The following is a 56,082-nucleotide window of genomic DNA, read 5'->3' as shown; positions in this document are numbered from 1 at the left end:
GAGGGTGCCCTCGACCGCCTTGCCGGCCGCGTCCTTGAGCTCGACGGCGGTCTCCACGGCGTCCTTGGTGGTGAAGGTGATGCCGGTGGATGCCGGCACGTCCTTGGCGTCGGCCGCCGGTTCGCTGATGGTCGCCGCCGCCTTCGGCGCCGGGCTCTCGCCGCCGCCCTGCCATGAGGACGGCTTGCCGCCGCCGTCGGTGCAGGCGGAGGTGAAGGCCAGCGCCACGGCGAGAAGCCCCGCCGCGAGCACGCGGCGTCGCCCACCGGGCCGGATCAGCTGGTCCTGGCTAGCTCGCATGATGTCCTCACAGTCGTGGTCCCTGACCCATCGTCTCTTAATGACGCGCCAGAACCGCCCCCGGTTGCCGAGGGTGAACCGGAACACGCCAACAATGGTGCCGGAAATTTGCTAATATCCGGCGTTTCGTGAGCCTGGCTCGTCTCCGTGCCGGGACTGAAGGTCGCCGCTGGCACCGCCGCGTCGCGGGCAGAGCAAAGAGTACGCGCCGGCCCGTGCGGTCGCACGGGCCGGCGCGGGGCGTCGGAGGGCTCAGACTGCCGGGCCGGACCCGCCCGCGGGCACCGGCAACGCACTGCCCTTGACGAACTCCGACCAGCTCAGGCTCCACGCCGTCCAGCCGTTACCGGCGGCGAGCTTGCGCTCGGTGCCCTTCACCGTGATCGGGTCACCGATCCGGGTCTTCTCGAACAGCCACCGGGCGTTCGCCATCGACACGTTGACACAGCCGTGCGAGACGTTCTGCCGCCCCTGCAAGTGCTCAGACCAGGGCGCGGCGTGGATGTACTCGCCACCCCAGGTGAGCCGCTGAGCGAAGTCGATCTCGGTGACGTAGCGGTTGGCCGGGTCCGGGTCGTCGCGGGTGTCGAAGACCGTGGACTCCTTCTTCTCCATCACCACCATCGTGCCGCTGGAGGACGGGGTGGTCTTCTTGCCCAGGCTCACCGGCACGGTGCGGACCAGAGCGCCGTTCTCGTACACCGACATCTTCTTGCTGGCGTTGTCGACCTTCATCACGAACGAACGGCCGATCTTGGCGGTGGCCTTGCGGTCGACGTCGCCGTAGCGGCCGTTGCTCAGCGGCACCCCGGCCAGGGCGATCCGCACGGTGATGGTGGTGCCCGGCTGCCAGTACTCGGGCGCCCGGTAGTAGGCCTGCGTGCCGTTGTCGATCCAGTGCCAGGCCCCCGGCTGCGGCGGGTCCGTGCGGACGAACATCCGCTTCTGCACCGCCGCCCGGTCCTTCTTCGGGATGCCCGGGTGGAACTCGGTGACGACCGGCATGGCCACCCCGTAGCTCTTGTCGTCGAAGAGGTAGAGGCCCGACCCGATGGTCGACTTCGGCTTGGCCATCGTGGTGAAGCTGCTGGTGCCCTGACTGCTCGTCCCGTCGGGCGCGGTCGCCGTCACCGTGGCGGTGTAGCGGGTGCCGTACTTCAGCGGGGCGGACGGCACCCAGGAGGAGCCGTCGGTGCGCAGCTTGCCGGTGACCGCACTGCCGCCCGCGGCGGTCAGGGTCACCCCGGACACCTTCGCGCCGTCCGGGAGCTTCGCGCTGATCTCCGTGCTCACCGGCTTGTTCTTCGTGCCGTCGCCCGGGCTCAGCGTCAACGGGGGCCCGCTCGGCGCGGCCGGCGCCGTCGGCTCCGCCGTGCCGGGTTCGGCGCTCGCGCTCGACTCGGTCCCGCCGACGAATTCCGGCTTCTTCTGCTCGTCGCCGCACCCGGTCAGTGCCAGCGACGCCACCAGGGTCAGAGCGCCCACCACCGCCCCGGCTCGCGTGAACCGTGCCATCCCCACCTCTGTTCTCGCGTACCTGGCGGACATCGTGCCGTATCACCGCCTCGACACACGTCCCCGTCCCGGGCGCGCTGGTCGGTTTGCCCCGTTCTGCCGACTAAGCTCGTCCGAAGGGGGGACCCGGGTAACCGGATTGGAGCCCGGCTCGGCGGGGTGCTAATGTTCTCTCCGTTGCCGACGAGCGCCGCTAGCTCAACTGGCAGAGCAGCGGACTCTTAATCCGCGGGTTCGGGGTTCGAGTCCCTGGCGGCGCACCAGCAATAATCTGGGCATTCACCCTAACGGGTGGGTGCCCAGATGTCGTTTCGGGGTGATTGACAGCAACGGTGTCACCCGTCAGCACCATCACCCGTCAGAACAGGCTCGGGACGTGGGTGATACTTTCCGGCTAGCCAGGTGGTGAGGGCGGCTCGGGTGGGCGTCCTCGGGCACGGGCTGCGTCGGATACGGCGATCCCGGCCAGGACGAGAGCAGCGGCGGCGGCGACCAGCACGGGCGGCAGGAAGATCGTTGCCGGCGAGATGGCGGCGAGCAGGAGGACCCCGGCCACGCGGTTTCGGGACACCCGGCCGAACACCGTGTACTCGAAGGCGGCCCGTCCGGCGAGGAACAGTGCGGGTCCGCCGAGGATGACGGCGACCCACGCCGGTTGTGTGTGCCCGAACGGGTGCTCGATGACGAGCTCGTCGCCGACGGAGATCGCGACGATGCCGGCGACCATGACCAGGTGGGCGTAGATCGCCGACACGGTAACGCGGAGCGGATCAGGGGCGGCGGCGACGGCCCCGCCGAACACCTCCCCGGCACGGTGGATGTAGATCCGCCACAGCAGCACCGTGGTCGCGAACGCCACCACGACCGCCGCGCTGCGGTCAGCCTCGAAGGCGTTGCTGCTGAGCCCCAGCCCCGTCACCAGAATCAGCTCGCCGAGCGCAATGATGAAGAACTGCCGATGCCGCTCGGCCAGGAACTCGCCCGAGATCGCAAACTCCGCCGCACCCGCGCGGCCCAGCCTCGGCATGGGCCAGCCCAGTCTGGGCACCGTGTAGTCCACGGCCACCGCTAGCGCCCACAGCACCCCACGCGGCCAACCCTGCATGACAGCGCCCGCGATCCACGGCACCGCCGACACGCCGAACCAGAACAGCACCCGCATCTCGGGACGCTGCCGCTCGTCGCCACGCGCAATGAACACGAGAAACAGGCTGCGACCGACCTGGACGGCGACGTACGCGCCGGCGAAGACCAGGCCATGTTCGCCGAACGCCTCGGGTGCCGACGCCGCCAGCACCAAGCTGCCGAACATGGACCCGATGACCAGCACCTGTATCGCCGGCCGTTGCGGGTCGAACCTGTCGGCTACCGCCGACGTCTGGTCCCACACCCACCACACGGCGAGCAGCAGCACCAGCGTCTGGAAGGCGTCGCTCCAGTTCAGATGGTCCAGCAGCCCTTGCGAGAGCTGGAAGAGCGCGAAGACAAACACCAGGTCGAGGAACAGGTCCAGGAACGTCGCCCCCTGCTCCTCCGTTCCCCGCACCAGCCGGGCTGCGCCACCCGTCATCGGTTCGCCCCGTTTCTGCCGGTTCTGTCAGCCTCTGAGACAGTCGTACCACCCGGCAGCGCTGGTGGATGTGGATGTGCTGCTGCGGCCCGGGCCGACAACCTCGCCCGTGTCGGGCGACGGTAGAGGCCGATCAGTTCCGACAACTGACGTGCGACACAACTCCGCCAGGTGATGTGCGGCAGATCCGGCGACCTAGGGGCGGCAGGTTGGCCGCCGATCCGACGAAACGCCCTCTCCTGTAGCCGATAAGCGTGCACTGATCAAGGGCACGCGGGAGGGCCATGTTGACTCAGCGTCGCGGTGTCGAGGTCGACGTCCGACCGCCTCAGCGCGGCGGCCTCGCCGCGGTGACGGTCGGTCAGGGCGACCAGCCACCACAGGGTGAACAGCGGAATGCCGGGAGCTGCCGGTGGCCTAATTGTGGTCAGGCTCGCCAGCTCGCGGCGATGGCGCTTCGGCTGGGCCTGCCCGGGATCGGGCGACGTCGGCGACGGCAACGCCGGCCAGCACCACTGCGGCGGCGGTAGCGGCAAGGATCGGCGGCAAGTGGAGCGCCACTGGGACGAGGGCGGCCAGCACCAGCAACCCGATCGTTAGGGTCCAGGACACCCGTGGGTAGACCAGGTATTCCCAGAACCCGCGGCCAGCCAGGTACAGTGCGGGTCCGCCGAGTATGGCAAAGGCCAGGGCAAGTCCTGTGCGGCCAGTCGGTTGGGCGATGACGAGTTCGTCGCCGACTGCGGTGACGACGATACCGGCCACCAAAAACAGGAATGTAAATCCCGCCCAGCGGCTGATGCGGTTCGCCCCCGGGATCGCGCGCGTGGCCGCGTGGAGCAACGCCTCGGCGCGGGCGATGTAGATGCGGGCCAGCAGCGCGGCGGTGGCGATCGACACCAGGAACGCTGCGGTCCGGTCGGGTGCGAAGCCGCCGTCGCCGAGCGTCAACGCGCTGACCAGGATCAACTCGCCGAGCGCGATGATGAAGACCTGCTGGTAACGCTCGGCCACGTGCTCGGCCGCGACCGGCGGGTCCCAGTCAGCCTTGCGGCCGGCCCCTGGAAGGGGGTAGTCGAGCGCGTGGATCAGGTAGTCGAGGGCTATCGCCAATGTCCACAGCGCCACCCGCAGCGCTCCGTGTGTCAGAGCGCCTGCGATCCACGGCACGGCAGACACCCCAGCCCACACCAGCGCCGCCCAGGCGACGCGCTGCAGCCGGCCACGCAGGAACAGCCCGAGGAAGACGTGGCGGCCGATGTGCATCCCGACGTAGACACCCGCGAAGATCCAGCCATATTCGCCGAACGCCTCGGGCATGGCGGCACTCAGGAGCAGGGTGCCGGTCAGGGTCACGACGACACATAGCTGGACCCCCAGCCGCTGCGGGTCCAGCCGGTCCGTGATCCAGGTCGTGATGATCCAGATCCGCCAGACGGTCAGCAGCAGGACCGCGCTCTGGGCAGCGCCGCTCCAGTGCAGATGCTGGACCAGGTAGTGCGAGAGCTGGAACAGGGCGGCGACAAGCGCCAGGTCGAAGGCCAGTTCCAGGAACGTCGCCCGACGTGGAGCCTCGGGTGGGCGTATCGGTGCCGTCGCGCTGATCGTCGCCATCGACTCGCCAGTTCTGTCGACTTCATGCCGGATTGAAGGAGTCGTACCACGCCGCCGAGCCCCGGAGCTGCCAAACAGAGGGCCCGGAGGAGCCCGATCCACGAAGCCAACCGATGAGCCGGCGTTCGTGCCGGCCGCCATCCGGGCGCCCCTGGAGCCGGTACGGGTGCCGAACTGGTTCTGCGCCGGGGCCAGCCGTGGGACGGCCCGGCCGCGGGCCCATCAATCCTCGAGCGCGGTTCGAGCGCCGTTGCTGAGGCTGACTACGTCGCCGGGCGGCAACACCGGCGGCCGTCGTCCGTGCACGTCCGGCGAAGGGAACGCACCGGTGATGCATCGCTCAGTCTGCCCGCCGACTCCAGGTCCGGCCGCCCCGCCCCGGGCGCGCCGGATCGCCTCCGGAGCCCGCTCATGAGCCGCCGCGTGGTCATCACGGGTATCGGCGTCCGCGCTCCGGGTGGGCGCGGCACCAAGGAGTTCTGGGGCCTGCTCTCCTCGGGTCGCACGGCGACCCGCACCATCTCGTTCTTCGACGCCTCCCCGTTCCGGTCCCGGGTCGCCGCCCAGTGCGACTTCGACCCGGTGATGGAGGGGCTCAGCCCGCGCCAGATCCGTCGGATGGACCGGGCCACCCAGTTCGCCGTGGTCTGCGCGCGGGAGGCGGTGGAGGACAGCGGCCTCGACCTGGCGGTGACCGAGCCGCACCGGATCGGGGTGAGCCTGGGCAGCGCCGTGGCCGCCGCGACCAGCCTGGAACGGGAATACCTGGTGCTCTCCGACAGCGGGCGTCGGTGGCTGGTCGATCAGGACTATCTGTCGCCCCACATGTTCGACTACCTCATCCCCAGCGTGATGCCGGCGGAGGTGGCCTGGACGGTCGGTGCCGAGGGCCCGGTCACCATGGTCTCGGACGGCTGCACCTCCGGCCTCGACGCGGTCAGCTACGCCAGTGACCTGATCCGGGAGGGCACCCTCGACGTGGCGCTCACCGGTGCGGCCGACACCCCGATCACCCCGATCGTGGTGGCCTGCTTCGACGCGATCAAGGCCACCACGCCGCGCAACGACGAGCCCGAGCAGGCGTCCCGGCCGTTCGACGGCACCCGCAACGGGTTCGTCCTCGCCGAGGGGGCGGCGATGTTCGTGGTGGAGGAGTACGAGCACGCGCGACGCCGCGGCGCGCACGTCTACGCGGAGATCACCGGCTACGCGACCCGCTGCAACGCGTACCACATGACCGGCCTGAAGCGGGACGGCCGGGAGATGGCCGAGGCGATCCGGGCGGCGCTGGACGACTCCCGGTTGGACCCGACGGCGGTGGACTACGTAAACGCCCACGGCTCGGGCACCCAGCAGAACGACCGGCACGAGACCGCGGCATTCAAGCGCAGCCTCGGTGACCACGCGTACCGGGTGCCGGTCAGCTCCATCAAGTCCATGGTGGGCCACTCGCTGGGGGCGATCGGCTCGATCGAGATCGCCGCCTGTGCGCTGGCGATCGAGAACGGCGTGGTGCCGCCCACCGCCAACCTGCGGACCCCCGACCCGGAGTGCGACCTCGACTACGTGCCGCTCACCGCCCGGGAACAGCGGCTGGACACCGTGCTCAGCGTCGGTAGCGGCTTCGGCGGCTTCCAGAGCGCGATGGTGCTGCGGTCGGCGGGGGCGGCGGCATGAGCGAGCCCGTCTACGTCACCGGCATCGGTGTGGTCGCCCCGAACGGCCTCGGTGTCAAGGAGTTCTGGTCCGGCACGCTGGAGGGTCGCAGCGGGATCGCGCCGCTGACCCGGTTCGACTCCACCGGATATCCGGCGCGCCTCGCCGGGCAGATCCTCGACTTCGACGCGGCCGAGCACCTGCCGAACCGGCTGCTGCCGCAGACCGACGTGTCCACGCGGCTGGCCCTCGCCGCCGCCGACTGGGCGCTGCGCGACGCGGCCGTCGACCAGGCCGCGATGACGGACTACGACATGGGCGTGATCACCTCGAACGCCTCGGGCGGCTTCCAGTTCACCCACGGGGAGTTTCGCAAGCTGTGGTCCCAGGGGCCGCAGTTCGTCAGCGTCTACGAGTCGTTCGCCTGGTTCTACGCGGTCAACACCGGCCAGATCTCGATCCGGCACGGGATGCGCGGGCCGGGGGCGGTGCTGGTCGCCGAGCAGGCGGGTGGCCTGGACGCTCTCGGGCACGCCCGGCGTACCGCCCGGCGTGGCACGGGCCTGGTGGTCACCGGCGGCGTCGACTCCTCCTTCGATCCGTGGGGTTGGCTGTCGCACCTGTCCAGCGGCCGGGTCAGCGGCGCGGTCGACCCGGATCGGGCGTACCTGCCGTTCGACACCGCTGCCAGCGGCTACCTGCCGGGGGAGGGCGGCGCCATCCTGGTCGTCGAGCGCGCCGACGCCGTCGCCCGGCGACGGGCGCCACAGGTGTACGGGGAGATCGCCGGCTACGCCGCCACCTTCGACCCGCCGGAGGGCAGCGACCGGCCGCCCGGGTTGCGGCGAGCCGTGGAGCTCGCGCTCGACGACGCCGGCCTGCGGCCCGGGGACGTGGACGTGGTGTTTGCGGACGCGGCGGGGCTGCCCGAGCTGGACCGGGCCGAGGCCGAGGCGATCCGGGAGGTTTTCGGCCCGGGCCGGGTGCCGGTCACCGCGCCGAAGACGCTGACCGGTCGGCTCTACTCCGGCGGCGGGCCGCTGGACGTCGTCGCCGCCCTGCTCTCGATCCGCGACGGGGTGGTCCCGCCGACCTGGCACACGACCGACGTGCCGGCCGACCACGGCATCGACCTGGTGCTCGGTGCGCCGCGCAACCGTCCGGTCTCCGTCGCCCTGGTCCTGGCCCGGGGTCGCTGGGGCTTCAACGCGGCGATGGTCCTGCGGGCCGTCGCTGGCGACGCGGAGTCCGTCCGCGTCTGACGTACACGACGAGTGACACCGTGACCGATGAGGAGAAACCAATGTCCGTCATGACCCTCGACGACCTGCGCCGGATTCTGGTCGAGTGCGCCGGCGAGGACGACTCGACCGCCGTCGCCGGCGACATCGCCGACGTTCCCTTCGAGGATCTCGGCTACGACTCGCTCGCCCTGATGGAGACGGCCGCGCGGATCGAGCAGCGGTTCGGGGTGCGCCTCCCGGACGACGAGGTCCTGGAGCTGAGTACGCCGAATGCCGTGCTCGACGCGGTGAACAAGGCCGCAGCCGGCGTCTGAGCTGCCGCGTGGTGCGGCCGCCGGCCGACCCACGCACCCACCGATGGAACGGGAGTTGCCCAGCCATGAGCGGTCCGAAGCCGTACACCACCGAGCACACCTCCGTCGTCCCCGGTTCCCCCGACCTCGTCTACGAGCTGGTGGCGGATGTCCGTCGCTGGCCCGCGGTGTTCGGGCCGACCGTGCATGTCGAGCACCTCGGCCACCAGGGGCGGCAGGAGCGGTTCCAGCTCTGGGCGCTGGTCAACGGGGAGGTGAAGACGTGGACGTCGCGCCGGGTGCTGGAGCCCGACGCGGGCCGGATCCGGTTCGAGCAGGAACGCAGTCAGCCACCGGTGGCGTCGATGGGCGGCGAGTGGCTGTTCCAGGCGCTGCCCGGCGAGCGGACGAAGGTGGTGCTGCGCCACCACTTCACCGCGGTCGACGACGATCCCGCGGCGGTCGCCTGGGTCCGCGAGGCCCTGCACCGCAACAGCCCCGCCGAGCTGGGGGCGCTGGCCCGGATCGCCGAACTGGGCGAGCCGCTCGAGGACGTGGTGTTCTCGTTCGAGGACACGGTCGAGATCCCGGGTGCGGTGGCCGACGCCTACGAGTTCGTCGACCGGGCGGATCGCTGGGCCGAGCGGTTGCCCCACGTGCGGCGGGTCGCGCTGACCGAGGAGGTGCCGGGCGTCCAGACCCTGGAGATGGAGACGGTGACCGCGGAGGGGGCCGCGCACACCACCCGCTCCGTCCGGGTGTGCCGGGCACCGGAGCTGGTCGCCTACAAGCAGCTGGTACCCCCGACGTTGCTGCTCGGGCACAGCGGCACCTGGTCGTTCACCGAGCGGGCCGGCGACGCCGTCGTGACCGCCCGGCACACCGTGGCGATGAACCCGGGCGCGGTGGCCGAAACGCTCGGCGCCGGGACCAGCCTGGCCGACGCCAGCGCGTACGTCCGGGCGGCGCTGGGCGGTAACAGCCGCGCCACCCTCGCCCGGGCCGGCGAGTTCGCCGCGGCCCGCAGAGCGGGGCGGACGACCGGGGCTTCCGCCCGGTGAGCGCCTCCTCGCGGACGGCCCGCGCACCGGCGTCAGCGGCCGAACTGGTGGAGGTCGCCGACGGTGTCCACGCCTACACCCAGCCCAATGGCGGGTGGTGTCTCAACAACGCGGGGATCCTGGTGGGCGGCGATGGCGTGTTGGTGGTGGACACGGTGGCCACCGAGGCGCGGGCGGTACGGCTGCGGCAGACCGTCGACCGGCTCGGCGCCGGACCGGGCCGCATCCTGGTCAACACGCACCATCACGGGGACCACACGTTCGGCAACTTTGCCTTCGGTCCCACCGCGACGATCGTCGCCCATGAGCAGGCCCGGACGGAGATGGCGGCGACCGGTATGGCCCTGACCGGCCTCTGGCCGGACGTGGCGTGGGGCGACGTCCGGGTCGTCCTGCCCCACCTCACGTTCCGGGAGGCCGTCACGCTGCACCAGGGCGACCGGCGGGTGGAACTCATCCACGTCGGTCCGGCGCACACCACCAACGACGTCGTCGCCTGGCTGCCCGAGGAGCGGGTGCTGTTCGCCGGTGACGTGGTGCTGGCCGGCTGCACGCCGTTCAACCTGATGGGATCGATCGAGGGTGCGCTCCGGGCGGTGGCCCGGCTGCGCCGGCTCGCGCCGGTGACGGTGGTCTGCGGGCACGGCCCGGTCACCGGGCCGGAGGTGTTCGACCGGACGGAGGCGTACCTGCGCTGGATCCAGGAGGTGGCGGCCGCCGGGTTGGCCGCCGGGCTGACCCCGCTGGAGGCGGCCCGGGACACCGACCTGGGTGAGTTCGCCGACCTGCTCGACGCCGAGCGGATGGTGGGGAACCTGCACCGGGCGTACGACGAGCTGCGCGGCGGCGAACCCGGTCGCCCCCTGGACGTCTCATCCGTTTTCGCGGAAATGGTGGATTTCAACGGAGGGCGGCTGCCGGACTGCTGGGCCTGATCGGCGCATCGCTAGGGTGGCGGGAACGGGCTGTCGTTCCCGTCGCCCTCGCCTGCATTTCCTTCATCGTTCTTTCGCGTGACCCGGAAATGTTTCACGTCGATGAATTTGCGCGCACAACGAATAACGCGGCCGTCCGATCGTGGACGGAAAGGGCTGCGACTTCTGTCGGATAGTGTGATGCGTCGGCCAAGTTGGCCCTTCGGATAATGCATTTCCCCAGCTCAATGCCCGTGCCGGCGGTAGAGTGGCGCACATCACTACGTGCGGGCCAGGTGGGTCGCCGAGTATGCTCGGCCCGGGCTGCAATTGGCGCCTGGCGAACACCGGATTGTCCGCAGTCCGATAGTCCGCCGTAACTGTTTGGAGCAGTTGATACAACTGCTTCCGGGGGGACGTCGACGTCGCCCGCCTGGCGATTCGCTCCAGGCATGACGGATGTCCGGCATGAACCGTCGGTGAATAACGGACCAGTTCGGGGGAAGAGTGCGTTTCAAGCTGCTCGGTCCACTGGAAATCGTCGCGGACAGCGGAAAAGCCTGCACATTGAGCACGCCGAAGGTGTGCCAGGTGCTGGCCCTGCTGCTCATCCGACCCAACGAAATCGTCAGCGTGAGTTCGCTCGTGGAGGAGTTGTGGGCGGACGCCCCGCCCCGGAGCGCGGTCACCACGCTGCAGACGTACGTCTACCACGCGCGCCGCATCTTCGCCCGGCAGGAACTGGCGCCCCCGGGCCGTACGCTGCTCGTCACCCGACCGCCGGGTTACCTCATCGACGTCGCCGAGGACGAGGTCGACGCCGCGGTCTTCGTCCGGCTCACCAAGCAGGGGCGGACCCTGCTCGACGAGGGCCGGCTGGAGGAGGCGTCCCGGGTGCTGCGCGAGGCGCTCGACCTGTGGGGAGGTGCCGCGCTGGCGAACATCACCGCCGGCACGGTCCTGCGGGGACAGATCACCCACCTCGAAGAACTCAAGATCAGGGCCATCGAGCTGCGGATGGAGGCCGAGCAGCGGCTCGGGCGCTACCGCGAGCTGATCCCGGAGCTGCGCGCGTTGGTCAACGCGTACCCGCTCAACGAGTGGTTCCACGCCCAGCTCATCACGGCGCTCAACCGCTCCGGTCGGCGGGCCGAGGCGTTGCAGGCGTACCACGACCTGCGGCGCATCCTCGACGAGGAACTCGGGGTGCTACCCACGCCGGAGATCCAGCAATTGCAGTTCGAGCTGCTCAACGTCGGGCAGTTGCCCACGCCCGGACGGCGCCCCGGCGGGCCCGTCGGCGCCCGGGCCCACGTCCGGGTCGCCTCGTGACCCGGCGCGCACCTCGTCGGGGCTCGGGCCGAGCTGACGTCGAGTTGTCCTCGAGTCCCTCCTGAGAACGTGACCGGCGATGCCAGCCGTCCCGTGGCCCGAGGAGGCACAGAGGTGCGCGAACAGATGTCCAACCAGACCGGTCTGCTGGACGCTGCCGGCCAGGTCGCCGACCTGGCCGGCAAGCGTGCCGGCGAGGCGGAAGCCGACCGGCAACTGCATCCCGAGGTGGTCCGGGCCGTCATCGAGGCCGGCTTCGCCCGTCACTTCGTACCGTCTCGGTGGGGCGGCAACGCGGGCACCTTCGCCGAGGTGACCCGCGGCGTCGCGGTGATCGGCGAGAGCTGTGCCTCCACCGCCTGGTACGCGTCACTGACCGCGAGTCTCGGCCGGATGGCGGCGTACCTGCCAGCCCCCGGTCAGGAGGAGCTGTGGCGGGATGGCCCGGACCCGCTGATCGTCGGCGCGCTGATGCCACTCGGCGAAGCCAGACCGGTGCCGGGGGGCTGGCGGGTGAGCGGTCGGTGGCCGTTCGTCAGCGCGGTGGAGTTTTCCGAGTGGGCCCTGGTCTGCGCCATGGCGAAGACCGACGGGCCGCCCGAGGCCCGGTTCTTCGCCGTCCCCCGCGACGCGTACACCACCGTGGACACCTGGTTCAACGTGGGGATGCGGGCGACCGGGAGCAACACTCTCGTGCTGGACGACGTGGTCGTGCCGGCCGAGCGGTCCTTCACCCGCGAGGCGGTGGCGCAGGGCCGGGCCACCGACGCGGACGCGCCGTGCCACCGGGTGCCGCTCAAGGCCGCCAACGGCCTGGCGTTCGCGGTGCCCGTGCTGGGCGCGGCCGACGGCGCCCTGAAGCTCTGGACGTCGTGGATCGCCGAGAAGCTGCGCACCAGCCCGGCCAACGGCATCAGTGGCGGCCCGACCTACGACGGCACCCTGGCGCGCAGCGCCGGTGAGATCGACGCCGCCCGGCTGCTGCTCGACCGGGTCGCCGCGGTGGCCGACGGCGGCGCGGTGACCGCGCTGGAGACCGCCCGCAACAGCCGCGACTGTGCGCTCGCCGTCGACCTGCTGGTCTCGGCCGTGGACCGGCTGTTCCGCGCCGCTGGCACTCGGGCCCAGGCCGACGGTAACGGTCTGCAGCGGGCCTGGCGGGACGTCAACGCCGCCGCCAGTCATGTCGTGCTCCAGTTCGAACCCGCCGCCGCGGCGTACGCCGCCCAGGCCCTGCACCGGGCCTGATTCCGCATACCCGTCCGAGGAGGGACGTCCATGGTCCACACCGACCGGCCCGAGGCCGGCTTCATCGCCATCGTCACGCTGCGCACCGACGGGCCCGAGACCCAGCGTCAGCTGCTCGACCTGCTGGTCCGCGACGTCGAGGAGTGGGTCCGCCACTGCCCCGGGTTCATCTCGGCCAACTACCACTTCAGCATCGACGGCACCCGGCTCGTCAACTACGCCCAGTGGACCAGTGAGGAGGCGTACCGCGAGTCCTTCAAGAGCAACCCGCGGGCCGGGGCGCTGCGCCAGGCGCTGGCGGGCATGCCGGGGGTCCAGGGGCCGGAGATGGTCGCCTACACCCTCCGGCGCAGCATCCCGGCCGCCGAGGTCGCCAGCCGGAACTGACCAGCACCGTCCGGTGTGGACGCCGCGTCGAGCGAAGTTCGATCCGGGGTTGGCACGGTTCTCCTGCCACCCGACGGACCACACCGGTCCCGTCCGGGTGCCTCACTAGGAAAGGACGATGATGACCACTGGTATGACCTGGAGCCGTCGCCTGCTCGCCGCCGCGACGCTCGCCGTCGTGGGACTCGCGGCGGTGCCCGGCACGGCCGGCGCCGACACCGGCCGGAGTGCGACGGGCACGGCCACGCCCCGTGTCACCACCGCGACGCCGGTCAACTACAGCTGCTACGTCACCTTCCCCGGCGGCTCGACGACCGTGCCGTTCGGTCTGACCTTCACCTCGACCGCCCCGGAGCGGGTCGCCGCGTACCGGCCGTTCAGCGTGACGCTGGACCCGCAGCAGTGGACGCCGGACCCGACGTTCAACCTGGAAGTCCGCAACGTCACGGTCAGGTACCGGCTGCCGGCGAATGCCTGGTACGTCTGGCACCAGCTCTCCGGCGGACTCAACCTCGGGTCGACCCCGCCGCAGGTGAAGGTCGACTACGCGGCCCGGACGCTGACCCTGACCGTTGCCGGGCCGCTGCCCGCCAGCGTGCCGTTCGACCTGCCCACCGTCACGGTCTACCTGCTGTCCGGGCCGAGCGGGGTGGCCCAGACGGCCACCGGTGGCACGAGCCTGACCGACCCGTCCTGGAGTTGGGTGCGCACCGACCTGGAGGGCGTGCAGCGGCCCTTCGACTGCAACCCGGCCACGCCGGTCGTGTTCAGCAGCACCACCATCGGCTGACCTCGCAGCGATGGTCGGCGGTGCGGGTGCCGGTGATGATCCGACACCCGCACCGCCGTGGCCAGTCAGGGAGAGCGAAGGAGAGCACGACATGACAGACAAGCGTGTCGCGGTGGTGACCGGGTCGTCGTCCGGCATCGGTGCGGCGGTCGCCCGCCGACTGGCCGACGAGGGGATTCGGGTGGTGGTCAACTCGGTCCGCTCCCGGGAGGCGGGCGAGGAGCTCGCCGCCGCGCTGCCCGAGGCCCGGTACGTCGCCGCCGACGTCGCCGACCCGGTCCAGGCCGCCAGCCTGATCGACACGGCGGTCGAGACGTACGGCCGGCTGGACATCCTGGTCAACAACGCGGGCCGGACCCGCTTCATCCCGCACCACGACCTCGCCGCGGTGACACCGGAGGTCTGGCGGGAGATCCTCGATCTCAACGTCATCGGCACCTGGCAGACCACGGTGGCGGCGATGCCGCACCTGAGCGCCTCCGGCGCGGGGTGCGTCGTCAACATCTCCTCGGTGGCCGGCAGCCGGCCCGCCGGCAGCTCGATCCCGTACGCGGTGAGCAAGGCCGCCGTGGAGCACCTCACCCGTCTGCTGGCGAACGTGGCGGGACCGCAGGTCCGGGTGAACGCGGTCGCCCCGGGGCTGATCGAGACACCGTGGACGGCATCCTTCACCGAGATCGCGGAGAAGGTGCGGCAGAGCACCCCGCTGCGTCGCGTCGGCGCTCCCGCGGACGTCGCCGAAGCGGTCGCCGGCGTCGTCGCCGCGAGCTACATGACCGGGCAGGTCGTGCTGGTGGACGGCGGAGCCCACCTCATCTGAGACGCCGGAAGGAGACCCCGATGAAGCTGGCCGTGAACCTGGTCTACCAGGACGCCGCGGTGCTCGCCCGGGCCGCCGAGGAACTGGGCTACGCGATCGCCCTCGCCCCCGAGGGGTACCGCTCCGACGCCGCGAGCGTGCTGGGCCTGGTGGCGGGGCGCACCGAACGGATCGGGCTGGCGTCGGGGGTGATGCAGATCCCCGCCCGTACGCCCGGTCTGGCCGCGCTGACCGCGGCGACCCTCGACGCCGTCAGCGGCGGCCGTTTCCGGCTGGGCCTCGGGGTGTCCAACCCGGAGGTGTCCGACGGGTGGTACGGGGTCGCGTTCGACCATCCCCTGCAACGCACCCGCGAGTACGTGGAGATCGTCCGGGCGGCGTTGCGCGGCGGGCCGGTGCGGTACGAGGGACGGCATTTCCGCCTGCCCCGGGACGGCGCCGGGAGCGCCCCGCTGCACGTGCTGACCGAGCCGGTCCGTCCGGACCTGCCGATCTACCTCGCCGCGGTCGGCCCGCGCAACCTGCGGCTGGCCGGCGAGATCGCCGACGGGTGGATCGGCGTCTTCACCTCGCCCGAGCTGACCGCCCACGCCGTCGCGCGGCTGCGCGAGGGTCGGGCGGGTGTCGGCCGCACCCTGGACGGCTTCGAGACGATGCCCTGCCTGCCGACGGCCATCATGGACGACACCGTCGCCGCCGTCGACCTGGTCCGCGGGCAGTACGCGTACCTGCTCGGCATCGGCGACCCGGAGCGGAACTTCTACGTCTCCCTGGCCCGGCAGATGGGATTCGACGGTGCCGTGGAGAAGGTCCACGAGCTGGTCCGCGGCGGTGACCGCGCCAGCGCGGCCGCCGCGGTGCCGTTCGATTTCGTCTGCGCGACCGCGCTGGTCGGACCGGTGGACCGGGTGGCCGCCCGGATGCGGGAGTACGCGGAGGCCGGGGTGACCACACTCGGGGTGATGGTGTCGGCCGCGTCGACCGACACCGACGGCCGGTTGGCGCTGCTCCGGCTCGCCGCCCGGGCGCTGCGGCTCTCCGGCGTGGGCGAGGACTGAGCGGCGGCGACGAGGGGGCCGGGCCCGCGGGCCCGGCCCCCTTCGATGGCTGGTGTTCCGGAGACCGGCGCAGGCCGGCGCCGCCCATCAGCCGGCCGGCATCGGGCCGACGGCGCCGAAGGCGCGGTCGACGTAGAGCGCCGGGCTCCGGGTCTCCGCCATCCGCACCGAGTGCACCAGGCCGACCAGGATGACGTGGTCGCCGGCGTCGTGCTGCTGGTGCAGGTCACACTCGATCACCGCCACCGCCCCGTCGACCACGGTCAACCCGTTGCCGGTCCGGACGAACCGGCCCTGGGCGAACTTGTCCCCGCGCTTGCTGGCGAACCGGCGAGCCAGCTCGGTGTGGTGCGCCTGGAGGATGCTGACCGCGAACTGCTTGCAGCCCTGGAAGACCGGGAACGAGCGGGCCGTCCGGGACAGGCAGACGAGGATCATGGGCGGCTCCAGCGAGACCGAACAGAACGAGTTCGCGGTGAAGCCGTACGGGGTGTCCTCGGGGCCCTGGGTCGTCACGATGGTGACGCCGGTGGGGAAGGACGCCATCGCGGCTCGGAAGGCGTCGGGGTCCAGTGGCTCCCGACGGGTGTCATCCAGCTCGGACGGATCCGCTGAGATCATCTCGTTCCTCTGCTTCCGGTCGGTTGCGTCGAACGTCCCGGACTCACGCTGAACCCCGGTGCTCGAGCCCGGGTCGAGTCGGGCTGGGGCACGCCGGCACCAGCGATCCTCGGTCGTCGCTCGAGCGGTACGGGGCAGATTGCTCCTCGCCAGCAGAGAGCCGGCCGGGGGGAGTGGACGGATGACGCAGACCGTGGACCGGATCGTGGACGAGCCGGGGTGGGTGCTCTGCCCCGGTTGCACCACCCCCGTGTACGGCAAGCGGTGGCTGCGCAACCTGAGCGTCTGCCCCGAGTGCGGCCGGTACACCGCGCTGACCGCGGTCGAGCGGTTGACGCAGCTCGTCGACGACGGCCGCTACGAGCGGCTCGACCTGGTGGCGCGCAGCGAGGACCCGTTGCAGTTCGTCGACACCGTGCCGTACCCGGCGCGCCTGGCGGAGGCCCGGGCCCGGACCGGCCTGGACGAGGCGGTGCTCTGCGCGCGGGCGACCGTCGAAGGCGTCCCGGTGGTCCTGGCGGTGATGGACTTCCGCTTCCTGGGCGGCAGCCTGGGCAGCGCGGTGGGCGAGCTGATCACGTTGGCCGCGGAGGTCGCGCTGGCCGGTCGTACGCCGCTGGTCATCGTCTCCGCCTCCGGCGGCGCCCGGATGCAGGAGGGTGTGCTGTCCCTCATGCAGATGGCCAAGACGGCCGCCGCGCTGGCGCAGCTCGACGAGGCGGGAGTGCTGACGGTCTCCCTCATCACCGACCCGACCTTCGGCGGCGTCGCGGCGTCCTTCGCCACACTCTGCGACGTCATCCTGGCCGAGCCCGGCGCCCGGCTCGGCTTCGCCGGTCGGCGGGTCATCGAGCAGACCATCCGGCAGCAGTTGCCGGCCGAGTTCCAGACCGCGGAGTTCCTGCTCGACCGCGGCGTCGTCGACCGGATCGTGCCCCGGTCCCGGCTCCGCGCCGAACTCGGCCGTTTGCTGCGCGCGGGCACCGGCGCCGATGGGCCCTCCGGCGACGGCCGGTCCTCCGGCGACGGCCGACCCGAGGCGGGGGCTGACGTGCTGGTGCGGGACCCGGGCCGGTTGCCCGAGGTCGACCCGTGGGAGCAGGTCCGCCGGGCGCGTGACCTGGCCCGCCCGACCACGCTCGACTATCTAGCGACGGCCTTCGTCGACTTCCAGGAGCTGCACGGGGACCGCATCTCCGGCGACTGTCCCTCGGTGGTCGGCGGGACGGCGTGGCTCGACGGGCGTCCGGTCCTGGTGATCGGGCAGCAGAAGGGGCACACCGCGGCCGAGCTGTCGCAGCGCAACTTCGGCATGCCGATGCCCTCCGGGTACCGCAAGGCGGCCCGGCTGATGCGGCTGGCCGAGAAGCTCCGGCTGCCGGTGGTGACGCTGGTCGACACGCCCGGCGCCTACCCCGGCGCGGACGCCGAGGAGCAGGGCCAGGCCGTGGCCATCGCCGAGAACCTCCGGCTGATGGCCTCACTGACCGTCCCGGTCATCACCATGATCATCGGGGAGGGGGGCAGCGGGGGCGCGCTGGCGCTGGCGGTCGCCAACCGGGTGCTGGCCTTCACCTCCGCGGTCTACTCGGTGATTTCGCCGGAGGGCTGTGCGGCGATCCTCTGGAAGGACCCGACGGCGGCGCCCCGCGCGGCCGCGGCCCTGCGGGTCGGCTCCCGGGACCTGCTCCGGCTGGGCGTCGTCGACGGCGTGGTGGTCGAACCGGACGGCGGCACCGGGGCCGACCCGCTGACCGCCGCGGACGCCCTGCGTCGCGCCCTGGCCGGCATCCTCGACGAGCTGCGGGACCTGACCGGCCCGCAGTTGCGGGCCGACCGCCGGGCCCGGTTCCGCCAGTACGGCTCGGCGCTGACCGTCGAGTCCGAGCTGCGGACCATGAGCCAGCCCCGCCGGTGAGCACCCCGCCCGTACGCCGCCCGCGCTCCGCCGGCGCCACCTTCGAAGGAGAGTCGTGTTCCGTACGATCCTGATCGCCAACCGGGGCGAGATCGCGCTCCGGGTGGCCCGCGCCTGCCGGGAGATGGGCATCCGCACCGTCGCCGTGCACTCGACGCAGGACCGCGACTCGGCGGCCGTGCGGTACGCGGACGAGGCGGTGCAGATCGGTCCTCCGCCGCCCCGGCAGAGCTACCTCTGTGCCGCCGCGATCCTGGAGGCGGCCCGGCGCACCGGCGCGGACGCCATCCACCCCGGGTACGGCTTCCTCTCCGAGGACCCCGACTTCGCGGAGGCGTGCGCCACGGAGGGGATCGTCCTGATCGGACCGCCGGCGCCGGTGATGGCGAAACTGGGGGACAAGGGCTCCGCCCGGGCGATCATGTCGGCCGCCGGCCTGCCACTGCTGCCGGGCAGCCTCGATCCGCTCGGGCCGGAGGCCGCACACCGGCTCGCCGACGAGATCGGCTACCCGGTGATCATCAAGGCGGTCGCCGGGGGCGGCGGGCGCGGCATGCAGGTGGTGACCCGGTCCGACGAGTTCCCCGACGCCCACCGCCGGACGCGGGCCACCGCTCAGATGCTCTTCGGCGACGGCCGGGTGTACGTGGAGAAGTACCTGCGCAGCGCCCGGCACGTCGAGATCCAGGTGCTCTGCGACGCGTACGGCAACGCCATCCACCTCGGCGAGCGTGACTGCAGCGTGCAGCGCCGGCACCAGAAGCTCATCGAGGAGACACCGTCACCGCGGATGCCGGACGGCCTCGCCGAGCGGATGGGTGCCGCGGCCGTCGCCGGCGCGTCGGCGGTCGGCTACGTCGGGGCGGGCACCTTCGAGTTCCTGGTCGACCCGGACGCCCGGTACCACTTCATGGAGGTCAACTGCCGGATCCAGGTGGAGCACCCGGTCACGGAGGCCGTCACCGGCGTGGACCTGGTGCAGGAACAGCTCCGGGTGGCGGCCGGCGAGCGGCTGACCCTGACCCAGCAGGACATCCGACCCCGTGGGGTGGCGATCGAGTGCCGACTCAACGCCGAGGACCCGGACGCCGGCTTCGCACCGACCCCCGGGCTGATCGAGGAGTTCGTCGTGCCCGCCGGGCCGTTCGTCCGGGTGGACACCCACGCCTACCCCGGCTATGTCGTGCCGCCGAACTACGACTCGCTGCTGGCGAAGCTGATCGTCTGGGCGCCGGACCGGGACCGGGCCATCGCCCGGATGCTGCGTGCGCTCGACGAGTGCCGGGTGTCGGGCCCCCGGATGAGCACCACCCGCGACTTCCTCCGGAAGGTCGTCGACCATCCGACCTTCCGGGCGGCGGAGCACACCACCGCCCTCGTCGACGAACTCTTCGCCGCCGTCCGGGTGCCGGCCGCCCGGTAGACGACGCCGCTGGGCGGGCCGATCCGGCAGGCCGCGAGACGGGAGACGGCGCGGCAGGGCGGACCCTGCCGCGCCGGAGGACCCGATGCGCCGGTCACGGCACCACGTCGTGGTCCACCTTCCGGGACCGGGTGAGCAGCGCGCCGTTCTCCCGGACCAGGACGTCGTGGACCACGCAGCTGGGCGCGATGGTCACGTTGCGGCCGGGGCGGGTGGTGACCACCAGGGCGTAGTAGGTGGCCGCGATGGCCCCGCCGTCGAGCGGGTCCAGTTTCAGCATGTTGAACCAGTGCCGGCGGACCACCGGGTCGTCGGCGAAGCGCTGGTGGAACCGGTTCAGCTCGGCGACGATGCCCGCCCGGGTGCGGGCCGGTGGCTGCTGCGGGGTGTGGGTGAACTCGCCGTCCTCGGTGAACGTCGCCGCGTACTCCTCGAACGCGCCCCCGTCGAGCAGATGCATCTGCCGCGCGTAGAAGTGCTGGACCTCGACGTACAGGTCGGTGAGGGACTGGGTACCGATCATCGCGCTCCTCCGGGAAGAGACTGGGCGGCCGGTCCAGGTCGCCCTCCGGGGCTACCGCCTGCGCACGCCGCCGTGGCCCTGGCGGCCACTGCGCCCACCGTGCCCCGACGGCCTCGAACCGGCCTCGAGAACGCGGCGAGCGTCCGCGGCCGGGCGGGTGTTCCAGACCGGTTCGACGCGGCCTCGAGCCCGCTGCGTCACCGTCACAGCGTCCTGTCGTACGGAGTGGTCAGTGGAGGAACCGTGGAGGGTAACCAGCCGGTCGCGATCGTGACCGGGGCGACCAGTGGCATCGGTCTGTCAATCACCAGGCGGTTGGCCGCAGGCGGCCACCGTGTCTTCATCTGCTCCCGTCACGACGAGGAGCTGTCGGCGACGATCAAGGCGCTCCGTGACGAGGGTTCCGAGGTGGACGGCCAGGCCTGCGACGTCTCGGTGCCCGACGACATCCGTCGGTTCGTGACGGCCGCCGTGGCCCGCTACGGGCCGGTCGACGTGCTGGTCAACAACGCCGGCCGCAGCGGCGGCGGCGCCACCGCGGAGATCACCGACGAGCTTTGGTTCGACGTGATCAACACCAACCTGAACAGCGTCTTCCTGATGACCAGGGAGGTGCTCAAGGCCGGGGGAATGCTCGAGAAGGGGCACGGCCGAATCATCAACATCGCCTCCACCGGCGGTAAGCAGGGCGTGGTGCACGCGGCGCCGTACTCGGCCTCGAAGCACGGCGTGGTCGGTCTCACCAAGGCGCTCGGCCTGGAGTTGGCGCGCTCCGGCATCACGGTGAACGCGGTCTGCCCGGGCTTCGTGGAGACGCCGATGGCCGAGCGGGTCCGGACGCACTACGCGGACATCTGGGGGGTCTCCGAGGAGGAGACCCACGACCGGATCACCGCCCGGGTCCCGCTCGGCCGCTACGTCCAGCCCGACGAGGTCGCCGCGATGGTCGACTACCTGGTCGGCGACAACGCCGCGGCGGTCACCGCCCAGGCGCTCAACGTCTGCGGCGGCCTGGGCAACTACTGACCGCCGTGGTTCTCCGATCTCCCGCCGAGCAGGAAGGCTGGCAATGAGCCCAGACACCGCCGCCGCAGGCGACGGCACCGACCGGACGTCGCCCGATCTTTCGGCAGCCCTGGACGCCGTACGGCGCAGCGCCCTGCAACTTCTCGCCGACCTGCCCCGGCAGCCCTCCGCGCTTCGGATCCGGGCCGGCGAGCTGACGCTGGAGGCGGAGTGGTCGGCGGCCGAACCGGCCGTCGCCACGGCGGTGCCGCCGGCTCCGGCGGGGTCGGCGGCTGCCACCCCGGCGGCCGAGGCCGTAGCGGACTCCGGGCAGCACTTCGTCCGTGCCCCCACGGTCGGCGTGTTCTACCGGGCCCCGGAGCCCGGCGCGAAACCGTTCGTCACCGAGGGCGACATCGTCTCGCCGGGCCAGCAGGTGGGCATCGTCGAGGCGATGAAGCTGATGATCCCGGTCAACGCCGACGTGCACGGCACGGTGGTGGCGATGCTGCGCGAGGACGGCGCCGGCGTCGAGTACGACGAACGCCTGATCGCCCTGGCGCCGCTCGACGCCGGGTGAGCGGGCCCCGCGGAGCGGGGCCGGCCGGATGTTCGTCGTCCGGCCGGCCCCGTCGCCGTCAGGACGGGGTCGCGGGGGCCTGCGCCCGGCGGAGCAGGGCGAGATACTCCTGCACCTCGACCGCTCCGGCGACGTGCTGCCGGCGGTCGACCAGCACGGTCGGCACGGCGGTCACCCCCTCCGCGCGGGCCTCCGCGTGCACCTCGGCGGCGTACCGGTTGCTGTCGAGGACCTGCCGGGCCGTCGCCGGGTCGAGCCCGACCTCCTCGGCGAGCCCGACCAGCACGTCGTGGTCGGCGACGTTGACGTTCTCGGTCAGGTGGGCGCGGAAGAGGCGTTCGGTCATCTCGTCGCGCCGTCCGTGCGTGCCGGCCAGGTGGGTCAGCCGGTGCGCGTCGAACGAGCTGACCGGGCGGACGGTGTCGAGGTTGAGCTCCAGCCCCTCCTGGGCGCCCAGGCTGCGGATCCAGCCAAAGAGTTTGGTCACCTCGGCCTCGCTCCGGCCCCGCCAGCGCACCATTCCTTCGCCGAGCGTGATGTCCGGTGTGCGGGTGTGGCCGGGCCGCAGTTCGTAGCTGCGCCAGGTGATCCCGACCCGCGGGTCGCCCAGCCGGGCCAGCGCCTTCTCCAACCGCCGTTTACCGATGTAGCACCAGGGACACATGATGTCGGACCAGACCTCGACGAGCATCGTCGTCCTCCTCTTCGTGGGCGCCGTCGGCCCGTCACGCCGCCCGGGTGGCGGTCCGGCGCAGGCCGAGGATGAGCACGGCGGCCAGTGCGGTGTGCATGAGCACGATGATCACCCGGTCCATCACCCGGAAGCCGGGCAGGTAGGGCAGGGTCGCCAGGTAGAGCAGGACGGCGACCACCGTCCAGATGGTCAGGGCCTTGGGGGTGAAGCGCTCCAGCACCGTCAGGAAGGCCAGGCCGGCGAAGCAGGCGATGGTTGCCGCGCCGACCATCTCGCCGAATTCCATCGGGCGCGAGACGCTCGAGCCGGGGGTTTCCGGCACCCGCAGCTCGTAACCGCCGACGCGGACGAAGACGAGGTAGACGACGGCGGCGGCGAGGACCGCCGAGAGGGTGACGAGGATCCGGACGCCGAGGCGTCCGAGGGCGGGGCGGACGTGTTCCGTGGTCGTGGCCATGCTCTGCTCCCTTTGCTGTCGTTGACGGCGACGGCGCCGGCGGCACACCCCGGTCGGGACGTGGTGGGTCAGCCCCCGCCGGGGCCGTCGGTGGCCGGTGCGTCCGGGAGGTCCCAGGACAGCTCCAGCTCGTTGATGTACCTGACGTGCTCGGCCTGGAACTCCCGGCCGGAGTTGATGAAGCCTTCGATGACTTCGAGTTCGTCGGTGGAGTACTTCTCGAAGTTGCGGAGCGACCACTGCACCACCGGCCCGTACAGCTGGGTGCTGATGTGGTCGGCCAGCGCGGTCAGGCGGACCACCACCCGTCGCCGGTCGGTCGGGTCCTTGACCCGCTCGACCAGCCCGCGTTCGGCGAGCCGGTCGACCACCGTGGTCAGTGCGTTCGGGCTGATCCCGCACGCCTGGGCCAGGGCGGTCGCGGTCATCGGTCCTTCGTTGAGGGCGTCCAGGCATCGTCCGTCGGTGCGGTTGATGCCGATCTTGTGGAAGGCGGTGTCGTCGAGCAGATCGGTCTGCAGGCGGGCGGCTCGCCACGCACGCATCAGGCCGAAGACCACCTCGTCCCGCGTTCGTCTTGACATGATTACTCCGACTCCCGAATACTTCGCGTTTAGAAGGTATCGACTTTCGAACGTTTTGGCTAGCGCTTCCCGGCTGACGGAGGAACCGGCAGCCGGATCACCCTCACGGACGGGGACGACATGGCCGACAACCTGGCCCTCGCGCCGCAGCCGACGACGGCCGGCGGAGCCTACCGGTGGCGGTGGCTGGCGTTCGTCGTGGTCCTGCTGGCCTCGATCATGAATCTGCTCGACACCCTGGTCACCAACATCGCCGCCCCGTCGATCCGAGCCGAACTGGGCGGAGGCCCGGCACTGATCCAGTGGCTCGGCGCCGGCTACACGCTGGCCCTGGCGGCCGGTCTGATCACCGGCGGCCGGCTCGGCGACCTCTACGGGCGCAAACCGGTGTTCCTGGTCGGTGCGGTCGGCTTCACGATGACCTCCCTAGTCTGCGCCCTCGCCGCCTCGCCGGGCATGCTCATCGGTGCCCGGGTGGCCCAGGGCCTCTTCGGCGCGGTGATGCTCCCGCAGGGGCTCGGCGTGATCCGCTCGGTCTTCCCGCCCCGCGAGTTGGGCACCGCGTTCGGTGTCTTCGGCCCGGCCATGGGTCTCGCCTCGGTCGCCGGCCCCGTGCTGGCCGGCGGGCTGATCAGCGCGGACCTGTGGGGCACCGGCTGGCGGATGATCTTCCTGATCAACCTGCCGCTCGGGCTGTTCGCCGTCGTGGCGGGGGCCCGCTTCCTGCCCGCCGGCCGGGAGTCCGCCGCGCGCCGCCTCGACCTGCCCGGTGCGGTGCTGGCCGCGGTCGCCGCTCTGCTGCTGGTCTATCCCGTCGTGCAGGGGCGCGAACTCGACTGGCCGGCCTGGGTCTTCCTGCTCATCGCGCTGGCGCTGGTGCTCTTCGTCGGCTTCGCCCGGTACGAGGCCGGCGTCCAGCGACGTGGCGGCGATCCGCTCATCGTGCCAACCCTCTTCGGTAACCGCGCCTTCACCGGCGGCCTCGCCACCGGGCTGGCCATCTTCACCTCCATGGTGGGCTTCGCCCTGGTGTTCGCCGTCTTCCTCCAGGCGGGTCTCGGCTTCTCGCCCCTCAAGGCCGGGCTCACCGTCCTGCCCCAGGCGCTGGGCAGCCTGGTCGGCTTCGCGGCCACCGCGGTCGGCCTGACCCAACGGCTGGGACGCCGGTCCCTGCAACTGGGCACGCTGCTGATGATCAGCGGAGTGCTCGGGGTGTTCCTGGTGCTCCGCATCGAGGGCGCGGACGTGTCGCCGTGGCACTTCGCGCCCATGCTGCTGATCTACGGCGCCGGCCTGGGTCTGTTCCTCTCCCCGTTCTTCGACATCGTGCTGGCCGGGGTGCGCCCCGCCGAGTACGGCTCGGCATCGGGGACGTTGAACGCCATGCAGCAGCTCGGCGGCGCCGTCGGCGCGGCGGTGCTGGGCACCGTGTTCTTCAGCCTCCTCGGCGGTCAGGTGGCGCAGGCCGTCGACGCCGACGCCGCCACCCTCAGGTCCCGGCTGGCGGCGGTCGGCGTCACCGCCCCCGAGCAGCAGCGCATCGTCGACGGGCTGCGCGCCTGCGGCCGGGAGAACGCGGACGCGACCGACCCCGACGCCGTTCCCGCGGCCTGCCGCCGGCTCGGCGACGAGGTCACCCGGGCCGCTGGCGCGACCTCCGACGGGGCCGCGGTGACCGCAACCGTCGGCGAGGCCGGGCGGGATGCCACGCAGGGCGGGTTCGCCGCCGCCCTGCGCGGCACCATCTGGGCCGCCGTCGGGCTGCTGGCCACCGCGTTCGCGCTGACCTTTCTGCTGCCGCCGTACGCCCGCCGACAGCAGCCGGCCCGTGCGGGGGACGGGCCGACCGGGCAGGAGACCGGATCGGCGAGCTGAGTGGCACCCGTGCACGACCCTCGACAGATGTCCACCATCGACACCGGCGCCCGGCGCCGGCGGAAGGAAACCAGATGGCCAAGATCGTGGTGTTCAACGAGTACGGCGGCCCGGAGGTGCTCCACCTCGTCGAGGTGCCGGACCCGGTGGCCGGGCCCGGACGGGTGCGTATCCGGGTGAAGGCCGCGGGCGTGCAGCCGTTCGACTGCGCGACGCGACGCGGCGACTTCGCCGCGTACAACCCGCTGACCTTCCCGGTCCGGCTCGGCAACGAGGTGGCCGGCGTCGTCGACCAGGTCGGTGAGGGCGTCACCGGCTTCGCCGAAGGCGACGAGGTCGTCGCCTTCCTCACCATGGAGGGGTACGCCGACACGGTCGTGGTCCCCGCCGACCAGGTGGGCCACAAACCCGCGAAGATGTCGTGGGCCGAGGCGGGGGTGCTGACCGCGTCCGGCCAGACCGCGTACACCGCCCTCGACGAGCTGCGCGTCGGGCCTGGCGACACGCTGCTGATCCACGCCGCCGCCGGTGGCGTGGGCTCGTTCGCGGTGCAGCTCGCGCAGGCCCGTGGCGCCCGGGTGATCGGCACCGCCAGCGAGCGCAACCACGACTACCTGCGCTCGCTCGGGGCGACCCCGGTCACCTACGGCCCGGGGCTGGCCGACCGGGTCCGGGAGGCGGCGCCGGAGGGGGTGGACGCGGTGCTCGACGCGATCGGCGGCGAGGCGCTCGACGTCTCCGTGGAGCTGCTCGGCAGCACGGAACGGATCGTCACGATCGCGGACTGGGCGCGGTCGGCCCAACTGGGCATTCGTCGCGTGGGCACCGAGCGATCGGCGCAGAAGCTCGACGACCTGACCCGTCTCTACACGGAGGGCAAGCTGGTCGTCGAGGTCGCCAGCACCGTGCCGCTGGGGCAGGCCGCCGAGGCGCACCGCCAGGTCGAGACCGGCCACGTGCGGGGCAAGGTGGCGCTGGTCGTCGAGTGACCGGTGGCCGTGCAGACGCAGCTCCGGGCGGCGACCGCCCGGAGCTGCGTCGTACCTGCGCTCAGTGTTGCCCGACCACCGGTAGGAGGGCCCGGGCGGGCGTCGCGGAAGCCGCCGCCGCCGCCCGCCGCTCGGCCGGCACCTCGCCGTAGAGCGTGGTCCGCTGCCGGACCGGACGGCCCAGCGGCGCGCAGATCTCCCGCAGCTGCGCGACACTCTTCGCCGAGCCGTGCGGGCTGCCCGCCATGCGGCTGATCGTCTCCTCCATCAGCGTGCCGCCCACGTCGTTCACGCCCCCGGACAGCATCAGGCGGCTGCCGTCCACACCGAGCTTGACCCAGCTCGTCTGGATGTTGCGGATCCGGCCGTGCAGCAGGACGCGGGCCATCGCGTGCACCGCCCGGTTGTCCCGCTCCGTCGGCCCTGGGCGGGCGATGCCGGCCAGGTAGACCGGCGCGTTGGTGTGCACGAACGGCAGCGGAACGAACTCGGTGAAGCCGTTCGTCTGCTCCTGAAGGCGGGCGATGAGCCGCAGGTGTGCGACCCAGTGCGCCGGGGTGTCGACGTGCCCGTACATCATCGTGGCGGTGGTGGGGATGCCGAGCCCGTGCGCGGTGGTGACCACCTGCACCCAGGTGGCCGCCGGCAGCTTGCCCCGGGTGAGGATCCACCGCACGTCGTCGTCGAGGATCTCGGCAGCCGTGCCGGGCAGCGAGTCCACCCCGGCGGAGCGGGCCGCGGTGAGCCAGTCCTCGATGGACATGCCGGTCCGCGAGGCGCCGTTGACCACCTCCATCGGCGAGTACGCGTGCAGGTGCAGCCCGGGTACCCGCCGCTTCACCTCGGCCGCCAGGTCGAAGTACGCGGTGCCCGGCAGGTCGGGATGAATGCCGCCCTGCATGCAGATTTCGGTGGCACCCGCCCGCCAGGCCTCCGCCGCCCGGTCCCCGACCTGGGCCACCGACAGCGTGTACGCGTCCGCGTCGCTGCGCCGCTGGGCGAAGGCGCAGAACCGGCAACCGGTGTAGCAGACGTTGGTGAAGTTGACGTTGCGGTTCACCACGTAGGTGACCTCGTCGCCGACCGCCTCCCGGCGCAGCGCGTCCGCCAGCGCGCAGAGCTGCTCCAGACCCGGCCCCTCGGCGGTCATCAGCGTCAACGCGTCCCGCTCACCGAGCCCCGCCGGGTCCTTCTCGGCCCGCCTCAGCGCGGCAACCACGTCCCTCTCGAGTCGGCCGCCGGCCGGCGCCGACGTCGTTCTCGCCCGCTCCCGCAGTGCGTCCCAGTCGCCGTACACCTCGGAGAAGTCGGAGCGGCGCCGGTCGCCGGGGGGTCGGCGGTCGACGGCGAGGTGCAGATCCGTCCGGCCGCTCGCCCGCCAGCCGTCCGCCGGCTCCTGCCAGGGAATCCCGGTCGGGCGGCGACCCGGCACCGCCAGCCCGGTCTCCGGGTCGACGAGCGCCCGGACGTGCGGCAGGACCCGCGGGTCGAGCCAGGAACCGCCGCGGCAGACGTACTCCGGCTGGACCGCCAGCCGCTCGTGCAGCGTGAAACCCGCACGCTCGGTCCACCGTGCCAGCTCGTCCAGCGCCGGCCAGGAGCGTTCCGGGTTCACGTGGTCGGCCGTCACCGGGGAGACGCCGCCCCAGTCGTCGACACCGGCCCGCAGCATCAGCCCATGCTGCTCACCGACCAGGTTCGGCGGCGCCTGGATCCGGGCCGACGGCCCGAGCACCAGCCGGGCCACGGCGATCGTCGCGGCCAGTTCCGTCAGCTCCGCGTCCGGCACGTCCCGCATCGCGGTGTCCGGCTTGGCGCGGAAGTTCTGCACGATCGTCTCCTGGATGCCCCGGTAGGCCCGGGCCACCCGGCGGATCGCGAAGAGCGACTCAGCCCGCTCGACCCGGGTCTCCCCGATGCCGACCAGCACGCCCGTGGTGAACGGCACCGCCGACCGGCCGGCGTCCTCCAGCACCCGCAGCCGGACGGCCGGCTCCTTGTCCGGTGAGCCGTGGTGCGGCCCGCCCGGGTCGCTCCACAGCCGGGTCGCGGTGGTCTCCAGCATCATCCCCATCGAGACCGACACCGGCTTGAGCCGCTGCAGGTCGGACCAGGACAGCACCCCCGGGTTGAGGTGCGGAAGCAGGCCGGTCTCCTCGAGCACCCGGATCGCCATCGCCCGTAGGTAGGCCAGCGTGTCCGGGTAACCGTGCGCGTCCAGCCACTCACGTGCCGCCGGCCAGCGCGACTCCGGCCGGTCGCCGAGGGTGAACAGGGCCTCCTTGCACCCGGCGCGGGCGCCCGCCGCCGCGATGTCGAGCACCTGGTCCGGGCTCAGGTACGCGTCGGGCACCCGGTGCGGGACCGTGGCGAACGTGCAGTAGTGGCAGCGGTCCCGGCACAAGCGGGTGAGCGGGATGAAGACCTTCGGCGAGTACGTGACCATGCCGGGCCGGCCTGCCGCGGCGAGGCCCTGGTCGCGTACCCGCCCGGCCACGCCGACCAGCTCGTCCAGGTCCTCGCCGCGGGCCGCCAGCAGCACGGCCGCCTCGCCGACGTCGAGGCTCACCCCGTCCCGGGCCCGGCGCAGCGCCCGGCGCAGCGCCGACCGGGTCGGAACGTCCTGTTCCGGCGCGCCCGTACGTCGACCGGACATTCTCAACCGACCGGCTGACGCTGCGCCGCCGCGACCGTGTCGCGCAGCCGTTGCCAGGCGGTGGTGGCCCGGGCGAGCGCCTTCTCGCGCAGCACCCGGTGCACGTCGTCGTGGTCGACGCCGATCGCGGTCAGCCGCTCCAACACGGCGTGGGCGTCCTCGTAGGAGCCGTGCACGGTGTCCCCGCGCACCTCACTCTGCTCCACGACGGCGGCGAAGGTGGCCGCCGACAGCACGGTCAGCACCCCCGGGGCCACCAGCTCGTCGACATACCGGGTCTCCAGGTAGTACGGGTCGCGGACCTGCGTCGACGTCCAGGCCAGCCGGGGTCGGGGGCCACCCAGGGCGGTCAGATCCGTCCAGCCGCGGCCGCGCAGGGCGTTCTCGAACGCGGCGTACGTCATCCGCGCGCCGGCCAGCGCCGCGGTGCCGCGCAGCCGGGCCGAGCCGTCCGTGCCGATCGCCCAGAGCCGCTTGTCGACCTCGGTGTCCACATCCGCCACCGGCACCGAGACGATCGCGGGCGGGAAGCCCTCCGCGGCCGTCAGGCCCTCCCGTACCGCGTCGAGCACGGTCCGCAGCTGCGCCGGCGCGTACACCAGGGTCACGTTCACCCCGATTCCCTCGGCCAGCAGGGCGGTCACCGCCGCCGGCGCGGTCGCCGTGGCCGGGACGGCGAGCAGCAGGTTCGGCCGGTCGACCAGCTCGGTCAACCGCCGTGCCTCGGCCACCGTGCCGTCGGGATCGTCGGCCAGCCGGGGGTCGATCTCCAAACTCACCAGGCCGTCACGGCCGCCCGAGGCGTCGTACCCCGGTCGCAGTGCGTCGGCGGCGTGCCGGGCCACGTCCGCGCCGGCCCGGCGCACCGCGTCGTCGATGTCGTCGCCCACGGTGAGCGTGGCGCCGCCGCTCGGCTTGGTGAGGCCGGCCAGCAGCGCGGTGACGCCGACGACCAGGCCGGACACCGGTGGCTGGCCGGGGTCGACGGCCGCCGGGTCGTCGCGCCAGATGGTCACGCCCGCTTCCGCGAGCCGACGGAGGTTCTCGGTCACAGCTGTCGTCTCCTCGTACGTCCGCACGCCCGGTCCACCGGGCGCGACGTGGATGGCCGGGTAGGTGTCGGCGGCGCGGTCAGTGCGTCGCGGCGGCGGGGGTGACGTTCCGCCGCACCATCGCGAGGTGTTCCGGGTCCAGGCCCCAGGTGAAGAGGCGCTGCGGGTGGATGCGGATCAGCTCGGGGGAGAGGAACTCCAGCTCCGGCGGGACGGGCTGGTCGACCAGCGCCTCCGCCTGGCCGCGGATCTCGATACCCCGCACCCGCCACGGCCGCCGGGACACCACGTCGTCGATGACGAAGGACGCCTTGCCGTTCGCGGCCACGTTCTTGAACTTCTGGGTGGTGGCCATGGCGCGTCCACCGATGTCGATGCAGTCCGCTTCGGCGTTGTACCAGTAGACGACCGGGTTGTTCTGGATACTGCCGTTCGGCTGGATCGTGGCCAGCCGGCCGAGCCGCTGCGACTTCAGGTACTCGAGCTCGTCCGCGGTGAAGATCACGTCATCCTGCCCCTCGTCGGCTTCTCGCCCCGCGCCGTCACGCCGGGGCCCCGACGTGCCGTCACGCCGGGGCCCTGATCGTCGGAGCGGCGGCTCGCTCCGGACTGGAGCCGGGCTCGAGAGCCGCTCGAACCGGGCCTCGACCGGCTCTCGAACCCGGCTCTATCCCGGTCGGTGAGCCTTCGGCAGCAGGGCGCGGCGCCCCGGCGGTGGCCGGGAGACCCGTGCGGATCGCGACGAGGTACGAGGAGGCGGCCGTGTCATCACGCGCAGACCGGTGGGTGCTGGTCTTCGGTGCGACCGGGAAGCAGGGCGGTGGGACTGCCCGGCACCTACTGCGCCGGGGCTGGCCGGTGCACGCGTTCGTCCGCGATCCGGAGCGGCCCGCCGCCCGGGAGCTCCGGGCGTTGGGTGCGACGCTCGTCGTCGGCGACCTGGACGACGTCGGGTCGATCCGCGCCGCCATGACCGGGGCGTACGGGGTGTTCAGCGTGCAGACGCCGCTGAGTCAGGGCGGCGTGCCGGCGGAGGAACGGCACGGCGTCAACATCGCCGACGTGGCCGGCGAGATCGGGGTGGGGCACTTCGTGCACAGCTCCGTCGGCGGGGCCGAACGTCCCGAGGGGGTGTTCTGGCGCGAGGCGAAGCTGCGGATCGAGGAGCGGATCCGCAAGCACGATCTGCCCGCGACCTTCCTACGCCCCACCTACTTCATGGACAACTTCAGCCAGTACCCGCCGCTACTGGAGAACGGCGAGCTGGTGTACCGGCGCGGCCTCGCCCCCGGCAAGCCGTTGCAGATGATCGCCTCCGGCGACATCGGGTTCTTCGCCGCGGCGGCGTTCGACGATCCGTCCACCATCGGGGCGAAGATCGAGCTGGCCGGAGACGAGCTGACCGGTGACCAGATCGCCGAGACGTTCCAGCGGCACACCGGGCTGCCCACCCGGTTCGAGCCGGTGCCGATGGCCGAGCTGGAACGGCAGAGCGAGTGGCAGGCGACCGCGTACGGCTGGCTGAACCGGATCGGCTACCAGGCGGACATTCCCGCGCTGCGGCGGCAGTTCCCCGAGCTGCTCACCCTCGCCGGCTGGCTGGCCCGGACCGGCTGGGCGGTGAGCGCCACACACAGCGCGCCGCCTGCCGCCGGAGTCCCGCGCAACAGCTGAACCGACCCGTTTCCCTTCCTGGAGGTGGCAGTGAGCATCGAATCCGAGGCATCGACCCGTGTGGCCGCGACCGGGGAGGTGCTGCGGGACGACTTCTCGGGCCCGCTCTCGGTCGGCGACGAGACGGCGCGGTGGCGGTTGCGCCCGGTGCCGGGCTTCCCGGCGGGGGACGGTGTGCCGCGTACGGGCCCCGACGGTCTGACGGTCGTCCCCACCGCGACCGACCCGGCGACCGGTCATCCCGCGTTCGCGGAGCCGCCGCAGCCGCTGTCCGAGACCGACCACCTGCGCTGGGCGCTGATGGCGAACCGGGACACCGCCGACGGTCTCCCCGGGTTCGCCGTGCCGGCCGGCCGGTTCACCGTCCGGGCGGAGCTGTCCGTCGAGGCGTACGGCCTGGACCGGCACACGTACGGCGACGCGGTCGTCGACCCGTACCGGGACCTGCGGCTGGGGGCGGCGGCGCTGATCTGCATGGACCGCGAGACGGGAATGGTCTTCGACTTCATCGTCACCGACCGCTGCGTCTTCGCCGTCTACGAGCGGCTCGCCTTCCCGCCGCACGGGTACGCCGGGTTCTCGTACGCGGTGCCGGTGCTCGACCGGCAGCCCGCCGACGTGCACGCGCTGGCCCTCACCTACGACGCGGACCGGCGTACCGCCCACTGGCACGTGGGGGACACCGAGGTGCTGCGGGTGGACCGGATCGGCCGCCGGGTCCTCGACGCGCGGTACGCGCTGCGGGACAACGGCCGGCCGGAGGAGTCCGCCACGCCCCGCCAGCTCACCGTGGGTCTGGCGCTCTTCGCCGACCGTCTCTGGGGTCAGGGCGTCCGCCTGGACGTGCGACACGTGACAGCCCACCGGGACTGACCGGACACCGGCGGTACGACCGCGGCAGCCGAATCCGGTTGTCGCGGTCGCGGTGCTGCCGTGGTCAGACCGGAAGCCACGGACTCCCGACGTAGGCGTGCCGGGCCGCCGCGAGCAGCCCGGTCGAGGCCCGGCCGATCCCCAGCCGGACGGCGTCGCGCAGGTCCGCCACGGTGTCCACGTCCCGGCGCAGACCGGGCAGCGCCACTCGGCGGGTGAGGTCCGCCATCCCCGCGGCGACGTGCCGCAGGTGCGAGTCCGGCCCGTACGCCGGGCGCAGCCAACGTCCGCAACGCGCGGTCAGCAGGGTGGTGCCCGACCCGGGTGCGTCCGCCAGCACAGCGGTGTCCAGCTCCGCCGCGACGGCCAGCGCCACCGCCAGCTCGGCGGGGCGGGCCGCCGGGAGGTCGCCGGCGAGCACCGCGACCGGGCCGTCGAACCGGGCGGCGGCGTGCGCCACCGCCGCCGACAGGCCGCCGCCCGGATCCGGCAGCACCGGTACGCCGTACCGGTCTCCGGCGGGTTCCGCGCTGACCAGGCACACCCGCGCCACCGGGGCGGCGGCGGTCAGCACGTCGACGACCATCGCCTCCGCCACCGCCCGGCGCAGCGCCGGAGGGAGGGCGAGTCGGCTCTTGGCCCGGTCCAGCCGCTTCAGCGGCACCAGGACGGTCCAGGGACGGTCGGTCGCGGTCACACCCGTGCGTCGGCCTGGAGCAGGGGCAGCACCTTCGTGCTGTAGAGACTGAGGAACTGCGCCTGGTCCGGGCCGGGGGCGTGGAACACCAGGTGCCGGAAGCCCAGGTCGAGATACTCCTGGACACGGGCCGCGTGCTCGACCGGATCGGACGAGACGATCCACCGGCTCGCGGCCCGGCTCAGCGGCAGCGCCGCCGCCCGGCGCTGCATCTCCACCGGGTCGTCGACGCCGGTCTTCTCCTCGCCGGTGAGCGCCAGCGCGGCCCAGTGGGCGGTGTCGCGCAGCGCCCGCTCCGGCTCCGGGTCGAACGACACCTTCAGCTCGATCGTCAGGTCGATGTCGTCCACGGCACGGCCGGCCTGGCCGGCGCCCTCCCGTACGGCGGGGAGCAGCTTCTCCGCGTACAGGTCGCGGCCCTTGCCGCTGGTGCAGATGAAGCCGTCCCCCTCCCGGCCGGCGAGCCGCGCGGCCACCGGCCCCGCGCCGGCGACGTAGAGCGGCACCGGACGGGCCGGCCGGTCGTAGACGGTGGCCCGGTCGGTGCGGTACCACCGCCCGTCGAAGGTCACCCGCTCCTCAGTCCACAGCCGGCGAATCAGCCGGACGGCCTCGGTCAGCCGGGCCAGCCGTTCCGCCAGCGCCGGCCACGCGGCGCCGAGCGGCGCCTCGTTGAGCGACTCGCCGGAGCCGACGCCCAGCACCACCCGGTCGGGGGCGAGGCAGCCCAGCGTGGCGAAGGCCTGCGCGACAACGGCCGGGTGGTAGCGAAACGTCGGCGTCAGCACGCTCGTGCCCACCACCACCCGGCGGGTACGCGCGAGCAGGGCGCCCAGCCACGGCAGCGCGGCCGGGGCGTGCCCGTCGTCGTGCCGCCACGGCTGGAGATGGTCGCTGACGAAGACCGAGTCGAAGCCGCACTCCTCGGCGAGCACCGCGTACTCGAGCAGCTCCCGTGGGCCGAACTGCTCGGCGGACGCCTTGTAGCCGAACCTGACCATCTGCCACCCCTGTTCTCCGTCGGTACCTCGACGATCAGGGCAGCGGTTAGCGGACGCCTCGAACCCGGGTCGAGCCGGCCCCACCGCGGCGGGCGGTCCGGTCCCCGGCCGGGACACGCTGAACGGCTGGCGCAGCGCGGCCAAGCCCCGGCCGTCGTCCCGCCCGCCCGGGCGGCGGTCAGCCGCCGACCAGGTCGAACCGCTCCCAGGGCCCGATCGCGGTCCGGTTGGCGATCAGCGGAGCGGCCCCGGCGTTCTCCGCGACCACGTACCGGTCGTTCACCGCGGCGCGCAGGCTCACGCTCCCGTCGCCGTTGCGGACGAGGTGGAACGTCTCCCAGAGTCCGACCGCCGTCCGGTTGGCGATCAGCGGGGCCGCCCCGGCGTTCTCCGCGGTCACGTACTGGCCGTTGGCGCGGGATCGAAGGGAGACCCTGCCACCGCCGAGGTCCGCGAGGTCGAACTGTTCGGCGGTCCCGATCGCGGCCTGGTTGGCGATCAGGGCGGAGGCGCCACCGGCGGCGGCGCTGACGTAGCGGCCGTTGGCGTGGGCCCGCAGGCTCACCGGCCGCTGCGGGCCGGGCGCCGGGTCGACGGACGGATCGAACCGGTTGGCCCAGTAGCGGGTGCGTTCCAGGTACGCGGTCTCGGCGGCGACACCGGTGCGACCGTACGCGCCGGAGTAGGTCAGGTAGCCGTGACCGCCGGGCGGGTTCGCGCTCGCCGGCTCGATCGTCGAGCCCTCGTGCCACTCGTTGAACGAGGTGATGGACACCCAGGTGGGCGGGCCGCCGTGTGCGGTGTTCAACGCGTTGGTCCACTGCTGGTCGTACAGGGCGCCGTTGGCCCGCTCGGCGGTCGGTGTGGTGTTGCCCGGGACGGCCCGGTCGTCGAGGTAGCCGGGTGCCACCGAGGGTGCCCAGACCAGGCCGTTGGCCCGGCAGTAGGCGCTGGCGGAGGCCCAGCCGGGTGCGGTGGCACCGGCGATCCCGTCGTAGGTGTACATCCCGCCGAAGTGGGCGACCTTGGTGGTGTCGGTGGTCTGGGCCAGCACGATGCTGGTGTTGCGGACCTGCGCCAGCGGCGACCAGTCGGTGATCCGCAGGCTCTCGAAGACGTAGAACGGCGCCCGGTTGCCGTGTGCCGCGTCGCGGTGGAACGCCGGGTGGCTGCCGTACCGGTTGTGGATGTACGTGATGTCGGCGACGGTCGAGGTGGCCGTCCGCCCGGCGTACGGCTCCAGGTGCCAGGCGACCCGCAGGCCGTACGCGGCGGCCGCGTCGAGCACGGTCCGGGTCAGGTTGTCCTCATAGGAGCCCTGGCCCCACCAGCTGTAGACGAGCACCCCGACCCCGGCGTCCCGGATCCAGGCCATGTGCTGACGCACGGTGGCCGGGTCGCCGGAGTCGTACGCACCCAACCTCGGGTAGAAGTTCGCGCCGACGTCCTGCGGTGGGGTGTGACCGCCCTGCGGCCAGTGCCGGTAGCTGCCGGCGACGCTCGGGTTGCCGTACCAGGAGTAGTAGAAGATGTGCACGTTGCTGGCGGTCGCGGCCATGGGCTGCACCGGGGCGGCGGCGGTCGGCGGCTGTGTCGCCGCGCCCGCCTGGGCGACGGGCGCGGCGGCGAGACCGATCGCCGCGACCAGGGCGGCGACCGCACGCGGCCAGCGGTTCTTCGGATGCATGACGCTCCAACAGGTTGAGGGGCAGCCGGTGCGGCCGGGGGACGCCGGCCGCACCGGCTGCCCTGGTGGTGGTCCGCCGTCACCGGAGGGGACGGTCCGACGGCGGGCCCGGTGGGGGATCGGTTCCTCGGAGGGCGAGGCGGGGAAGGGACGGGGTCAGCTGCCGTGGACCTCCAGCTCCCACAGCGAGTAGCCGTACGCGGGCAGGGCACGCTGGGTGCCCTGGACGCGCAGGTAGCGGCCGGTGGCCGCGACGGGGATGTCGTCCACGCCGCCGTCGCCGGTGGTCGTGGTGTAGGCGGGCGACCAGGTCAGGTTGTCCGTGGACACCTGCACCTGGTACGCCCGCGCGTACGCCGCCTCCCAGGTCAGGCGGACCCGGTCGAGAGTGCGGGACGCGCCGAGGTCCACGGAGATCCACTGCGGGTCGGCGTAGGCGCTGCCCCACCGGGTGCCCGGGTTGCCGTCCACGGCGTTGGCGGCGACGTGTGCGCTACCCGGTTCGACGCTGGACGTGGTGACCGGCCGGCCCCGGGAGAGCAGGGTGCCACCGGACGCGGTGCCGTAGACGTTGAGGTCCCACAGCGAGTAGCCCCACTGGGTGGCCCGCTGGGTGCCGTACACGCGCAGGTAGCGGCCGGTGCCGCTCACCGTGACGTCGTCAACGCCGCCGTCGCCGGTGGTCGTGGTCTGCACCGGCGACCAGGTGACGTTGTCCGGTGACACCTGTACCTGGTACGCCCGTGCGTGGGCGGTCTCCCAGGCCAGCCGGACCCGGTTGATGGCGTACGTGGCACCCAGGTCGACGGAGATCCACTGCGGGTCGGCGTAGGCGCTGCCCCACCGGGTGCCCGGGTTGCCGTCGACGGCGTTGGTGGCGACGTGTGCGCTGCCCGGCTCCACGCTGGATGCGGTCACCGGCCGGCCCCGGGCCAGGTCGGTGGCGGGCGGCTCACTCGGACCGTCCGTCTTGATCCGCACGTTGCGGTAGTTGATGTCCAGCCCGGCGCCGTCGTTCTGCAACCCGATGTAGCCGTTGGCGATGGCCCGGCTGCTGACGTAGTCGTTGATCTTCAGTCCGTTGAGCCAGATCTCCACCCGCTGGCCGTGCACGCCGATCTCGTAGGTGTTCCAGGAGCCGGGTGGGTTGAGCGCCGCCGCACGGGCGGCGGCGTTCGGCGCCTGGAAGCTGTAGACGCTGCCGGTGGTGCGCGACGGGTCGGCGTCGGTGGCGTCGATCTGGATCTCGTGGCCGGCGTCGACCGGGCCCCACGGATCGCCCTGCGGATCGGGGAACCCGATGAAGACCCCGCCGTTGTCGTCGCCCGGCATCATCCAGTCGACCTTCAGTGAGTAGTTGCCGAAGGTGCGCACCGGGTACCAGAGCAACCCCATGCCGCCGTACGAGGTGAGGGTGCCGTCGGTCAGCGTGAAGCCGCCCGGCCCGGCCTGCTGCCACTGCGCGAGGCTGGCCTGGGTGCCGTCGAACAGCGGGGTGTAGCCGGGCTCCGGCCGACAGTCGGCCGCCACGGCGCCGGCCGCCACCTGGATGCCGCCGAGCAGCATCCGGGTGAAGTTCGGGTCGCTGTAGCTCTCCTCGGTGTGGCCGAGACCGGTGTACCAGGAGCGTCCGCCGCCGTAGCTGTGGCACCAGGTGATCGGGTGGTCGCCACCCATCGACCCGCCGCTGTACGACGACTCGTCGAGGCTGGCCAGCACCTTGACCGCGGAGCGGGGGTTGGCGCGGTAGTTGTACCACTCGTCGGTGCGGGTCCAGGTCGACGGCAGGTGGGCGGTGGACGGGTTGGCCCGGTCCTCGACCCGGACGGTGGCCTGCTGCGTCGCCGGGTGCGAGGCGAAGTACGCCCCGACCAGGCCGCCGTACCACGGCCAGTCGTACTCGGTGTCGGAGGCGGCGTGCACCCCGACGAAGCCCCCGCCGGCGGCCAGGTACGCCTCGAACGCGCTCTGCTGGCCGGCGTTGAGCACGTCGCCGGTGGTGCTGAGGAAGACCACCGCCTGGTACTGGGCGAGGTTGGCCGTGGTGAAGGTGGCCGCGTCCTCGGTGGCGGTGACGGTGAAGCCGTTCGCCGCACCGAGTTGCTGGATCGCGGCGATGCCGTTCGGGATGGAGGAGTGCCGGAAGCCGGCGGTCTTGGAGAAGACCAGGACCTTGGCCAGCGGTGCGGCCTCGGCCGGGGTCGGGGTCGTCGCGCCGGCGGCGACGGTGAGTCCGGCGACCGCGGCGGCGGCTACCGCGGTGATGGCGCGTCTGCGCATGGGGGCTCCTTGCGGGGTGTCGGACGGACGGGTCACGGCAGGGTCCAGTTCTGCGCGGCGGTGCCGTTGCAGTCGTAGATCTGCAACTGCCGTCCGTTGGTCGGCGTGGAGGCGGGGATGTCGAGGCAGCGGTTGGCCTGCGGGTTGCGCAGGCTGCCGTTGGCGCCGGACACCCACTGCTGGGCCCCGGTGCCGTTGCAGGTCCACAGGTGGATCGGCGTGCCGTTGGTGGTGCCGCTGGACTGGACGTCCAGGCACTTGCCCAGGCTGCGGAGCGTGCCGTCGCCGGGCAGCGTCCACTGCTGGTTGGTGGCGCCGGTGATGCAGTCCCACATCTGCACGCGGGTGCCGTCGGCGGTGCCGCCGGCGTTGACGTCGACGCACTTGCCCATGCCCCGGATCGGGCCGGTGCGGGTGCCGCCGGCCGGGGTGCTCACGCCGGCGCCGGTGAACGTGTAGCTGTCCAGGTCGAGCAGGGCGCCTCCGGTGCCGCCGGTGAACACGACGTACAGGTCGTGGGTGTTGTCGTCGGGCTTGGTGACCGGTGCGCTGACCTCGGTGTAGGTGTCCCAGCCGCCGGTGTTGGGCACGGTGACCCGGGCGACCTCCGGGCCGGTCGGCGAGTCGTACCGGAAGGAGACGACGTTGCCGGCCTTGTCCGAGGAGACCCGGGCCCGAATCCCGGTGATGCCCTTCAGGCTTACCGCGTGGTGCCGGACGTACTCGCCGTTCTGGATGTCACCGAGCCGCCGGCCGCCCTCGGCGCCGCCCGCGTTGATCACCTGGGGGCCGTTCAGCGAGACGTAGTGCTCGGCCTGCCACTGCTTGGGCCAGAGCGTGACGTCCTTCTCGGCGGTCAGCGGGACCGTGCCGGGGGCGCCCCGGTCGGTGTAGCCGGCCCGCAGCACGAAGAAGAGCACGGAGTCGGGCCCGGCGTGCACCGGTCCGGTGTTGACGGTGAAGCCGCAGCCGGTGCCCTGGCCCTCCTCGTGGGCGTGCTCCTGGTGGCCGAGGGCCGCCCGGATCACCACGCTGGCGCACCCGATGGTGCCGTCCTGCGCGTCGGTGGCGCTGCCGGTGGCGGTCAGGTTCTCGTCCCAGGAGAACAGGCCGCCGTTGGAAATGCCGTTGAGGGAGACGATGGGCCGGTTGTTGCCCACCACGACGGCCACCTGCGCGGTGCCGGACCGGCCCGTGCCGTCGTTCACCGTGAGCCGGGCACGCTTGTCGCCGTTGCTGGCGTACGTGTGGGTGGGGTTCGCGGCGGTGGAGTCGACGGTGCCGTTGCTGTCGAAGTCCCACGCGTAGGTCAGCGGGTCGCCGTCGGGGTCGGTGCTGCCGGCGCTGGAGAAGCTGACCGTCAGCGGGCTGAGGCCGTTGTCCGGGGTGGCCGAGGCGACGGCGGTCGGGGAGCGGCCGCCGGCCACATAATTGATCTTGTAGAGGCCGGCGGCGGCGTCGCCGGAGAAGTAGCCGTTGCCGTACTCCAGCAGGTAGAGCGAACCGTCCGGCCCGAACTCCATGTCGATCGGGTGGACGAACGACATCCCGGCCAGCACCGGCTCGATGACGGTCGGGTTGCCGGTGCGCGCGTTGCCGTTGTCGAACTGGACCTCCTTGATCCAGTTACGGCAGTACTCCGTGATGAGCAGCTTGTTGTCGTAGTACTGCGGCCACTTCACGTCCGAGACGAGGGTGGGGTCGTAGTGGTAGACCTCGGCGTGGTTGGGCGAGCCGCAGCCACCCGGGTTGTCCAGGGCCGGCCACTCCCGGCTGCCGCCGTGCTGCTCCCAGACCAGCGCGCCCCGGGTCGGCGGCAGCTGCTGGAGCCCGGTGTTGCGCGACGAGTTGTTCACCGGGCCGGTGCTGCCACCGCAGGGGAACCAGCCGCGCGGCGAGTTGGTGGCGAAGTCCCAGTCGTTGTAGGCGACGTTGGGCCCGCCGCAGTACGGCCAACCGTGGTTGCCCGGCGCGGTGGCCCGGTTCCACTCGTCGTACGCCGCCGGCCCGCGGTTGGCGATCGTCGCTCCCGCGTCCGGCCCGACCTCACCCCAGTAGAGGGTGTTGCTGCTCTTCCGGTCCACCCACACGCGGTACGGGTTGCGCACGCCCATCACGTAGATCTCCGGGCGGGTGCCCGCGGTGCCCGGCGCGAAGAGGTTGCCCGCCGGGATCGTGTAGGTGCCGTTGTCCTCCGGGTGGATGCGGTTGATCTTCCCGCGCAGGTCGTTGGTGTTGCCCGAGGTCCGCTGCGCGTCGTACTGCGCGTCGCGGCTGGTCCGCTCGTCGATCGGCGCCATGCCCGCCGAGTCCCCGCCGGAGTTGGTGTTGTCGCCGACGGCGAAGTAGAGGTTCTCGTTGCTGTCCCAGGTCATCGAGCCGGCCGAGTGGCAGCAGAGCCGGCGTTCGGTCGGCCACTCGATGAGCCGGGTCTCGCTCGCCGGGTCGAGCACCAGCGTGCTCGGGTTGAAGGTGAACCGCGAGATGCGGTTGACCAGCGGCGTCGCGACCGGCGAGTAGAACAGGTACACCCAGCGGTTCGTGGCGAACCTCGGGTGCGGGGTGATGCCGATCAGGCCGTCCTCGAAGCGGGCGTCGAGCTGGAGGGTCAGCGCGACCGTGGTGGCGCGGGTGGCCGGGTTGTAGAGGCGGACCTGCCCACCGCCGGAGCTGGTGCCCCGGTTGATGTAGAGCACCTTGCCGTCGGGCAGGACGGACAGTTCGATCGGCTCTCCCATGGAGAGCCCACCGTCCAGCTTGACCTTCTCGAACTGGCTGGTCGCGGGTGGTGCCGCCACCGCTGGCGGTGCGGCGGCGGTGACCGCCACCAGGATCGGCAGCAGGCCGGCGAGGATGGCCAGGACGACGGCCGCGGAGAGGCGCGGACGCGGTGTGCGGATCATGGCGTTCTCCGGGGTTCGGGGGACGGGGACAGCCGGACCGGTCGGGCGTACGGGCACCGCGGGTGCGCGCTCGCCCGGGAGAGGGATGGGTGAAGCCGGGCCGCCGACGCCAGGCTCGACGAGACGATGCCGGCCGGCGGGCCCGTTCGGACCCGCCGGCTCGGCGATTCAGAGGGTGATCAGGTCGAACTTCTCCCAGGGGCCGATCGCGTCCCGATTCGCGATCAGTGCCTCGGCCCCGCCGTTCTCCGCCACCACGTACCTGTTGTTGACCGTCGCCCGCAGGCTGACCGAGCCGTCCGCGTTGCGGACCAGGGCGAAGGTCTCCCACGACCCGGCGGACGCCCGGTTGGCGATCAGCGGGTTGGCACCGGCGTTCTCGGCGCAGACGAACTGGTTGTTGACCCGGGCCCGCAGGGCGACGTTGCCACCGCCGAGATCGACCTGGTCGAACTGCTCCGAGCCGCCGACACCGGTGGCGGACGCCACCAGGTTGCCCGCGCCGGCGTTGGTGGCGGTGACGTAGCGGCCGTTGGCCTGGGCCCGCAGCGCGACCCCGCCTGTCGGAGGGCTGCCGCCGGTGAGGATCCGCAACGCGTCGACCATCCCGACCGAGGTGGTCTTGTTGACGATGCGGATCGTGTGCGTGCCGTTGGTCAGCCCGGTCTTGCGGAACACCACCTGCTGGGCCTGCCGGGCGCCGGCGACGTTCAGGTTGACGTTGGCCTGGAAGACGTTGTCCAGGTAGACGTCGACGTTGCCCATGTCGCTGAACCGCTCGGACAGGTACTCCACCCCGGTGCCGGTGAACGTGTAGCTGGCGGCCGAGCCGACGGTGTTGCTGTGGTGCGTGTCGTCGTTGTAGTCGCCGTACCCCCGGGCGGTGGTGTGGTACCAGTTGGCGTCGTAGGTCAACATCGTGTCGTTGACCAGCCCGCCACCGCCGACGCCGCCGAGGCCGAGGGTCGAGGCGGTGCCCGACAGGCTCTTCTCGCCCTGGTTGGCGGTGCCGGTGAGGGTGGTGGTCGCGTACGACGACAGCGGCTTGGCGGTGCGTTCCACCACGTACACCGCGTTCGCCGCGGTGGCGAAGCTGATCTCGGCGGCCGAGGTGGTGGTCAGCACGGCGTTGTCCGAGGTACGGCGGACCCGGACCTCCTGGCCGCCCCACGGGTTCACCACCCGGGCCGTCTTGCCGTGCAGGCTCCGCAGCCCGACGTACTTGACCTCGCCGGCCTCCCGCTCCGAGCTGACCAGGAAACCGTCCTTCGCCAGCAGGGTGAACTTCCCGACGAAGCTGGCGTCGGTCGGCACCGCCGGGAAGACCCGGATCTTGTCGTTGTACGACTGGAGCAGCGACTCGTTCATCGCCGCCAGGTGGATGCCGAGGTACTCGAAGACGCCGTTGGTGTTGTTGGTCATTCCGTTCGGGTAGTTCTGGTACTTCTGCAACATCGTCCGCATGCCCTGGAACGCCTGGTTGCCGAGACCGAGTCGGGCGGCGTGCACGTGGTCGTTGGACCAGACGTTGCCGTAGGGGTGTGGGCGCACGTTCCAGGTGGTGACCGCGGTCTGCTGGTCGGGGTAGCCGATGCCGGTCTGGTCGTAGGGCCAGACCAGCTCCAGCGCCACGTTCTCGTTGTTGCGGGTCTGCGAGATCGGCGGGTCGTGCGGGAGGTACGCCCCGTTCTGCACCTGGTAGGGCACCAGGTTGTTGACGATGCTCTGCCAGTTGGCCCGCAGACCGGCGTCCAGGCCGAGCTGCTGGCTCACCTGGATCGCGAGCGGGAAGAGCAGCCGCACCGCGGCCAGGTCGGTGATCGCGTTGCGGACGTCCCAGTACGTCTCGTGGGCGTTCGAGTTGGCCATGTACCACCGGCCGGTGGCGCTGTCGCGGTCCAGCATGTCCTCGTAGAACTTCACCGCCTCCCGCATGTACGGGTAGGCGGTGTTGCGCAGGTACGCCTCGTCGTTGCTGTACCGGTACTGCAGGTACATGTTGTAGGCGGCCTCGGTGCCGGTCGAGTAGAGGTCGTTGACGTAGTCGCTGTTGATCGTCCCCCGGGCGTTGCCGTCCCAGCCCATCGTCTCCGGCACCCAGAGCCCGTCACTGCCGTAGCGGGTGGTGGTGTACGACTTCAACGCGGCGAGGTTGCGGCTGTAGAGCCGGTTGAAGCCGCCCATCAGGTCGAGGTGGTTGCTGGCCAGGAACGAGTTGTAGACGTCGCGTTGGTTCCAGTACCAGTAGCCGTTGCTCCACTTGGAGTTGTCCTGCGTGGCCCGGAAGACACCGTTGATGAAGTGCAGCGGGTAGTTGCCGTAGCCGCCCGCGGCGATCATGTAGGTCGCCAGGTAGTAGACGTTCTCCAGGTAGTCGGCGTCGCCGCCCGCGTTGGAGTACTGGACGAACGACTTCGCCCAGAAGTCGTGCCACCAGGCGCGGTAGTTGTTCAACGTGGTCGTGTAGCCGGCGGTCCTGGCCGCCGCCAACTGGTTCTTCGCCTGGGTCACGGAGTTGAGGCCGGGTGAGTTGATCCGGCTGGCCGCGGTGAACCACACCGTGTAGCTCGACGTGGGGGTGATCGTCAGCCGGACGCGGGTGCCGTTGACCACCTGGGAGGTGTACGACGCTCCCTCGACGGTGGCCGCGAGGGTGTAACCGAAGTTGTTCGCGTCGGTCTGCCCACGGCTCAACCCGACGCCGGTGGCGTCGGCGAAGGTCGAGACGGTACGCCAGGTGTTCAGGTCCGGCACGTCCGCGATGTTCTGGACGGTGTTCATGTCCCACAGGCTCAGGTCGAGGCCGACGCTGGTCACCCCGGGTCGGCTGTCCTCGACGTGGATGCCCATCACCTCGGAGTTGGGCGCGCCCAGCACCGTGACGGTGCGGTTGTTGTCGTACTTCGTGGTCAGCGTCCCGTCGTACAGCGAGAGGCGCTGTTGGAAGGTGGTGTAGCCGGTGTCGAGCTGCGGGTTGCTGTACAGGTTGACCAGCCCGGCGGCGTACGTCGACTGCTGCGACAGGTCGACACCGGAGACCTGGGCGGTCAGGCCGTTGTTGTTCCAGACCATCGCGCCGGTGCGGCCGTTGCCGACGGTGAGGCCGTGCAGGGGGTTGGTGTTCGGGCGGTTGTAGACGATGTCGTGCTTGGCCAGGTAGCCGGCCCGGTTGACGTTCAACGTCCCGGTGCCAGTGCCGAAAGCGGCGTCCGTTGGCGCTGCGGTGGCCGGTCCGGCGGACCCGGTGGCGATGACACCACCGGCGAGCAGGACGGCGAGCGCGATTCGTAGCGGCGTCGTCATCTTCATCGACACGATCTCCTCTGGATCGTCCGTGCGGATGCAGGTCTCGCACCCCGGGAAATGCCCCGGTCTGCCCGCGTCCGCCGAAACGCGGGCGATGTCGAGACGGATCTGGAGCGGTGTCCACCACGCCGGGGTCGCCGACGGTTGGGTAAACATCGACCCACATCGTTGATATGCAGTTAACATCGGAGGTCTTCGAGGGTCAATGCCTAGCGGGGGAGAACTTTACGATCGAAGGGTCGGAGGTCGGCGCGATACATCGGATGTATCGGAGCCTTGATCGACCCGTCTCGCCGACGTCGCTGTCTCCCGGCGTCGGGATGCCGCCAGGTCAGCGACGGCGGTCGGTCACCTGTCGGCGGGACGCGAGTATCGGGGCTTGCGCCGCCTTGCGCGGTTCACCGTAGCCATCGGACGTGTTCTTCGACGCCGAGGATGGCCTTCCGCCAGACAGTGCAGACCAGCCCTCGGTTCAGCGACGCGAGTTGGCGGCGCGCGGTCCAACCCGCCATCGGCCGGTCGGCGATCCGGAACAGGTCATCGAGGTGGTCCAGGGGCGAGCCCACGGTCAGCAGCGTGAGCACGTCGCCGAGATTGAACGCCACCGAGATCTCCCGGATGAGATCGCGGTTCGCGATGAACAGTTTCGGCACCCACTGCGCCGGTGGATACCTCAGGCTGTACATGATCAGGTCGAATTCGAAGCAGTGGTCGTCCTCCGGCTCTGTCGCCGCGCTGCCCAGCTGCTCGACGGAGCTTTCCCAACCCGCTATGTCGGCTAATTCATGCGCTTCGGTCCGGACCACGTATTTGCGCATCGACTCTGCGGATCGGAACAGGAGTAGACGGCCCTGCGCGCCGAGGAAGATTGCCTCGGTCCGTTGGTCGTCGAGGTACGCGCGCAGCGTGTAACCCACGTCTCCGGACCGAAGCGAGATCGCGATCGGATGAATAGAAAGAGGCGGATTTCGGGGCGCGTCCTGCTGACTCGCATTTGCGAGTAGTGGGTGCGTCCACTGCGCTCTTGGGTGCTCCTGTTCGCGGGTCTCACGCTCGCGGTCCTGGCGTTCGCGCGTCTCGCGTTCGCGGTTCTGACGCTCACGGTCCTGGCGCTCACGGTTCTCGCGCTCACGGTTCTGACGCTGACGGTTCTGGCTCTGGCGGTTCCGGTTCTCACGGTCCTGGCGTTCGCGCGCCTGGCGTTCCTGACGCTCGCGGCGCTGACGTTCGCGGGCTTCACGTTCGTGGACATCCGTCAATTGCTTGTACGCCGCATTGATCTGCTGCATTTGCCGGGTTACTTCCTCCCGGACCTTCGCGGAACTCGACTGATGCCTGTCCGGATGCCAGATCTGCACGAGAAGGAGGTAGCGCTCCCGAATCTCCTCGACCGACGATTCGCGAGTCACGCCGAGAAGCGTGTACGGATCGTGTCCGTCAGGAAACATGATGTCCACCGTATGAAATATCGGGTCGCGCGTGCCGCCGTGATCATAACAGCAGTCGTCGATACGCCGACGTCAGGCACTCGCCGGGTCATATCGAACCTCAGCCACGCAGGTGCCGGCGGATGTCTCGAGCCAGCGCTGCCTGCGCCTCGTCGTCGACGTCGAGGACGCCGTTCTCGGCCATGAGGGCGTGGAACTGCTGCTGGTGGTAGGGCACGCCCGGGGGCAGCGGCGCGAGGTGCCAGTGCAGGTGCGCGTTGCCCTGGTGGCTACCGAGGCTCAGGGAGTACATCCGCTCGGTCGGCAGTGTCGCCGCGAGAGCGGTTGCGACGGTATACACGATGCCCTGGAAGCGGAGGAAGCCGTCCTGCCGCATGTCCCGCACCCAGCTCTCGATGTGCTGCTTCGGTGCGACGAGGCAGTGACCGAGCAACGTCGGATTGCGCGCGAGGAAGGCGATGCTGTCGTCGTCCTCGTGGACGACATGGTGCCGGTAGTCGGGATGACCGGTCACGAGGGCGCAGACGAAGCACGGCCCTTCGCGGACGCGACGCTCGTACTGGTCGACGTCAAAGGCGGTCCTTGCCGGCTGGCCGTCCATCTGGGCGCTCGTCACTCGAACAGGCCGGGCGGCGGCAGGTGGCGGCCCTCCGTGACGTGGGAGTAGTCGCGCGCCTCGGCCACGAGGCCGGCGTCGTCGAAGCGCAGCAACGTGCAGCCCGAGATGGTCGTGGCCTGGCCCTTGACGTGGATCACCGCCCAGTACTCCACGGCGGCCGCGTCACCGTCGACCCGCGGCTCGGCGAACCACACCTCCGCGGGGCCGGTCTCCTCGGCGAAGCACTCCTTGAGATAGACCCGGAGCCCGGAACGCCCGCGGTACGGGCGGAACATCGAGGCCCAGTGGTCGCCGTCCTCGCTCTGCAGGGCGGCGATCGCCTCGACGTCCCGGAGTGGCCAAGCATCGGTCCAGGTCGCGGCCCACCGTCGCGCCAACTCTCGAGTGTCCACGAACGCCTCCTCCGCCAACCGATGTCACCGCTGGTGGTACCAGGGACCCCTGACATCCTCGGCGGAGCACGGGCGGCCTGCTCCTGAGCCGCCAACCGTGCGACCGCCTGGGCCACGGTCCTGGCGCGCGTCCGCGCGGTCAGCCAGGTCACCCGTGCCGCGGCGTGGGGAGGGTCGAGCACCTGCACGTCAGGCCGGCTTGAGGGACGCGAGGATGTCGAGGTAGTGCGGGTTGTTCATGACGCCCAGCACGTTGCCGAACGGGTCGACCACGGCGGCCGTGACGAACCCCCCGTCCCCGTGCGGCGTGATCGGCTGGTACTCCGTGGCGCCCATGGCCAGCAGTCGCCGCACGGTCGCGTCGAGGTCGTCGACGTGCCAGTGCATGACCGCGCCGCCGGGCCCCGCCGCGCCGGGCGGCGCGTACCTGCGGTCGATGATGCCGAGCTCCGCCTGGTAGTCGCCCATGCGGAACTCGGTGTAGGCCGGGCGTCCGTCGGGCCCCGAGCGCAGGAAGTACGCCTTCGTGCCCAGGAACTCCTCGTACCAGGCGGTGGCCGCTGCCACGTCGTCCGCCCAGAAGTTGAGTGTGGCGAATCCTCGCAGGCTCATGTGTGTCCTCTCGTCGATGCCGTCGCGACCACGCTATCGACGATTGCGGAAGGAGAGCTTCCGCGATGAGCTGGTGACTTCGCCTCGCTCGGTGCCCTGGCGTCGCGGTTCTGACCATGTCCGCGCTGCCTCCGACCGCGGACAGCCACGTTGGTTGGAGCGGCTTCCGGGAGGTCACCTTCTACCCCGGACTGCCTACGAGGCCGAGCGCCACCGAAGCTTCCGCGCTTCCTGATCGGCAGGTGTCGGGGCGGGAGACCGCCCGCCCCGACCGGTGGGTGGACGGCGGGTCAGAAGAGGGTCAGGGGCTCGACCGGGATCGGCTCGGGCAGGGCTTCGAGCTGCGGCACGCGTACCCGGACATCCTCGTGGAAGCGGCGGGCGAGCAGGGGCGCGTCGGCGTTGTCCGGGGTGTGGACGAACACCGTCGGCGAGCGCCCCTCGCGTAGCCATGCGGCGACGACCTCGACCCAGCGTTGCCACCCCTCGACGGTCCGCGCCGTGTCGTCCCGGCCGAGGTACCGCACGATCGGCCGGTCGGTCAGCGCGAGCGAGCGCAGCGGCAGGCGCGGCTTCTTGACCCAGGCGTCCCTTTCCGCGTCGCTGGTCGGCGGGCTCGCGAAGAACGCGGTGGTGTCGAAGGGGACCCACTCGGCGGCCGCCGCGGTGAGGGTCTCCTCCAGGAGCCGGATCGCGCGGGGGTCGGTGAAGAACGCGGGATGGCGGACCTCGACGGCGCGTCGGTGGGACCGGGGGAGCCGGCTCAGGAAGCGGCCCAGGGTCGGGACGTCGGCGGGTGAGAACGACCCGGGCAGCTGGATCCAGAGGGCATGGGCGCGCGGGCCGAGCGGCTCGATCGCGTCCAGGAACGCGCGCATCGGCTCGTCGACGTCGGTGAGCCGGCGCTCGTGAGTGACGACCTTGGGGAGCTTGAGGACGAATCGGAAGTCGGGATCCGTCTGGGCGGCCCACGACGCCACGGTCTCCCGGGCCGGGGTCGCGTAGAACGTCGTGTTGCCCTCGACGGCGTCGCACCAGCCCGCGTAGTGCCGTAGGCGCTCCTGCGGCGGGAGAGGGTGTGCCAGCAGGCGGCCCTGCCACGACCTGTGGGTCCACATCGCGCATCCCACGTGCAGACGCACAGCCGCCCTCCCCAGGTGAACCGCCTGACCGGAGCCCACGGTATATGTGCCGCGGGACGGAACGGGACCGGCGGTGCGGCGTGTAGGGTCCGGCGCCATGCGTGTGCTGTTTGCCAGCCTTGCGTCCGTCGGCCACACGTACCCGTTGATCCCGCTGGCGGTCGCCGCGCGGGACGCCGGCCACGAGGTGCACTTCGCCGCCGGCACGGAGGTGCGCGCCCCGTTGGCCGCCAACGGTCTGCGGCCGTTCCGGCCGGGCGACGCGTTCTACGAGGTGTACGCCGAGGACCTCGAACCGGAGCTGGCCCGACTGCGCCCCGACCTGGTCGTGCACGAGTGGGGGCTGCCCGGCGCTGCCATCGCCGCTCAGCGGGCCGGCGTCCCGGGCATCTGGCACGGGTTCGGCCGGCTGTTTCCCGACGGCATCGGTCTCGAACTGCCCACGAGCATCGCCGAGGTCGCCGGCCGGCCGCACGTCGACATCTGCCCGCCCTCCCTGCAGGACAGGGACTTCCTCGCCACGGAACGCCGCATCGAGCTGCGGCCGGTGCCGTACTCGACACCGGCCCCGCTGCCGACGTGGGCGAGCGACCGCGCCTCCCGGCCACTCATCTACCTGACCCTCGGTACCGCGTTCGGTACGACGGAGCTGCTGAGAACGGCGATCGCGGGGTTGGCGACCCTGGACGCGCAGGTGGTGGTGGCCGCCGGTCGGGTGCCGCCGGAGCAGCTCGGCGAGATTGCCGACCACGTCACGGTGCAGCCGTGGGTGCCGCAGGCGCAGCTACTGCCGCACGTCGACCTGGTGGTGCACCACGGCGGCAGCGGCACCACCCTCGGCGCGCTCGCGGTCGGCGTCCCGCAACTGCTGCTACCCCAGGGCGCCGACCAGTTCGCCAACGCCGACGCGGTCAGCGCCGCGGGCGCCGCCCTGCGCCTGCTACCCGACGAGGTGAACGCGGACGCCATCGCCGAGCACACCCGGCGGCTGCTGCCGCGCCACGGAGGCGCCGCGCACCGCGACGCGGCCCGGGCGATCGCCGAGGAGATCGCCCGCATGCCCTCCCCGGCCGCCGTCGCCCACCGCCTACCGGAGTACGCCGAGGCGGGCTGACCAACCGGTGGCCGCGTCCACCTACCGCGGCTCCGCCTGCCCGACGGTGAGGTCGAGCCTCGCGAGCTGTGCCGGGTCGGCCACCACCTCGATGCCGATGATCCGGTCGGTGACGATGAAGCTGAGCACCAGCTTGACGACCCCGTCGAACCTCACGACCGCGCCCGGCATCCCGTCGACGTACGCCGGCGACGCCCCCTGGGCGCGGCCGTTGAAGAAGCCGGCGATGACGGCCGAACCGCGCGTCTCGGCGGCCGAACCCATGCTCGCGGCCACCGGATCGGCGCGCATGACGACGTGCGGGTCGAGCAGGCTGACGAGGTCGTCGAACCGGCCCTCCCGCGAGGCCGCGAGGAAGGCCTCGACGACGCGCCGCTGACGGGGCGGATCGGTCTCCCGGACGGTCCCGTCCTGGTGCACCCTGCGGCGTGCCCGGCTGGCGATCTGGCGGACGGCGGCGGGACTGCGATCGACCACGGGGGCGATCTCCTCGAACGACACCGCGAACAGGTCGTGCAGGACGAACACGAACCGTTCGGTCGGCGCGAGGGTGTCCAGGACGACCAGGAGCGCACGGCCGACGGACTCGGTCAGCACGGCCTCACCCTCGGGGTCGACCGGGGTGCCGTCGATCGGGTCGGGCTCCGGTGCGGCGCTGTCCCACAGCTGTTCGGGACGAGCGGTACGCGCGCGCAGCCGGTCCAGGCAGACCCGGCCGACGGTGGTGGTCAACCACCCGGGCAGGTTGTCGATGCCCGCGACATCCGCGCGGCTGAGGCGCAACCAGGTGTCCTGGACGGCATCCTCGGCCTCCGTGCCGGAGCCGAGCATCCGGTGGGCGACCGCCCGCAGCCGCGCCCGGTTCTCCTCGAAGCGCCGTGCCAGCAGGTCCGCCTCGTTCATGACCTCGTCACCCCCGGCTTGACCGAACGGCTTTGTGACCGCCACCACATCTGTCACGCCGTCGGCTCGCCGGCCGACATCCCAGTGACGACCGGGGCGTCCCACCGCGACGCATGCCGGGCAGCCTAACAAGACGGGACGACAAAAATGATCATCGAACCGCGCATCCAGAACCCCGCCGGCCTGCTGCCGGACGCCGTGAAGGCGATCAATCTGCTCTACAAGGCCGCGCACTCGGCCGGGGTGCCGGGCAGCACGCTGGAGCTGGTGCACCTGCGGGCCAGCCAGATCAACGGGTGCAGCGCCTGCGTCGACTCGGGCGCCCGGGCGGCCCGGAAGGCGGGCGAGACCGAGGAGCGGCTGTTCGCGGTTGCCGTCTGGCGGGAGACCCCGTACTTCACCGAGGCGGAGCGGGCCGCGCTGGCCCTCGCCGAGGCCGCCACCCGGCTCGCCGACCGGGCCGATGCCGTGCCCGACGACGTCTGGGCGGAGGCGGCCCGGCACTTCGGCGAGAAGGAGCTCGCCGCGATCGTGCTCTGGGTGGCCACCACCAACTTCTTCAACCGGATCAACGCCACCACCCGCCAGCCGGCCCCGCAGAACTGGGGCTGACCGGTAGGGCTTGATCGCTTGGTGCCCAGCGGGTGGACCGGTGCTCCGATGCCCGCTGGGCACCAAGTGATCGACAGGATCGTCAACACGGGGTTGACGACAGGAAGGCGTCAACTTATGGTTGACGCATGACCGATCCCATTCAGATGACCAACCCGGTTCGCCTCGACGACCTGATCCAGGCGATCAAGAAGGTGCACACCGACGCGCTCGACCAGCTCACCGACGCGGTGATCGCCGCCGATCACCTCGGCGACGTCGCCGACCACCTGATCGGGCACTTCGTCGACCAGGCCCGGCGCTCGGGCGCCTCCTGGACCGACATCGGCCGGAGCATGGGGGTCACCAAGCAGGCCGCGCAGAAGCGGTTCGTGCCGAAGGGCTCGACCGAGGCGGCGGCCCTGGACCCGAACGCCGGCTTCGGCCGGTTCACGCCCCGCGCCCGCAACGTGGTGGTGGTCTCGCAGGAGGAGGCCCGCGCCAGCGGGCACGCCGAGATCGGCCCCGAGCACCTGGTGCTGGGCCTGCTCGCCGAGCCGGAGGGGCTGGCCGCCAAGGTGATGGCCGGTCGAGGTGCGTCCCCCGAGGCGGTACGCGAGGCGGTGGGCGCCGCCCTGCCGCCGCCGGCCGACCAGGTCCCGGACCTCATTCCGTACGACGCGCGCGGCAAGAAGGCGCTGGAGCTGACCTTCCGGGAGGCGCTGCGGCTCGGGCACAACTACATCGGCACCGAGCACATCCTGCTCGCCCTGCTGGAGCAGGAGGACGGCGCCGGCGTGCTCACCAACCTCGGCCTGGAGAAGGCGGCGGTCGAGGCTGACCTGTCCGCCGCCCTCGCCGCGGCCGTCGCGAAGAAGTGACCTCCCGAGGTCAGGGCGTCGGGAAGCCGTAACGCAGGGCGTGCTCCGGATCGGCTGGATCGATCTGGCGCACGCCCGCGTCGGCGAGGCGCTTGTTGACCTCGTCGAGCTGCTCGCGTACCAGTCGGGCTTCCTCCTCGGTGACCCGTCCCCGGTGCGGCTTGCCGGCGTGTTCCAGCGTGCCGTAGTCGATCTTCTCGGCGCTCTTGCGGGCCTTCGGCGGGCGGACCCGCTCGGCCGTCTTCAGCAGCTGCGCCATCGGCACGTCGGTGGCCATCGCGTCGAACTCGCTGGCGGTCAGCACCACCCGGCGCGGCTCGCCACCGCCGTGTTTGTCGTGGATCTCGACCACCGCCACGTCCAGCGCGGCGTCGTCGATGTTCTCCACCTCGGCCGGGGTGGCGTCCAGTTGCACGGGCCCGGCGACCAGGTCCGGGTGCTCCAGGACGACGATGCGGACCACCTCGTCGTCGTCCTGCAGGACCGTGCCGGTGAAGTCGGAGACGTGGATCGTCTTCTTGCCCATGCGCGGAGCTTCTCCTGTCGTAGGCCGGATTTCGGACCAGAAGAAGTTACCCGACAGGTGTGCGAAAGCCCGCGTTGGACAGCCCGGGTGTGTCGTGACCGGTGCCGCCGGGTCAGCGGGTGTTGAGGCCCAGTTGGGCGGAACTACCGGCCGGCAGCTTGTTCAGCTCCGACCAGGACAATGCATCCGGGCCTCCCGTCGTGCGGGTCCCGCGGTAGCGCGGCTGGGCCGGAAAGCGGTCGGCGGGCTCCGTTGCCCGCCAGAGTCGCTCGGGGTCCTGGTGGTGGCGGTCGTTCGGCTGAATCGGCATGACCTTACCGTCCCAAACAAAGGTGTCCATGTATGGAAATACCTATGACGGTCGATCGGTTCGTCCGGTTCCGGGGCGTGGCGGAGAAGTGATCCGCATCGCTGGATCAGATACCCCTAGGGGGTATAGGCTGCGGGGCATGGAAAACGCGAATCCCACCCGACTGGCCATCGCCGCGACCCTGCACTGCCTCACCGGCTGCGCCATCGGCGAGGTGCTCGGCATGGTCATCGGCACCGCGCTGGGCTGGTCCGACCTGGCCACCATCGCCCTCGCGGTCGCGCTGGCGTTCGTCTTCGGCTACGCCCTGACGGTTCGCCCGGTGCTCCGTTCCGGCCTGCCGTTGGCGCAGGCGATCCGGGTGGCCCTGGTCGCCGACACGGTCAGCATCGCGGTGATGGAGCTGGTGGACAACGGCGTCATGCTCGCCGTGCCGGGCGCCATGCGGGCCGGCCTCGCCGACCCCCTGTTCTGGGGCAGCCTGGTCGGTGCGTTGGCGGTGGCCTTTGTGGTCACGGTGCCGGTGAACCGGGCCCTGATCGTCCGTGGGAGGGGGCACGCGGCGGTGCACCAGCACCACCACGGCGGGCATCACCCCGGGGCGTCAACGGCGTCGTAGCCCGTTTCGGCCCTGCCGTATCGTCCGCCCGTCGGGGTCGCCGCGCGTACGGTGATCCACGACGGGCCGGCTGACGGGGAGGTGTCCATGCTCGACCGGCGGCTCCAGCTGCACCTGGCCACCTGGCTGGGCCAGTGGCCCGCCGGGCCGGGGCTGCACGTGGTCGCCTCGCACCGGCGGGCCAAACCCGCCTGGGACGGCCGGCTGCGCCCGGCGCTCGCCGTGGACACCGGCCAGAGCGCCGTGCTCTCCGTGCCGCCGGACCGGTTGGCGGCGATCCGCGAGCTGGTCCGGCGTACGCCGGAGCGGCTGCTTCCGGCGCTGCCGGAGGCTGTCGGGCTGCCGGACTGGTGCGTGCACGACGGACCCTTCCGGTGGACCCTGGCCCCCGCGCCGCTACCGGACGTGGGGGAGTGGACCGAGCCCACGGCCCCGGGACTGCCGCCGTGGCTGCGGCTGTTCGACCGGTCGGTGCTGGTGGTCCGCGACGCGGACGGCAACTACCTGGCCGGAGCCGGGATAAAGCGGCACGACGCGTACGGGCGCGAGCTGGCCGTCGGCACCGTGCCCGCCGCTCGCGGTCGCGGCCTCGCCCGCCGGCTGGTGGCGCAGGCGGCCCGGCGGGTGCTCGACGAGGGCGCGGTGCCCACCTACCTGCACGAGCGGGACAACCACGCCTCGGCCCAGGTCGCGGAGGCGGCCGGCTTCCCGGACCGGGGCTGGCGGGCGTACGGGGTCTATCCGCGCTGAGCGGCCGTCCGTGTGACCGTCGACCAGGCTGGGTAGGGGTGCCGGCATGGCAGCGAAACCGGCACCCGAAACGGATCCCGTGCCCGCCTCCGGCACCACCGCCGCGACTCCGCCCGGTGACGGCCATCCACCCGGTGCCGATCCGGTGGCGCAGCCGGCCCGGCGCCCGGACCGCACCCGTTTCCTCTACCTGGCCGTGATCCTGGCCGTGCTGGCCGGCATCGCGGTCGGCTTCCTCTGGCCGGACGTCGGGAAGTCCCTGGCCCCACTGGGCACCGGCTTCGTGGCGCTGATCAAGATGATGATCGGCCCGGTCATCTTCTGCACAATCGTGCTCGGCGTCGGCTCGGTCCGCCGGGCCGCACAGGTGGGCAAGGTCGGCGGGCTCGCCCTCGGGTACTTCCTGCTGATGTCGACCGTCGCGCTCGCCATCGGCCTGGTGGTCGGCAACCTCATCCACCCCGGATCCGGGCTCCAGCTCAACGACGCCCTGGCCGGCGCCGGCCAGAAGGCCGCCGAGGGGGAGGCGGAGGGGACGGCCGACTTCCTGCTCGGCATCATCCCGACCACGCTGTTCTCCGCGCTGACCGAGGGCGACGTGCTCCAGGCGCTGCTGGTCGCGCTGCTGGTCGGCTTCGCCGTGCAGAGCCTGGGCCGGCGGGGAGAGCCGGTGATCGCCGCGATCGGCGTACTCCAGCGGGTGGTGTTCAAGGTCCTTGCCATGATCATGTGGCTGGCGCCGATCGGCGCGTTCGGCGCGATCGCGGCGGTGGTCGGTGCGACCGGGGTGGACGCGTTGAAGAGCCTCGCGCAGATCATGCTGGGCTTCTACGCCACCTGTCTGATCTTCGTGCTGGTGGTGCTCGGCGCGCTGCTCTGGTTCGTCGCGCGGATCTCGATCTTCTCGCTGCTGCGCTACCTGGGCCGTGAGTTCCTGCTGATCGTCTCGACCTCGTCGTCGGAGTCCGCGCTGCCGCGGCTCATCGCGAAGATGGAGCACGTCGGCGTGAGCAGGCCGGTGGTCGGCATCACGGTGCCCACCGGGTACTCGTTCAACCTGGACGGCACGGCCATCTACCTGACGATGGCGTCGCTGTTCATCGCCGACGCGCTGGGCAAGCCGCTGTCGATCGGCGAGCAGGTGTCGCTGCTGCTCTTCATGATCATTGCGTCGAAGGGCGCCGCCGGGGTCACCGGCGCTGGTCTGGCGACCCTCGCCGGTGGCCTCCAGTCACACAAGCCCGAGCTGGTCGACGGGGTCGGGCTGATCGTCGGGATCGACCGGTTCATGTCCGAGGCGCGGGCGCTCACCAACTTCGCCGGCAACGCGGTGGCCACCGTGCTGGTCGGCACCTGGACCGGCGGCTTCGATCGGGACCGGGCAGCGCAGGTGCTGCGCGGTGACGACCCGTTCGACGAGGCCACCATGCTGGACGAGGACGCCGCGCACGACGGCCCGGCGGACGGCACCGCGGCCGACGAGCGGATCGCCGAGCCGGCACGGGTGCCCGCGCAACGCTGAGACCGCGTCGCAGGGCGCGGACCGTGGATCCCGGGCCGGATCCACGGTCCGCA

The 56,082-nt window shown here is 71.7% G+C and carries 51 protein-coding genes and 1 tRNA gene (1 of these 52 running past the window's edge); 26 read left to right on the top strand and 26 right to left on the bottom strand.

Translation table 11 applies throughout. The features are described from left to right. On the bottom strand, positions 1-300 hold the 5' portion of the coding sequence (locus tag AB0K07_RS25190; RefSeq protein WP_363758179.1) for an Ig-like domain-containing protein. 984 nt of this gene lie to the left of the window's left edge; the window shows 300 of its 1,284 coding nt (coding positions 1-300); the start codon lies at positions 298-300; the stop codon falls past the left edge of the window. 252 nt (positions 301-552) lie between these two features. Continuing rightward, complete coding sequence (locus AB0K07_RS25185; RefSeq protein ID WP_363758177.1) at positions 553-1,815, bottom strand: Ig-like domain-containing protein; 1,263 nt, start codon at positions 1,813-1,815, stop codon at positions 553-555. Between the two features lie 187 nt (positions 1,816-2,002). Between AB0K07_RS25185 and AB0K07_RS25180 the strand changes: the two genes are divergently transcribed. After that, positions 2,003-2,078: transfer RNA gene (locus AB0K07_RS25180), tRNA-Lys, on the top strand. Positions 2,079-2,209: 131 nt separating this feature from the next. Here AB0K07_RS25180 and AB0K07_RS25175 read toward each other — a convergent pair. Further along, a complete protein-coding gene (locus AB0K07_RS25175; protein ID WP_363758175.1) occupies positions 2,210-3,385 on the bottom strand; it encodes a low temperature requirement protein A in 1,176 nt (391 codons plus the stop codon). A gap of 417 nt (positions 3,386-3,802) precedes the next feature. Beyond that, on the bottom strand, positions 3,803-4,999 hold the full coding sequence (locus AB0K07_RS25170) for a low temperature requirement protein A (RefSeq protein WP_363758173.1): 1,197 nt from the start codon (positions 4,997-4,999) through the stop codon (positions 3,803-3,805). A gap of 411 nt (positions 5,000-5,410) precedes the next feature. Here AB0K07_RS25170 and AB0K07_RS25165 point away from each other — a divergent pair, with 411 nt between their 5' ends. The 11 genes from AB0K07_RS25165 (at position 5,411) to AB0K07_RS25115 (ending at position 15,802) form a co-directional block, all read left to right on the top strand. Then, positions 5,411-6,676, top strand: coding sequence for a beta-ketoacyl-[acyl-carrier-protein] synthase family protein (locus AB0K07_RS25165; protein WP_363758171.1), 1,266 nt, complete (start codon positions 5,411-5,413; stop codon positions 6,674-6,676). Continuing rightward, the gene (locus AB0K07_RS25160; protein WP_363758169.1) at positions 6,673-7,917 is read left to right on the top strand and encodes a ketosynthase chain-length factor; all 1,245 of its coding nucleotides are present in this window, start codon (positions 6,673-6,675) and stop codon (positions 7,915-7,917) included. The genes AB0K07_RS25165 and AB0K07_RS25160 overlap by 4 nt, the downstream gene beginning before the upstream one ends. 41 nt (positions 7,918-7,958) lie before the next feature. Then, the gene (locus AB0K07_RS25155) at positions 7,959-8,213 is read left to right on the top strand and encodes an acyl carrier protein (RefSeq protein ID WP_363758167.1); all 255 of its coding nucleotides are present in this window, start codon (positions 7,959-7,961) and stop codon (positions 8,211-8,213) included. Between the two features lie 65 nt (positions 8,214-8,278). Further along, complete coding sequence (locus AB0K07_RS25150) at positions 8,279-9,253, top strand: aromatase/cyclase (RefSeq protein ID WP_363758165.1); 975 nt, start codon at positions 8,279-8,281, stop codon at positions 9,251-9,253. Next, positions 9,250-10,188 carry an MBL fold metallo-hydrolase gene (locus tag AB0K07_RS25145; protein WP_363758163.1) on the top strand — a complete coding sequence of 313 codons (939 nt, stop codon included), beginning with the start codon at positions 9,250-9,252 and terminating at the stop codon, positions 10,186-10,188. The genes AB0K07_RS25150 and AB0K07_RS25145 overlap by 4 nt, the downstream gene beginning before the upstream one ends. Positions 10,189-10,674: 486 nt before the next feature. Further along, complete coding sequence (locus AB0K07_RS25140) at positions 10,675-11,499, top strand: AfsR/SARP family transcriptional regulator (RefSeq protein ID WP_363758161.1); 825 nt, start codon at positions 10,675-10,677, stop codon at positions 11,497-11,499. 114 nt (positions 11,500-11,613) lie between these two features. Then, on the top strand, positions 11,614-12,747 hold the full coding sequence (locus AB0K07_RS25135; protein WP_363758159.1) for a hydrolase: 1,134 nt from the start codon (positions 11,614-11,616) through the stop codon (positions 12,745-12,747). A 30-nt stretch (positions 12,748-12,777) separates the two neighbouring features. Next, positions 12,778-13,134, top strand: a complete 357-nt coding sequence (locus AB0K07_RS25130) for an antibiotic biosynthesis monooxygenase (RefSeq protein ID WP_363758157.1) — start codon at positions 12,778-12,780, stop codon at positions 13,132-13,134. A gap of 121 nt (positions 13,135-13,255) precedes the next feature. Continuing rightward, a complete protein-coding gene (locus tag AB0K07_RS25125) occupies positions 13,256-13,924 on the top strand; it encodes a hypothetical protein (RefSeq protein ID WP_363758155.1) in 669 nt (222 codons plus the stop codon). A gap of 91 nt (positions 13,925-14,015) precedes the next feature. Then, positions 14,016-14,744: an SDR family oxidoreductase gene (locus AB0K07_RS25120; protein WP_363758153.1), complete on the top strand. Its 729-nt coding sequence runs from the start codon at positions 14,016-14,018 to the stop codon at positions 14,742-14,744. A gap of 20 nt (positions 14,745-14,764) precedes the next feature. Continuing rightward, positions 14,765-15,802, top strand: a complete 1,038-nt coding sequence (locus AB0K07_RS25115) for an LLM class flavin-dependent oxidoreductase (protein WP_363758151.1) — start codon at positions 14,765-14,767, stop codon at positions 15,800-15,802. 87 nt (positions 15,803-15,889) lie between these two features. On the opposite strand, the gene AB0K07_RS25110 is transcribed toward AB0K07_RS25115, so the two are convergent. Then, complete coding sequence (locus AB0K07_RS25110; RefSeq protein WP_363758149.1) at positions 15,890-16,423, bottom strand: flavin reductase family protein; 534 nt, start codon at positions 16,421-16,423, stop codon at positions 15,890-15,892. A 181-nt stretch (positions 16,424-16,604) separates the two neighbouring features. On the opposite strand from AB0K07_RS25110, the gene accA reads away from it, so the two are divergent. Beyond that, positions 16,605-18,341 (top strand): acetyl-CoA carboxylase carboxyl transferase subunit alpha, encoded by a 1,737-nt coding sequence (gene accA, locus AB0K07_RS25105; protein WP_363758147.1) that lies wholly within the window; start codon positions 16,605-16,607, stop codon positions 18,339-18,341. 55 nt (positions 18,342-18,396) lie between these two features. Beyond that, positions 18,397-19,764 carry an acetyl-CoA carboxylase biotin carboxylase subunit gene (locus AB0K07_RS25100; protein WP_363758145.1) on the top strand — a complete coding sequence of 456 codons (1,368 nt, stop codon included), beginning with the start codon at positions 18,397-18,399 and terminating at the stop codon, positions 19,762-19,764. A gap of 94 nt (positions 19,765-19,858) precedes the next feature. On the opposite strand, the gene AB0K07_RS25095 is transcribed toward AB0K07_RS25100, so the two are convergent. Further along, positions 19,859-20,287: a nuclear transport factor 2 family protein gene (locus AB0K07_RS25095; protein ID WP_363758144.1), complete on the bottom strand. Its 429-nt coding sequence runs from the start codon at positions 20,285-20,287 to the stop codon at positions 19,859-19,861. Positions 20,288-20,530: 243 nt separating this feature from the next. Here AB0K07_RS25095 and AB0K07_RS25090 point away from each other — a divergent pair, with 243 nt between their 5' ends. Continuing rightward, positions 20,531-21,313 (top strand): 3-oxoacyl-ACP reductase, encoded by a 783-nt coding sequence (locus AB0K07_RS25090; RefSeq protein ID WP_363758142.1) that lies wholly within the window; start codon positions 20,531-20,533, stop codon positions 21,311-21,313. Between the two features lie 43 nt (positions 21,314-21,356). Further along, positions 21,357-21,872, top strand: coding sequence for a biotin/lipoyl-containing protein (locus tag AB0K07_RS25085; RefSeq protein WP_363758140.1), 516 nt, complete (start codon positions 21,357-21,359; stop codon positions 21,870-21,872). A 58-nt stretch (positions 21,873-21,930) separates the two neighbouring features. Here the strand turns inward: AB0K07_RS25085 and AB0K07_RS25080 are convergent, their stop codons facing one another. The 3 genes from AB0K07_RS25080 to AB0K07_RS25070 all read right to left on the bottom strand — a co-directional run bounded on the left by AB0K07_RS25080 (position 21,931) and on the right by AB0K07_RS25070 (position 23,607). Beyond that, positions 21,931-22,563, bottom strand: a complete 633-nt coding sequence (locus AB0K07_RS25080; RefSeq protein ID WP_363758138.1) for a DsbA family oxidoreductase — start codon at positions 22,561-22,563, stop codon at positions 21,931-21,933. 34 nt (positions 22,564-22,597) lie between these two features. Further along, positions 22,598-23,023, bottom strand: coding sequence for a DUF6069 family protein (locus AB0K07_RS25075; protein ID WP_363758136.1), 426 nt, complete (start codon positions 23,021-23,023; stop codon positions 22,598-22,600). A gap of 68 nt (positions 23,024-23,091) precedes the next feature. Then, on the bottom strand, positions 23,092-23,607 hold the full coding sequence (locus AB0K07_RS25070; RefSeq protein ID WP_363758134.1) for a MarR family transcriptional regulator: 516 nt from the start codon (positions 23,605-23,607) through the stop codon (positions 23,092-23,094). Between the two features lie 120 nt (positions 23,608-23,727). Here AB0K07_RS25070 and AB0K07_RS25065 point away from each other — a divergent pair, with 120 nt between their 5' ends. Continuing rightward, positions 23,728-25,482, top strand: a complete 1,755-nt coding sequence (locus AB0K07_RS25065; protein WP_363758132.1) for an MFS transporter — start codon at positions 23,728-23,730, stop codon at positions 25,480-25,482. 74 nt (positions 25,483-25,556) lie between these two features. Then, positions 25,557-26,471 carry an NADP-dependent oxidoreductase gene (locus AB0K07_RS25060; RefSeq protein WP_363758130.1) on the top strand — a complete coding sequence of 305 codons (915 nt, stop codon included), beginning with the start codon at positions 25,557-25,559 and terminating at the stop codon, positions 26,469-26,471. 61 nt (positions 26,472-26,532) lie between these two features. On the opposite strand, the gene AB0K07_RS25055 is transcribed toward AB0K07_RS25060, so the two are convergent. The 3 genes from AB0K07_RS25055 to AB0K07_RS25045 all read right to left on the bottom strand — a co-directional run bounded on the left by AB0K07_RS25055 (position 26,533) and on the right by AB0K07_RS25045 (position 30,684). Then, positions 26,533-29,127, bottom strand: a complete 2,595-nt coding sequence (locus AB0K07_RS25055; RefSeq protein ID WP_363758128.1) for a bifunctional FO biosynthesis protein CofGH — start codon at positions 29,125-29,127, stop codon at positions 26,533-26,535. Between the two features lie 2 nt (positions 29,128-29,129). Continuing rightward, a complete protein-coding gene (locus AB0K07_RS25050; RefSeq protein WP_363758126.1) occupies positions 29,130-30,179 on the bottom strand; it encodes a transaldolase family protein in 1,050 nt (349 codons plus the stop codon). A gap of 79 nt (positions 30,180-30,258) precedes the next feature. Beyond that, positions 30,259-30,684 (bottom strand): PPOX class F420-dependent oxidoreductase, encoded by a 426-nt coding sequence (locus AB0K07_RS25045; RefSeq protein WP_363758124.1) that lies wholly within the window; start codon positions 30,682-30,684, stop codon positions 30,259-30,261. Between the two features lie 257 nt (positions 30,685-30,941). Between AB0K07_RS25045 and AB0K07_RS25040 the strand changes: the two genes are divergently transcribed. Both AB0K07_RS25040 and AB0K07_RS25035 read left to right on the top strand, forming a co-directional pair. Then, complete coding sequence (locus tag AB0K07_RS25040; protein ID WP_363758122.1) at positions 30,942-31,853, top strand: NmrA/HSCARG family protein; 912 nt, start codon at positions 30,942-30,944, stop codon at positions 31,851-31,853. A gap of 30 nt (positions 31,854-31,883) precedes the next feature. Continuing rightward, entirely contained in the window at positions 31,884-32,726 is an 843-nt protein-coding gene (locus tag AB0K07_RS25035) for a DUF6081 family protein (RefSeq protein WP_363758120.1), read from the top strand. Positions 32,727-32,790: 64 nt separating this feature from the next. Here the strand turns inward: AB0K07_RS25035 and cofC are convergent, their stop codons facing one another. From cofC to AB0K07_RS24980, 11 genes are all read right to left on the bottom strand, one after another. Beyond that, entirely contained in the window at positions 32,791-33,423 is a 633-nt protein-coding gene (gene cofC, locus AB0K07_RS25030; protein WP_363758118.1) for a 2-phospho-L-lactate guanylyltransferase, read from the bottom strand. After that, positions 33,420-34,424, bottom strand: coding sequence for a glucose-6-phosphate dehydrogenase (coenzyme-F420) (gene fgd / locus AB0K07_RS25025; protein WP_363758116.1), 1,005 nt, complete (start codon positions 34,422-34,424; stop codon positions 33,420-33,422). Before fgd ends, cofC begins: the two co-directional genes overlap by 4 nt. A gap of 178 nt (positions 34,425-34,602) precedes the next feature. After that, positions 34,603-36,111 (bottom strand): hypothetical protein, encoded by a 1,509-nt coding sequence (locus AB0K07_RS25020; RefSeq protein WP_363758114.1) that lies wholly within the window; start codon positions 36,109-36,111, stop codon positions 34,603-34,605. Positions 36,112-36,267: 156 nt separating this feature from the next. Continuing rightward, positions 36,268-38,391, bottom strand: a complete 2,124-nt coding sequence (locus tag AB0K07_RS25015) for a ThuA domain-containing protein (RefSeq protein WP_363758112.1) — start codon at positions 38,389-38,391, stop codon at positions 36,268-36,270. A 32-nt stretch (positions 38,392-38,423) separates the two neighbouring features. Then, positions 38,424-41,294 (bottom strand): ricin-type beta-trefoil lectin domain protein, encoded by a 2,871-nt coding sequence (locus tag AB0K07_RS25010; protein ID WP_363758110.1) that lies wholly within the window; start codon positions 41,292-41,294, stop codon positions 38,424-38,426. Positions 41,295-41,462: 168 nt separating this feature from the next. Then, a complete protein-coding gene (locus AB0K07_RS25005; RefSeq protein WP_363758108.1) occupies positions 41,463-44,603 on the bottom strand; it encodes a glycoside hydrolase family 95-like protein in 3,141 nt (1,046 codons plus the stop codon). A 395-nt stretch (positions 44,604-44,998) separates the two neighbouring features. Further along, entirely contained in the window at positions 44,999-46,048 is a 1,050-nt protein-coding gene (locus tag AB0K07_RS25000; RefSeq protein ID WP_363758419.1) for a DnaJ domain-containing protein, read from the bottom strand. Between the two features lie 100 nt (positions 46,049-46,148). Then, positions 46,149-46,664 carry an HIT family protein gene (locus AB0K07_RS24995; protein ID WP_363758106.1) on the bottom strand — a complete coding sequence of 172 codons (516 nt, stop codon included), beginning with the start codon at positions 46,662-46,664 and terminating at the stop codon, positions 46,149-46,151. Continuing rightward, positions 46,661-47,059 carry a nuclear transport factor 2 family protein gene (locus AB0K07_RS24990; RefSeq protein WP_363758104.1) on the bottom strand — a complete coding sequence of 133 codons (399 nt, stop codon included), beginning with the start codon at positions 47,057-47,059 and terminating at the stop codon, positions 46,661-46,663. The genes AB0K07_RS24995 and AB0K07_RS24990 overlap by 4 nt, the downstream gene beginning before the upstream one ends. A 189-nt stretch (positions 47,060-47,248) precedes the next feature. After that, positions 47,249-47,671: a VOC family protein gene (locus AB0K07_RS24985; protein WP_363758102.1), complete on the bottom strand. Its 423-nt coding sequence runs from the start codon at positions 47,669-47,671 to the stop codon at positions 47,249-47,251. 290 nt (positions 47,672-47,961) lie between these two features. Beyond that, positions 47,962-48,789 (bottom strand): DUF72 domain-containing protein, encoded by an 828-nt coding sequence (locus AB0K07_RS24980; protein ID WP_363758100.1) that lies wholly within the window; start codon positions 48,787-48,789, stop codon positions 47,962-47,964. Between the two features lie 121 nt (positions 48,790-48,910). Between AB0K07_RS24980 and AB0K07_RS24975 the strand changes: the two genes are divergently transcribed. Then, positions 48,911-49,927, top strand: a complete 1,017-nt coding sequence (locus AB0K07_RS24975; protein WP_363758098.1) for a glycosyltransferase — start codon at positions 48,911-48,913, stop codon at positions 49,925-49,927. A 21-nt stretch (positions 49,928-49,948) separates the two neighbouring features. Here AB0K07_RS24975 and AB0K07_RS24970 read toward each other — a convergent pair whose 3' ends face one another. Then, entirely contained in the window at positions 49,949-50,830 is an 882-nt protein-coding gene (locus tag AB0K07_RS24970) for a sigma-70 family RNA polymerase sigma factor (protein WP_363758096.1), read from the bottom strand. A gap of 147 nt (positions 50,831-50,977) precedes the next feature. On the opposite strand from AB0K07_RS24970, the gene AB0K07_RS24965 reads away from it, so the two are divergent. Next, positions 50,978-51,442, top strand: a complete 465-nt coding sequence (locus AB0K07_RS24965) for a carboxymuconolactone decarboxylase family protein (protein WP_363758094.1) — start codon at positions 50,978-50,980, stop codon at positions 51,440-51,442. A gap of 128 nt (positions 51,443-51,570) precedes the next feature. After that, entirely contained in the window at positions 51,571-52,302 is a 732-nt protein-coding gene (locus AB0K07_RS24960) for a Clp protease N-terminal domain-containing protein (RefSeq protein ID WP_363758092.1), read from the top strand. 10 nt (positions 52,303-52,312) lie between these two features. Here the strand turns inward: AB0K07_RS24960 and AB0K07_RS24955 are convergent, their stop codons facing one another. After that, positions 52,313-52,828, bottom strand: coding sequence for a hypothetical protein (locus tag AB0K07_RS24955; RefSeq protein WP_363758091.1), 516 nt, complete (start codon positions 52,826-52,828; stop codon positions 52,313-52,315). Between the two features lie 112 nt (positions 52,829-52,940). After that, positions 52,941-53,138, bottom strand: coding sequence for a DNA repair protein (locus AB0K07_RS24950; protein WP_363758089.1), 198 nt, complete (start codon positions 53,136-53,138; stop codon positions 52,941-52,943). Positions 53,139-53,277: 139 nt separating this feature from the next. Here AB0K07_RS24950 and AB0K07_RS24945 point away from each other — a divergent pair, with 139 nt between their 5' ends. From AB0K07_RS24945 to AB0K07_RS24935, 3 genes are all read left to right on the top strand, one after another. Continuing rightward, positions 53,278-53,757, top strand: a complete 480-nt coding sequence (locus tag AB0K07_RS24945; protein ID WP_363758087.1) for a DUF4396 domain-containing protein — start codon at positions 53,278-53,280, stop codon at positions 53,755-53,757. Positions 53,758-53,844: 87 nt separating this feature from the next. Next, positions 53,845-54,507 carry a GNAT family N-acetyltransferase gene (locus AB0K07_RS24940; RefSeq protein ID WP_363758085.1) on the top strand — a complete coding sequence of 221 codons (663 nt, stop codon included), beginning with the start codon at positions 53,845-53,847 and terminating at the stop codon, positions 54,505-54,507. 46 nt (positions 54,508-54,553) lie between these two features. Beyond that, the gene (locus tag AB0K07_RS24935; protein WP_363758083.1) at positions 54,554-56,029 is read left to right on the top strand and encodes a cation:dicarboxylase symporter family transporter; all 1,476 of its coding nucleotides are present in this window, start codon (positions 54,554-54,556) and stop codon (positions 56,027-56,029) included. The last annotated feature ends 53 nt before the right edge of the window (positions 56,030-56,082 follow it).

It is taken from the genome of Micromonospora sp. NPDC049301 (genome assembly GCF_040678715.1).
Lineage (GTDB): Bacteria > Actinomycetota > Actinomycetes > Mycobacteriales > Micromonosporaceae > Micromonospora.
Note: the sequence above shows the minus strand (reverse complement) of the source record. Positions and strands in the feature narration are given on the sequence as shown.

What these genes read in the sequence shown, in the direction of transcription:
- AB0K07_RS25185 (WP_363758177.1), bottom strand. Translation starts at nt 1,815, where the DNA reads ATGGCACGGTTCACGCGAGCCGGGGCGGTGGTGGGCGCTCTGACCCTG.
- AB0K07_RS25175 (WP_363758175.1), bottom strand. Translation starts at nt 3,385, where the DNA reads ATGACGGGTGGCGCAGCCCGGCTGGTGCGGGGAACGGAGGAGCAGGGG.
- AB0K07_RS25170 (WP_363758173.1), bottom strand. Translation starts at nt 4,999, where the DNA reads ATGGCGACGATCAGCGCGACGGCACCGATACGCCCACCCGAGGCTCCA.
- AB0K07_RS25165 (WP_363758171.1), top strand. Translation starts at nt 5,411, where the DNA reads ATGAGCCGCCGCGTGGTCATCACGGGTATCGGCGTCCGCGCTCCGGGT.
- AB0K07_RS25160 (WP_363758169.1), top strand. Translation starts at nt 6,673, where the DNA reads ATGAGCGAGCCCGTCTACGTCACCGGCATCGGTGTGGTCGCCCCGAAC.
- AB0K07_RS25155 (WP_363758167.1), top strand. Translation starts at nt 7,959, where the DNA reads ATGTCCGTCATGACCCTCGACGACCTGCGCCGGATTCTGGTCGAGTGC.
- AB0K07_RS25150 (WP_363758165.1), top strand. Translation starts at nt 8,279, where the DNA reads ATGAGCGGTCCGAAGCCGTACACCACCGAGCACACCTCCGTCGTCCCC.
- AB0K07_RS25130 (WP_363758157.1), top strand. Translation starts at nt 12,778, where the DNA reads ATGGTCCACACCGACCGGCCCGAGGCCGGCTTCATCGCCATCGTCACG.
- AB0K07_RS25125 (WP_363758155.1), top strand. Translation starts at nt 13,256, where the DNA reads ATGACCACTGGTATGACCTGGAGCCGTCGCCTGCTCGCCGCCGCGACG.
- AB0K07_RS25120 (WP_363758153.1), top strand. Translation starts at nt 14,016, where the DNA reads ATGACAGACAAGCGTGTCGCGGTGGTGACCGGGTCGTCGTCCGGCATC.
- AB0K07_RS25115 (WP_363758151.1), top strand. Translation starts at nt 14,765, where the DNA reads ATGAAGCTGGCCGTGAACCTGGTCTACCAGGACGCCGCGGTGCTCGCC.
- AB0K07_RS25110 (WP_363758149.1), bottom strand. Translation starts at nt 16,423, where the DNA reads ATGATCTCAGCGGATCCGTCCGAGCTGGATGACACCCGTCGGGAGCCA.
- accA (WP_363758147.1), top strand. Translation starts at nt 16,605, where the DNA reads ATGACGCAGACCGTGGACCGGATCGTGGACGAGCCGGGGTGGGTGCTC.
- AB0K07_RS25095 (WP_363758144.1), bottom strand. Translation starts at nt 20,287, where the DNA reads ATGATCGGTACCCAGTCCCTCACCGACCTGTACGTCGAGGTCCAGCAC.
- AB0K07_RS25085 (WP_363758140.1), top strand. Translation starts at nt 21,357, where the DNA reads ATGAGCCCAGACACCGCCGCCGCAGGCGACGGCACCGACCGGACGTCG.
- AB0K07_RS25080 (WP_363758138.1), bottom strand. Translation starts at nt 22,563, where the DNA reads ATGCTCGTCGAGGTCTGGTCCGACATCATGTGTCCCTGGTGCTACATC.
- AB0K07_RS25075 (WP_363758136.1), bottom strand. Translation starts at nt 23,023, where the DNA reads ATGGCCACGACCACGGAACACGTCCGCCCCGCCCTCGGACGCCTCGGC.
- AB0K07_RS25070 (WP_363758134.1), bottom strand. Translation starts at nt 23,607, where the DNA reads ATGTCAAGACGAACGCGGGACGAGGTGGTCTTCGGCCTGATGCGTGCG.
- AB0K07_RS25065 (WP_363758132.1), top strand. Translation starts at nt 23,728, where the DNA reads ATGGCCGACAACCTGGCCCTCGCGCCGCAGCCGACGACGGCCGGCGGA.
- AB0K07_RS25060 (WP_363758130.1), top strand. Translation starts at nt 25,557, where the DNA reads ATGGCCAAGATCGTGGTGTTCAACGAGTACGGCGGCCCGGAGGTGCTC.
- AB0K07_RS25055 (WP_363758128.1), bottom strand. Translation starts at nt 29,127, where the DNA reads ATGTCCGGTCGACGTACGGGCGCGCCGGAACAGGACGTTCCGACCCGG.
- fgd (WP_363758116.1), bottom strand. Translation starts at nt 34,424, where the DNA reads ATGGTCAGGTTCGGCTACAAGGCGTCCGCCGAGCAGTTCGGCCCACGG.
- AB0K07_RS25020 (WP_363758114.1), bottom strand. Translation starts at nt 36,111, where the DNA reads ATGCATCCGAAGAACCGCTGGCCGCGTGCGGTCGCCGCCCTGGTCGCG.
- AB0K07_RS25015 (WP_363758112.1), bottom strand. Translation starts at nt 38,391, where the DNA reads ATGCGCAGACGCGCCATCACCGCGGTAGCCGCCGCCGCGGTCGCCGGA.
- AB0K07_RS25010 (WP_363758110.1), bottom strand. Translation starts at nt 41,294, where the DNA reads ATGATCCGCACACCGCGTCCGCGCCTCTCCGCGGCCGTCGTCCTGGCC.
- AB0K07_RS25005 (WP_363758108.1), bottom strand. Translation starts at nt 44,603, where the DNA reads ATGAAGATGACGACGCCGCTACGAATCGCGCTCGCCGTCCTGCTCGCC.
- AB0K07_RS25000 (WP_363758419.1), bottom strand. Translation starts at nt 46,048, where the DNA reads ATGTTTCCTGACGGACACGATCCGTACACGCTTCTCGGCGTGACTCGC.
- AB0K07_RS24985 (WP_363758102.1), bottom strand. Translation starts at nt 47,671, where the DNA reads ATGAGCCTGCGAGGATTCGCCACACTCAACTTCTGGGCGGACGACGTG.
- AB0K07_RS24980 (WP_363758100.1), bottom strand. Translation starts at nt 48,789, where the DNA reads ATGTGGACCCACAGGTCGTGGCAGGGCCGCCTGCTGGCACACCCTCTC.
- AB0K07_RS24975 (WP_363758098.1), top strand. Translation starts at nt 48,911, where the DNA reads ATGCGTGTGCTGTTTGCCAGCCTTGCGTCCGTCGGCCACACGTACCCG.
- AB0K07_RS24970 (WP_363758096.1), bottom strand. Translation starts at nt 50,830, where the DNA reads ATGAACGAGGCGGACCTGCTGGCACGGCGCTTCGAGGAGAACCGGGCG.
- AB0K07_RS24965 (WP_363758094.1), top strand. Translation starts at nt 50,978, where the DNA reads ATGATCATCGAACCGCGCATCCAGAACCCCGCCGGCCTGCTGCCGGAC.
- AB0K07_RS24960 (WP_363758092.1), top strand. Translation starts at nt 51,571, where the DNA reads ATGACCGATCCCATTCAGATGACCAACCCGGTTCGCCTCGACGACCTG.
- AB0K07_RS24955 (WP_363758091.1), bottom strand. Translation starts at nt 52,828, where the DNA reads ATGGGCAAGAAGACGATCCACGTCTCCGACTTCACCGGCACGGTCCTG.
- AB0K07_RS24950 (WP_363758089.1), bottom strand. Translation starts at nt 53,138, where the DNA reads ATGCCGATTCAGCCGAACGACCGCCACCACCAGGACCCCGAGCGACTC.
- AB0K07_RS24945 (WP_363758087.1), top strand. Translation starts at nt 53,278, where the DNA reads ATGGAAAACGCGAATCCCACCCGACTGGCCATCGCCGCGACCCTGCAC.
- AB0K07_RS24940 (WP_363758085.1), top strand. Translation starts at nt 53,845, where the DNA reads ATGCTCGACCGGCGGCTCCAGCTGCACCTGGCCACCTGGCTGGGCCAG.
- AB0K07_RS24935 (WP_363758083.1), top strand. Translation starts at nt 54,554, where the DNA reads ATGGCAGCGAAACCGGCACCCGAAACGGATCCCGTGCCCGCCTCCGGC.